The 57,671-nt window shown below is 69.3% G+C and carries 50 protein-coding genes and 1 tRNA gene (1 of these 51 running past the window's edge); 30 read left to right on the forward strand and 21 right to left on the reverse strand.

All coding sequences use genetic code 11. The features are described 5' to 3' along the window. Window positions 1-166 precede the first annotated feature (166 nt). Window positions 167-1,447 (forward strand): glucosaminidase domain-containing protein, encoded by a 1,281-nt coding sequence (locus tag HZF19_RS10435; RefSeq protein ID WP_208028716.1) that lies wholly within the window; start codon window positions 167-169, stop codon window positions 1,445-1,447. An 18-nt stretch (window positions 1,448-1,465) separates the two neighbouring features. Here HZF19_RS10435 and HZF19_RS16365 read toward each other — a convergent pair whose 3' ends face one another. After that, entirely contained in the window at window positions 1,466-3,904 is a 2,439-nt protein-coding gene (locus HZF19_RS16365) for an FtsX-like permease family protein (protein WP_208028717.1), read from the reverse strand. A gap of 15 nt (window positions 3,905-3,919) precedes the next feature. Next, window positions 3,920-4,630 carry an ABC transporter ATP-binding protein gene (locus HZF19_RS10445; protein ID WP_208028718.1) on the reverse strand — a complete coding sequence of 237 codons (711 nt, stop codon included), beginning with the start codon at window positions 4,628-4,630 and terminating at the stop codon, window positions 3,920-3,922. A gap of 152 nt (window positions 4,631-4,782) precedes the next feature. Between HZF19_RS10445 and ppsA the strand changes: the two genes are divergently transcribed. The 4 genes from ppsA to HZF19_RS10465 all read left to right on the forward strand — a co-directional run bounded on the left by ppsA (window position 4,783) and on the right by HZF19_RS10465 (window position 11,599). Next, window positions 4,783-7,134 carry a phosphoenolpyruvate synthase gene (gene ppsA, locus HZF19_RS10450; RefSeq protein ID WP_208028719.1) on the forward strand — a complete coding sequence of 784 codons (2,352 nt, stop codon included), beginning with the start codon at window positions 4,783-4,785 and terminating at the stop codon, window positions 7,132-7,134. Between the two features lie 78 nt (window positions 7,135-7,212). Then, on the forward strand, window positions 7,213-7,563 hold the full coding sequence (locus tag HZF19_RS10455; protein ID WP_208028720.1) for a sll1863 family stress response protein: 351 nt from the start codon (window positions 7,213-7,215) through the stop codon (window positions 7,561-7,563). 60 nt (window positions 7,564-7,623) lie between these two features. Continuing rightward, window positions 7,624-10,782: a beta-phosphoglucomutase family hydrolase gene (locus tag HZF19_RS10460; RefSeq protein ID WP_208028721.1), complete on the forward strand. Its 3,159-nt coding sequence runs from the start codon at window positions 7,624-7,626 to the stop codon at window positions 10,780-10,782. Between the two features lie 85 nt (window positions 10,783-10,867). Then, a complete protein-coding gene (locus HZF19_RS10465) occupies window positions 10,868-11,599 on the forward strand; it encodes an alpha/beta hydrolase (RefSeq protein ID WP_208028722.1) in 732 nt (243 codons plus the stop codon). Here HZF19_RS10465 and HZF19_RS10470 read toward each other — a convergent pair. Then, on the reverse strand, window positions 11,596-12,417 hold the full coding sequence (locus HZF19_RS10470; protein WP_208028723.1) for a DegV family protein: 822 nt from the start codon (window positions 12,415-12,417) through the stop codon (window positions 11,596-11,598). The genes HZF19_RS10465 and HZF19_RS10470 overlap by 4 nt on opposite strands. After that, entirely contained in the window at window positions 12,414-13,046 is a 633-nt protein-coding gene (locus tag HZF19_RS10475) for a glycerol-3-phosphate acyltransferase (protein ID WP_208028724.1), read from the reverse strand. Before HZF19_RS10475 ends, HZF19_RS10470 begins: the two co-directional genes overlap by 4 nt. Window positions 13,047-13,261: 215 nt before the next feature. Here HZF19_RS10475 and HZF19_RS10480 point away from each other — a divergent pair, with 215 nt between their 5' ends. From HZF19_RS10480 to HZF19_RS10505, 6 genes are all read left to right on the forward strand, one after another. Beyond that, complete coding sequence (locus HZF19_RS10480) at window positions 13,262-13,819, forward strand: RNA polymerase sigma factor (protein ID WP_208028725.1); 558 nt, start codon at window positions 13,262-13,264, stop codon at window positions 13,817-13,819. A 13-nt stretch (window positions 13,820-13,832) separates the two neighbouring features. Then, the gene (locus tag HZF19_RS10485) at window positions 13,833-14,849 is read left to right on the forward strand and encodes a hypothetical protein (protein WP_208028726.1); all 1,017 of its coding nucleotides are present in this window, start codon (window positions 13,833-13,835) and stop codon (window positions 14,847-14,849) included. 127 nt (window positions 14,850-14,976) lie between these two features. After that, window positions 14,977-15,465 carry a hypothetical protein gene (locus tag HZF19_RS10490; RefSeq protein WP_208028727.1) on the forward strand — a complete coding sequence of 163 codons (489 nt, stop codon included), beginning with the start codon at window positions 14,977-14,979 and terminating at the stop codon, window positions 15,463-15,465. Beyond that, window positions 15,462-16,313, forward strand: a complete 852-nt coding sequence (locus HZF19_RS10495; RefSeq protein WP_208028728.1) for a GNAT family N-acetyltransferase — start codon at window positions 15,462-15,464, stop codon at window positions 16,311-16,313. The genes HZF19_RS10490 and HZF19_RS10495 overlap by 4 nt, the downstream gene beginning before the upstream one ends. 113 nt (window positions 16,314-16,426) lie before the next feature. Beyond that, window positions 16,427-16,915 carry a hypothetical protein gene (locus HZF19_RS10500; RefSeq protein WP_208028729.1) on the forward strand — a complete coding sequence of 163 codons (489 nt, stop codon included), beginning with the start codon at window positions 16,427-16,429 and terminating at the stop codon, window positions 16,913-16,915. A 141-nt stretch (window positions 16,916-17,056) separates the two neighbouring features. Further along, the gene (locus HZF19_RS10505; protein WP_208028730.1) at window positions 17,057-18,121 is read left to right on the forward strand and encodes a glycosyltransferase family 4 protein; all 1,065 of its coding nucleotides are present in this window, start codon (window positions 17,057-17,059) and stop codon (window positions 18,119-18,121) included. Between the two features lie 41 nt (window positions 18,122-18,162). Here the strand turns inward: HZF19_RS10505 and HZF19_RS10510 are convergent, their stop codons facing one another. From HZF19_RS10510 to HZF19_RS10540, 7 genes are all read right to left on the reverse strand, one after another. Beyond that, window positions 18,163-20,355: a molybdopterin oxidoreductase family protein gene (locus HZF19_RS10510; RefSeq protein WP_208028731.1), complete on the reverse strand. Its 2,193-nt coding sequence runs from the start codon at window positions 20,353-20,355 to the stop codon at window positions 18,163-18,165. A gap of 2 nt (window positions 20,356-20,357) precedes the next feature. Next, complete coding sequence (locus HZF19_RS10515) at window positions 20,358-21,989, reverse strand: DmsC/YnfH family molybdoenzyme membrane anchor subunit (protein ID WP_208028732.1); 1,632 nt, start codon at window positions 21,987-21,989, stop codon at window positions 20,358-20,360. A gap of 5 nt (window positions 21,990-21,994) precedes the next feature. Beyond that, window positions 21,995-22,783: an MFS transporter gene (locus tag HZF19_RS10520; RefSeq protein WP_208028733.1), complete on the reverse strand. Its 789-nt coding sequence runs from the start codon at window positions 22,781-22,783 to the stop codon at window positions 21,995-21,997. Between the two features lie 412 nt (window positions 22,784-23,195). After that, the gene (locus HZF19_RS10525; RefSeq protein ID WP_208028734.1) at window positions 23,196-24,305 is read right to left on the reverse strand and encodes a uroporphyrinogen-III synthase; all 1,110 of its coding nucleotides are present in this window, start codon (window positions 24,303-24,305) and stop codon (window positions 23,196-23,198) included. 180 nt (window positions 24,306-24,485) lie between these two features. Further along, window positions 24,486-24,959, reverse strand: coding sequence for a nitrite reductase small subunit NirD (nirD, locus tag HZF19_RS10530; RefSeq protein WP_208028735.1), 474 nt, complete (start codon window positions 24,957-24,959; stop codon window positions 24,486-24,488). Further along, complete coding sequence (nirB, locus tag HZF19_RS10535; RefSeq protein WP_208028736.1) at window positions 24,956-27,562, reverse strand: nitrite reductase large subunit NirB; 2,607 nt, start codon at window positions 27,560-27,562, stop codon at window positions 24,956-24,958. The genes nirD and nirB overlap by 4 nt, the downstream gene beginning before the upstream one ends. Window positions 27,563-27,788: 226 nt before the next feature. Beyond that, window positions 27,789-27,873: transfer RNA gene (locus tag HZF19_RS10540), tRNA-Leu, on the reverse strand. Window positions 27,874-27,962: 89 nt separating this feature from the next. Here HZF19_RS10540 and HZF19_RS10545 point away from each other — a divergent pair. From HZF19_RS10545 to pknB, 6 genes are read left to right on the forward strand one after another with little or no spacing between them, the layout of a single operon-like run. Beyond that, window positions 27,963-28,622 (forward strand): FHA domain-containing protein, encoded by a 660-nt coding sequence (locus tag HZF19_RS10545; protein WP_208028737.1) that lies wholly within the window; start codon window positions 27,963-27,965, stop codon window positions 28,620-28,622. 54 nt (window positions 28,623-28,676) lie between these two features. Further along, window positions 28,677-29,162, forward strand: a complete 486-nt coding sequence (locus HZF19_RS16895; RefSeq protein ID WP_208028738.1) for an FHA domain-containing protein — start codon at window positions 28,677-28,679, stop codon at window positions 29,160-29,162. Further along, window positions 29,159-30,490: a Stp1/IreP family PP2C-type Ser/Thr phosphatase gene (locus HZF19_RS10555; RefSeq protein WP_208028739.1), complete on the forward strand. Its 1,332-nt coding sequence runs from the start codon at window positions 29,159-29,161 to the stop codon at window positions 30,488-30,490. The genes HZF19_RS16895 and HZF19_RS10555 overlap by 4 nt, the downstream gene beginning before the upstream one ends. A 50-nt stretch (window positions 30,491-30,540) precedes the next feature. Next, window positions 30,541-31,827 carry an FtsW/RodA/SpoVE family cell cycle protein gene (locus HZF19_RS10560; protein ID WP_208028740.1) on the forward strand — a complete coding sequence of 429 codons (1,287 nt, stop codon included), beginning with the start codon at window positions 30,541-30,543 and terminating at the stop codon, window positions 31,825-31,827. Then, window positions 31,824-33,302: a peptidoglycan D,D-transpeptidase FtsI family protein gene (locus tag HZF19_RS10565; protein WP_208028741.1), complete on the forward strand. Its 1,479-nt coding sequence runs from the start codon at window positions 31,824-31,826 to the stop codon at window positions 33,300-33,302. The genes HZF19_RS10560 and HZF19_RS10565 overlap by 4 nt, the downstream gene beginning before the upstream one ends. 40 nt (window positions 33,303-33,342) lie before the next feature. Then, the gene (gene pknB / locus HZF19_RS10570) at window positions 33,343-35,193 is read left to right on the forward strand and encodes a Stk1 family PASTA domain-containing Ser/Thr kinase (protein ID WP_208028742.1); all 1,851 of its coding nucleotides are present in this window, start codon (window positions 33,343-33,345) and stop codon (window positions 35,191-35,193) included. 30 nt (window positions 35,194-35,223) lie between these two features. Here pknB and HZF19_RS10575 read toward each other — a convergent pair whose 3' ends face one another. Further along, window positions 35,224-35,811 carry an anthranilate synthase component II gene (locus HZF19_RS10575; RefSeq protein ID WP_208028743.1) on the reverse strand — a complete coding sequence of 196 codons (588 nt, stop codon included), beginning with the start codon at window positions 35,809-35,811 and terminating at the stop codon, window positions 35,224-35,226. Window positions 35,812-35,951: 140 nt separating this feature from the next. Between HZF19_RS10575 and HZF19_RS10580 the strand changes: the two genes are divergently transcribed. Further along, on the forward strand, window positions 35,952-36,284 hold the full coding sequence (locus HZF19_RS10580; protein WP_208028744.1) for a cell division protein CrgA: 333 nt from the start codon (window positions 35,952-35,954) through the stop codon (window positions 36,282-36,284). Window positions 36,285-36,523: 239 nt separating this feature from the next. On the opposite strand, the gene HZF19_RS10585 is transcribed toward HZF19_RS10580, so the two are convergent. Together HZF19_RS10585 and HZF19_RS10590 are read right to left on the reverse strand one after the other, a co-directional pair. Then, window positions 36,524-36,853 carry a hypothetical protein gene (locus HZF19_RS10585; protein WP_208028745.1) on the reverse strand — a complete coding sequence of 110 codons (330 nt, stop codon included), beginning with the start codon at window positions 36,851-36,853 and terminating at the stop codon, window positions 36,524-36,526. A 126-nt stretch (window positions 36,854-36,979) separates the two neighbouring features. Further along, entirely contained in the window at window positions 36,980-38,173 is a 1,194-nt protein-coding gene (locus HZF19_RS10590) for a thiolase family protein (RefSeq protein ID WP_208028746.1), read from the reverse strand. Between the two features lie 196 nt (window positions 38,174-38,369). On the opposite strand from HZF19_RS10590, the gene HZF19_RS10595 reads away from it, so the two are divergent. The 3 genes from HZF19_RS10595 to HZF19_RS10605 all read left to right on the forward strand — a co-directional run bounded on the left by HZF19_RS10595 (window position 38,370) and on the right by HZF19_RS10605 (window position 41,025). After that, window positions 38,370-40,199: an AMP-dependent synthetase/ligase gene (locus HZF19_RS10595; RefSeq protein WP_208028747.1), complete on the forward strand. Its 1,830-nt coding sequence runs from the start codon at window positions 38,370-38,372 to the stop codon at window positions 40,197-40,199. A 115-nt stretch (window positions 40,200-40,314) separates the two neighbouring features. Beyond that, on the forward strand, window positions 40,315-40,704 hold the full coding sequence (locus HZF19_RS10600; protein WP_208028748.1) for a hypothetical protein: 390 nt from the start codon (window positions 40,315-40,317) through the stop codon (window positions 40,702-40,704). Between the two features lie 54 nt (window positions 40,705-40,758). After that, window positions 40,759-41,025: a hypothetical protein gene (locus HZF19_RS10605; RefSeq protein WP_208028749.1), complete on the forward strand. Its 267-nt coding sequence runs from the start codon at window positions 40,759-40,761 to the stop codon at window positions 41,023-41,025. Window positions 41,026-41,029: 4 nt separating this feature from the next. On the opposite strand, the gene ctaF is transcribed toward HZF19_RS10605, so the two are convergent. Genes ctaF through HZF19_RS10620 form a run of 4 tightly spaced genes read right to left on the reverse strand, consistent with a single transcriptional unit; the run spans window position 41,030 to window position 44,869 of the window. Beyond that, window positions 41,030-41,518, reverse strand: coding sequence for an aa3-type cytochrome oxidase subunit IV (ctaF, locus tag HZF19_RS10610; protein ID WP_208028750.1), 489 nt, complete (start codon window positions 41,516-41,518; stop codon window positions 41,030-41,032). Then, window positions 41,515-43,215 carry a cytochrome c oxidase subunit I gene (gene ctaD / locus HZF19_RS10615; RefSeq protein WP_307781202.1) on the reverse strand — a complete coding sequence of 567 codons (1,701 nt, stop codon included), beginning with the start codon at window positions 43,213-43,215 and terminating at the stop codon, window positions 41,515-41,517. The genes ctaF and ctaD overlap by 4 nt, the downstream gene beginning before the upstream one ends. After that, window positions 43,212-43,976: a cytochrome c oxidase subunit II gene (gene coxB / locus HZF19_RS16375; protein ID WP_235979827.1), complete on the reverse strand. Its 765-nt coding sequence runs from the start codon at window positions 43,974-43,976 to the stop codon at window positions 43,212-43,214. The genes ctaD and coxB overlap by 4 nt, the downstream gene beginning before the upstream one ends. A 23-nt stretch (window positions 43,977-43,999) precedes the next feature. Next, window positions 44,000-44,869 (reverse strand): cytochrome c oxidase assembly protein, encoded by an 870-nt coding sequence (locus HZF19_RS10620; RefSeq protein ID WP_208028752.1) that lies wholly within the window; start codon window positions 44,867-44,869, stop codon window positions 44,000-44,002. Window positions 44,870-44,934: 65 nt separating this feature from the next. On the opposite strand from HZF19_RS10620, the gene HZF19_RS10625 reads away from it, so the two are divergent. The 7 genes from HZF19_RS10625 to HZF19_RS10655 are packed head-to-tail and all read left to right on the forward strand — an operon-like array spanning window position 44,935 to window position 50,545. Beyond that, the gene (locus tag HZF19_RS10625; protein ID WP_208028753.1) at window positions 44,935-45,513 is read left to right on the forward strand and encodes a cytochrome c oxidase subunit 3; all 579 of its coding nucleotides are present in this window, start codon (window positions 44,935-44,937) and stop codon (window positions 45,511-45,513) included. Then, window positions 45,510-46,343 (forward strand): cytochrome bc1 complex diheme cytochrome c subunit, encoded by an 834-nt coding sequence (gene qcrC, locus HZF19_RS10630; RefSeq protein ID WP_208028754.1) that lies wholly within the window; start codon window positions 45,510-45,512, stop codon window positions 46,341-46,343. The genes HZF19_RS10625 and qcrC overlap by 4 nt, the downstream gene beginning before the upstream one ends. Continuing rightward, the gene (locus HZF19_RS10635; RefSeq protein ID WP_208028755.1) at window positions 46,336-47,286 is read left to right on the forward strand and encodes a ubiquinol-cytochrome c reductase iron-sulfur subunit; all 951 of its coding nucleotides are present in this window, start codon (window positions 46,336-46,338) and stop codon (window positions 47,284-47,286) included. Before qcrC ends, HZF19_RS10635 begins: the two co-directional genes overlap by 8 nt. Beyond that, complete coding sequence (gene qcrB / locus HZF19_RS10640; protein ID WP_208028756.1) at window positions 47,283-48,698, forward strand: cytochrome bc1 complex cytochrome b subunit; 1,416 nt, start codon at window positions 47,283-47,285, stop codon at window positions 48,696-48,698. Before HZF19_RS10635 ends, qcrB begins: the two co-directional genes overlap by 4 nt. Window positions 48,699-48,707: 9 nt before the next feature. Beyond that, on the forward strand, window positions 48,708-49,361 hold the full coding sequence (locus tag HZF19_RS17150; RefSeq protein WP_208028757.1) for a PRC-barrel domain-containing protein: 654 nt from the start codon (window positions 48,708-48,710) through the stop codon (window positions 49,359-49,361). Between the two features lie 42 nt (window positions 49,362-49,403). After that, the gene (locus HZF19_RS10650; RefSeq protein WP_208028758.1) at window positions 49,404-49,706 is read left to right on the forward strand and encodes a hypothetical protein; all 303 of its coding nucleotides are present in this window, start codon (window positions 49,404-49,406) and stop codon (window positions 49,704-49,706) included. Further along, complete coding sequence (locus tag HZF19_RS10655; protein WP_208028759.1) at window positions 49,703-50,545, forward strand: PIG-L deacetylase family protein; 843 nt, start codon at window positions 49,703-49,705, stop codon at window positions 50,543-50,545. Before HZF19_RS10650 ends, HZF19_RS10655 begins: the two co-directional genes overlap by 4 nt. A 132-nt stretch (window positions 50,546-50,677) precedes the next feature. Here the strand turns inward: HZF19_RS10655 and HZF19_RS10660 are convergent, their stop codons facing one another. Continuing rightward, entirely contained in the window at window positions 50,678-51,268 is a 591-nt protein-coding gene (locus HZF19_RS10660) for a histidine phosphatase family protein (RefSeq protein WP_208028760.1), read from the reverse strand. Next, window positions 51,268-52,689, reverse strand: a complete 1,422-nt coding sequence (zwf, locus tag HZF19_RS10665; RefSeq protein WP_208028761.1) for a glucose-6-phosphate dehydrogenase — start codon at window positions 52,687-52,689, stop codon at window positions 51,268-51,270. The genes HZF19_RS10660 and zwf overlap by 1 nt, the downstream gene beginning before the upstream one ends. 72 nt (window positions 52,690-52,761) lie before the next feature. On the opposite strand from zwf, the gene HZF19_RS10670 reads away from it, so the two are divergent. Both HZF19_RS10670 and HZF19_RS10675 read left to right on the forward strand, forming a co-directional pair. Continuing rightward, window positions 52,762-54,657 carry a glycoside hydrolase family 15 protein gene (locus tag HZF19_RS10670; RefSeq protein WP_208028762.1) on the forward strand — a complete coding sequence of 632 codons (1,896 nt, stop codon included), beginning with the start codon at window positions 52,762-52,764 and terminating at the stop codon, window positions 54,655-54,657. 106 nt (window positions 54,658-54,763) lie between these two features. Then, window positions 54,764-55,900, forward strand: coding sequence for a ferritin-like domain-containing protein (locus HZF19_RS10675; protein ID WP_208028763.1), 1,137 nt, complete (start codon window positions 54,764-54,766; stop codon window positions 55,898-55,900). 4 nt (window positions 55,901-55,904) lie between these two features. Here HZF19_RS10675 and HZF19_RS10680 read toward each other — a convergent pair whose 3' ends face one another. Further along, window positions 55,905-57,671: the 3' portion of an APC family permease gene (locus tag HZF19_RS10680; protein ID WP_208028764.1), read on the reverse strand. It continues 153 nt past the right edge of the window; the window shows 1,767 of its 1,920 coding nt (coding positions 154-1,920); its start codon lies off the right edge, out of view; the stop codon is at window positions 55,905-55,907.

The following is a 57,671-nucleotide window of genomic DNA, read 5'->3' on the forward strand; positions in this document are numbered from 1 at the left end:
GCCGGAGGTCACGGGTGGCTCGCCTCGGGGGTCCGCCATCCACGGTCGTGAGCGTCGACAGTTCCTCAGGATCGGCGGCCCCGATCCGATAGAACATGGCGTTCGCGCTGTCCACGGCGCCGGTGCCCGGCCGCACGCAGCCGTCCCCGAGAGCTCGCCCATGGCCATGAGATCCCCTCATCATCACGGCCGCCCGTCGCTGCGGCGCTGGGTCGCGACCACGGTGGCCCTCGGCGTCCTCACCGCCCTCACCGGATCGGTGGCCGCCCAGGAGGCTGAACCGCCCACCCAGCCGCCCGGCTCCGATCCTGCCGCCGGGGCCGGTCCCGCTGGCCCGGCCGGCGACGCCCCACCGGCCGAGGCGGAGGCTCCCGCTCCGCCACCGGTGGACCCCTCACCCCAGCTGCGGGTGGTGCTGGCGAAGCTGTCGATCATTCACGCCGAGGACGTGCTGGCGAGCGAAGAGGGCAAGCTCGTCGACGTTCGCGCCGAACTGGAGGCGGCCAACCAGCATCGTGACGCCGCTCGGGCGGTCGTCGCCGACGCGAAGCGCCGTCTCGAGCGGGCACGGCGGCTCCTGGCGGATCTCGCGGTCAGCTCGTTCATGTACGCCAGCGGCGGCACGAGCAGCCCCGCGGCCAAGATCACCGTCTACGAGAAGAAGAAGGAGCGCGAGCTCACCCGGGCGGTGATGGACAACAAGGTGGACGCTGTCCGCCAGCACGAGGAGGCGCTCGACGACGCGCAGCATCTGCTCGACGAGCGGCAGGCCGAGGTCGACGCGCTCGCTGCTCGGGTCGTCGACCAGGAAGCGATGGTGGGGCTCGCCCGGCAGGCGCTCGACGATGCCCGCCGCGAGCTGCGCACCGCGCAGGCCCAGGACGCGCCGGTGCTGTTCGACCCGGCGGACACCGGGCGCTGGCAGCTTCCGATCGCCGGTGAGAGCGTGCTCAGCGCGGAGGAGCTCACCGCGTGGTTCGAGCACGTCGGCGGGCGGAGCATGGCCGGCGCCCCGGTGGCGGACCTCGCTCGCTGGTACATCGAGGAAGGAGCGGCGGAAGGGCTGCGCGGCGACGTGGCCTTCGCCCAAGCGGTGCTCGAGACCGGCGGGTTCACCAACGACGACACCATCCGGTTCAACAACTACGCCGGGATCGGCCACTGCGACTCCTGCCTCACGGGCTGGGCCTTCCCCTCCCCCCAGGAAGGGGTGCGGGCTCAGATCCAGCTGCTCAAGAGCTACGTGTACGACAAGCCCGAGTACCGCTTCGAGCTGGTCGACCGGCGGCTGCGGGGCCCGGCCGGTTGCTGCCAGACGTGGAACCAGCTCACCGGCGTGTGGGCCTCCGCGTCCCACTACGGCCCGGCGATGCTCGGCATCTACCTCAACATGGCCGAGTTCGCCCTCGACCGGCGCACGATGATGCGGGCCATGGGCGCAGGCTGAGCCTCCGGCGATCAGGCGTCACTCCACCACCCGCAACGTGGACGAGATGTCCATGCGCCGGAGTTTGTGGCTCGCGAGCCCGGGCGCGAGCGCCACGACGGCCACGCCCAGCACGACGGCGGTGAGGTAGGTCGTCGGGCTGACGTGACGTGCCACGGCGATGTCGGGCAGCGTCTCGGGCAGCAGGACGCTCGTCATCCACTCCAGCAGCCCGACGCCGACCAGCACCCCCACTACCGTCGCCAGCACGCCGATGACCGCGCTCTCGACCATGGCGACCGCCATCACCGTCCTCGCCGGCAGGCCGAACGCGAACATCGTGGCGTGCTCCCGGGCCCGCTCGTCGAAGCTGATGCTCGTGGAGTTGAACGCGATCATCAGCGCCAGGAGCAGCACCGCCCCCCTGATCACGTTGAGCACGTCGGTGAACTGGCTGATCGTCTCCCGCAGGTTCGCGATCACCCCGGCGACCGGTTCCACCGCGACGACGGCCGGCTTCTCGAACAAGGCCCGCTGCACCGCCTCGGTGCTGGTGCCCTCGGAAGGAAGGACCTGGGCGCCGTTGACGATGCCCTGGAGGTTCATCACCGGGGCCTGCGCGAGATCCAAGAAGGTGAGGAACCGGTAGGGATAGGTGTGGATCGCCATGACCTGGAACGGGCCTTCCTCCCAGCGGTAGCCGAGCCCTTCGCGCACCGGGTAGCGCATCGTGATCTGGTCCCCGACGTCCACGCCCAGATCGGCGGCGGCCTTCTCGGCGATCACCACCCCGCGCTCGATGCTGGGGTCGAGCGAGCCCCGGACCAGCCCGGGTCTCCAGATCGGGCTGTCGAAGGGGACCAGGTCGATCAGCGTGTCGAAGCGGGTGTCCCCCTCGACGAGCTGACCCCCCACCCGCAGGGTCGGCTCCAGCCGTGCGATCCCCGGGGTGTCCGCGAGCTGGCGCAGCTCTGGTGCGTCCTCGAGGGTGAAGCTCTGGAGATCGACGGTCATGCGATCCGGGTTGGTGCGCAGCAGCTCGCGCTCCGCCCGGTCGATCGTGAACATGAACGAGTCGATCATGCCGATCACGCCGATCAACGTGGCGATCGCAGCCGCGATCCCGAGCGCAGTGAGCAGCGTCCGCCGGGGGGCGCGCAGCACGTTGCGCAGCGGCATCTGGGCGATGCTGTCGCCGGGAAGGGGCAGGCCGGTCGCCAACCGGCTCAGACCGCTGGTCGCGGTCACCCTCGGGCCGGTGCGGATGGCCTCCACGGGGGTGACCCGGACCGCCCGCCAGACGGGGTAGATGGTCGCGGCGAAGGTCAGCAGCAGGCCGAGGAGCGCGCCGCGCAGGTAGACGCCGAACTGGAACGGGGTGTCCCACACGGGCAGCGGGAAGAAGCGCTCGATGATCGAGGACATCAACGAGCCCACGATCGTGCCCACCACCATCCCGAACAGCACACCCAGCGCCGAGACCTGGAACGCCACCAGCAGCGGCCGGATCGCGAGCCCACCGGTCGGGACGCCGAGCGACATGCCGACCCCGATCTCCCGCCGCTGGGCCTCGACGATGCGGCTGGTGAGGTTGAACGCGGCGAACGCCGCGCCACCGAGGATCATGAGGGCGAAGATGTTGTAGAGGCGTTGATCGCCGTCGATGTCGTCGTAGAGGATGCGGTACTCGCGCTCCTCGGTCAGGGGGGTCACCACGGTGGCCACGTCGGGGAGCTCGGCGGCCAGCACCGAGCTGATCGCGGCCCGGGCCGACTCGACGTCCACCCCGGCTGCGAGGCGTACCCCGGCCTCGTTCACCTGGCCCGGTCGGCCCGCCAGTTCCTGGGCCACCTCGAGGGGGGCCCAGGCCACCGCGAAGCCGCCGGCGCCGAACAGTGAGCCACCCCGGCCGCTGACCAGGAAGTACTGCGGTGAAAGCCCGGTGCCCACGTACGGCACCACCCGACCGCCGCTGATCGTCAGCTCGCCCGCCGGGGGGAGGTGGTGGTGGTCGGTGAAGTGCCGGTCGATGACCAACGCCGCCTCACCGGGGGCGAACAGCCGCCCCTCCTGCACGGTGAGCCGATCGACGGGTGGCCCTTCGCCGCCGCCGGCGTCGACCCCGACGATCGATCCGGGCACCAGGATGGTCCGCCCGCCGGTGGACGCGTCGACCTGGGTGGGCACGACCAGCCGGGTCGTCACCTGCTCGATCAGCTCGGAGCGACTCGGGTCGAGCGCGGCTCGCAGCCGGGCGTCCTCGACGAAGGTGCCCTCCGCCAGGGTGACGAGCAGGTCGTGTGTCGCAGAGGCTTCGTAGCTGCGGTCGTAGGACACCCGCCGCCACGTCGAGGAGCTCATGAGCCCGACGTAGGTGCCGGAGCCGAGCGCGATGACGAGCGCGATGGCGGCCACCTGCAGCCAGCGTTGGCGCAGGTCCCGCCACGACCAGCGCAGCCAGAGCCCCGGCGAGGTCACCTGCTCACCCCGCCGTCACCAGTGCAGCTCGTCCACCGGCCGCCGGCCGCCCGCGGGTGGGCCGTCGCGCTCGACCCGGCCCGCGCTCAGCTCGACGACCCGATCGGCCATGCGGGAGATCTCCCGGTTGTGGGTCACCACCAGCACCGTGCGACCGGCGCGGGCCTGCTCCTGCAGGAGGGCGAGGATCTGCACCCCGGTCCGGTAGTCGAGCTCCCCCGTCGGCTCGTCCGCCAACAGCACGGGGTTGCGGGTGGCGAGCGCCCGGGCGATGGCCACCCGCTGCTGCTCCCCGCCGGAGAGCTGGGCAGGGAAGTGATGGGCGCGGGCCGAAAGCCCGACCGACTCCAGGACCTCGTGGGCGGTGGACACCCCGTCGGGGACCCCGGCGACGTCCGCGCCGAACCGGACGTTCTCGAAGGCCGTGAGCCCGGGGAACAGGTTGAAGCTCTGGAACACGAAGCTCACCGTCTCCCGCCGGTAGCGGAACAGGTCGCGGGAGCGGGCCCGCCGCAGGTCACGACCGGCGACCCGCACCTCGCCGGCAGTGGCCTGGTCCAGCGCCCCGACCACGTTGAGCAGCGTCGTCTTACCACTGCCCGATGGCCCGAGCACCACCACCAGCTCGCCCTCGTCGACCCGCAGATCCACCTCGTCGAGGGCTTTCACCGTGCCGCCTCCCGTCTCGTAGTGGCGGCTCGCGGCGTCGAGCTCGATCGTGCTCATGGACGAGATCCTCCGGGGTCGGGAGGGTCGGTGGAAGGGCTGGAGGGGACGAACTGGCTCCCCGATTGTCCCCCGCGGCTCAGGACCTTGGACACTGTTGGCACGGTCTCGTTCGCCCGTAGGTTCGTCCAGGGAAGCAGAAAGGGCTCCAGATGCCGTCTCGTCTCATCATGTGGTTCTCCGAGCTGAGCTTGGCCGACGAGCCGATCGTCGGCGGGAAGGCGGCCAACCTGGGGGAGCTCAGCCGAGCGGGCTTCCCGGTCCCTCCCGGCTTCGCCATCCCCGCCACCGTCTACACCGACGCCATGGAGCGCGGTGGGGTACGCCCCGCCATCCGGGAGGTCCTCGGCCGGCTGGAGGTAGATGACCCCGGCGCGTTGGCCGCTGCGTCGAGCGCCCTGCGCAAGCTGGTGCACGAAGCCGGCATGCCCCCCGAGCTGCGTGAGCAGATCGTCGAGGCGTACCGCTCCCTCGGTGAAGACGTCCCGGTGGCGGTGCGCTCGTCGGCTGCCGGTGAGGACAGCGCCGACGCGTCCTTCGCCGGGATGAACGAGACGTTCACCAACGTGTGCGGCGCAGAGGACGTGGTCGATGCCGTGATCCGCTGCTGGGCCTCCGCGTTCGGCGAGCGGGTGATCGCCTACCGCGCTCGGCGAGAGCTGGCATCCGAACCCGCGATCGCGGTGGTGGTGCAACAGATGGTGGCCTCTGACCGTTCGGGGGTCGTGTTCTCGGTGGACCCGGCGACCGGCGACCGGTCGCGGATGATCATCGAGGCCGCCTTCGGGTTGGGGGAGGTGGTGGTGGGCGGGGCCGTAGAGCCCGACACCTACGTCGTGGCCCGCCCGGCGTCGCGGATCCTCGAGGCCCGGGTCGGCCATCAGGCGTTCAAGATCGTGCAGGGTGACGACGGCCGTGACCAGCGGATCGACCTGTCCGAGGCCGAAGGGGCGCGGCGGGTGCTCGCCGACGACGAGGTGCTGGGACTGGCCGAGCTGGCGCTGAAGATCGAAGCGCACTACGGCGTCCCGCAGGACATCGAGTTCGCCGTCGACGCCGACGGAGCGGTGTGGATCGTACAGTCGCGGCCCATCACCACCATCCCGCCGGGCGAAGCGGTGGCACCTCCCGCGGGAGGCACCCCTGCAGGTGCGGTGCTGGTGAAGGGCCTCGGCGCCTCGCCGGGCATCGGTCGGGGGGCCGTGCGGATCCTGCGGTCACCGGAGGAGGGCAAGCGGCTCCAGACCGGTGAGATCCTCGTCGCCCCCATGACCAATCCCGACTGGGTGCCGACCATCCGGCGGGCCTCGGCGATCGTCACCGAGGGCGGCGGCATGACCTGCCACGCGGCGATCGTCAGCCGCGAGCTTGGCATCCCGGCCGTGGTCGGCGCCCGCCAGGCCCTCACCGCCCTACGGGACGGGGAGCTGGTCACCGTCGACGGCTCGTCCGGGGTGGTGTGGGCCGGCGAGGTGGAGCCCGCGGCGGCACCGGCGGCTGCGTCGAGTGTCTCGGTCACTCCCGCCACCACCACCCCGGTGCCGGCAACCGCCGTGGAACCGCTGGGCACGGCCCTTTACGTGAATCTGGCGTTCGCCGATCGGGCCGACGCGGTCGCTGCCCAACCGGGGGTGGACGGGGTGGGCCTGCTGCGGGCGGAGTTCCTGCTCACCGACGCGCTCGGCGGCCGTCATCCCAAGGCGCTGCTCGCCTCCGGCGGCGAAGCCGAGTTCGTGGAGCGGATGACCGAGACGTTGCTGCGGATCACCCAGCCGTTCGCCCCCCGCCCGGTCGTGTACCGCACCACCGATTTCCGCACCAACGAGTTCCGCAAGTTGGAGGGGGGCGAACGCTACGAGTCCCACGAGGAGAACCCGATGATCGGGTACCGGGGCTGCTACCGCTACATCAAGGACCCAGAGGTGTTTGCACTGGAGTTGGAGGTCCTGGCCCGGGTGCGGGAGCAGACCCCGAACCTGCACCTGATGATCCCCTTCGTGCGCACCGCCTGGGAGCTGGAGGCCTGCCTGGAGCTGATCGATCGCAGCCCCCTCGGCCGCCAGCGTGGCCTGCGCACCTGGGTGATGGCCGAGGTGCCTTCGGTCGTGTACCGCATCCCCGAGTACGCGGCGATGGGTATCGACGGGGTGTCCATCGGCTCCAACGACCTCACCCAGCTCATGCTCGGCGTCGATCGTGATTCCGAGACCTGCGCGGAGCTGTTCGACGAGAGCGACGCGGCGGTGCTCGACGCCATCCGCCGCATCATCGAGGCGGCCAGCGAGGCGGGCATCACGTCGTCGTTGTGCGGGCAGGCGCCCTCCAACAACCCGGCCTTCGCCGAGCACCTGGTGCGAGCGGGCATCACCTCGATCTCCGTGAACCCCGACGCGGTCGACGCCGCCCGGGCCGCGATCGGCCGCGCCGAGCGGCGACTGCTGCTCGAGGCGTCCCGGGAGCGCCATCGGGGAGGCGGGGGCCGAGCACGGCGCGGCGTTCGCTGACCGCGCCAACATGGGTACGGTCCGAGGCGACTCGACACCGGTGCAGAGATGGACGGCAGAGCAGAAGGAGAGACGGCGATGACCGAGACCACCGAGACCAAGTCCCTCGAGGATCGAGTCCACCAGCTGGAAGATCAGGTACGGCGCCTCAACGAGGAGCTCCTCCAGGGCCAGCTCGACGACTGGAAGGCTCGCATCGACCAACTCGAGGTGCAGATGCGCCTAGGGACGATGGAAGCCCGCGACGAGGTGCGACCCCTCGTGGAGCAGCTGCGCAACAAGTGGCTCGACGCCAAGGAACAGCTCGACAAGGCGCAGAGCGCGGCCGGCGATGCGTTCGCGACGGTGCGCGAAGGAGTCCAACGCGCGGTCAAGGACCTCGGCGACGCGCTCGACGAAGCCGTCAAGCGTCTCGGCGTCAAGGACTGAGCGGCACCGACCCGGTCCCGGGCACGCCGTGCCGGCTCGTCCCTGCACCACCGAGGTGTCGTGGTCACCCTGAACCCGGCCGACATCGACGCCATCGTCTTCGACATGGACGGCGTCATCACCGACACCGCCCGGGTGCACGAGGCGGCGTGGAAGCGCCTGTTCGACGAATACCTCGCCGGGAAGGCGCCAGCCGGAGCTGACGGCCGGCCCTTCGATGGAGAGGACTACCGGCGGTACGTCGACGGCCGGTTACGGGTCGATGGCGTGGAGTCGTTCCTGGCCAGCCGAGGTATCCGCCTCGAGCGCGGTGAGCCCACCGACCCGGAGACCGCACCGAGCGCGTGGGGGCTGGCCAACCGCAAGAACCGCTACTTCCACGAGGTGCTCGCCACCGAAGGGGTCGAGGCGTTCCCGTCCTCGATAGCGTTGGCCCGCGCCGCCCGGCGCTCGGGGCTGCGCACCGCGGTGGTGACGGCCAGCCGCAACCGGGCGGCCGTGCTCGAGGCAGCCGGGGTGGGTCACCTCTTCGATGCCCATGTCGACGGGATCGACATCGCCCGGCTCGACCTGCCCGGCAAGCCCGACCCGGCGACGTTCCTCGAAGCCCTCCGCCGGCTCGACGTCGAGGTGGGGCGGGCCGTGGTCATCGAGGACGCGGTGGCCGGGGTCGCAGCTGGTCGCGCCGGTGGCTTCGGTCTCGTGATCGGCGTCGACCGCAGCGGACGAGCCGAGCGGGACCTGATCGCGCACGGTGCGGACGTGGTGGTCGCCGACCTGGACCAGGTGTGCATCACTCCCTGGTACGAGGTGCCGGCGAGGGACGATCCCTGGCACCTCGACTTCGAGGGGTTCGACCCCAGGCAGGAAGGCCATCGGGAGGCGTTGTGCACGGTCGGCAACGGCGTGTTCGGCACCCGCGGGGCGGCGCCCGAGCACGACGCGGGCCGAGGCCACTACCCGGGCACCTACGCCGCAGGGTGCTTCAACCGGCTGCTCTCCGAGCTCCACGGCCGGCGCCTCGAGCACGAGAGCATGGTCAACCTGCCGAACTGGTTGCCGCTCACCTTCCGTCCGAGCGGCGGCCGGTGGCTCGATCTGCACGAGATGGCGATCGAGGGCTACCGGCAACGCCTCGATCTGCGTAGCGGGGTGCTCCACCGGGCGGTGCGGGTGACCGACGGTGAGGGTCGGACCACCACCGTCGCGGAGCGTCGCCTGCTCTCGATGGCCGAGCCGAGCATCGGCGCCCTCGAGTGGACGATCACCCCGGAGAACTGGTCGGGGGTGATCGAGATCCGTTCCGGCATCGACGGATCGGTCGAGAACCGCAACGTGGCCGACGAGCGGGATCTCGCCGGTCGACACCTCGAGGTCATCGGCGGCGATGACGAGGGGGAGGTGCTCTGGCTCGAGGCGGCGACCGTGCAGTCCCACGTGCGGGTCGCGGTGGCTGCACGCACGAGGGTGGTGCGCGAGGAGGAAGCCATCGAGGTCGAGCGGCAGATGGTCCGCGGAGCCGGGCGGATCGATCACGAGCTGCGACTGTCGATCACCAACGGCACCGCGGTCACCGTGGAGAAGGTGGTGGGGATCTCGACCTCGTTCGACCACGCCATCTCGGAGCCGGTGAGCGCTGCTCGGACTGCCGTCGGCTGGGCAGGTGGGTTCGACGAGCTGCTCTCGGCCCACGCCATGGCCTGGAGGCACTTGTGGGCCCGCAGCCGGCTCCAGCTCGTGGGCGGTGATGGTGGCGCGGCGAAGGCGCTGAACCTCCACGTGTTCCACGTCCTGCAGACGCTGTCACCGAGGATCGTCGACCGTGACGTCGGGGTCCCCGCCAGGGGGCTACACGGTGAGGCCTACCACGGGCACGTGTTCTGGGACGAGCTGCTGGTGGTCCCGCTGCTCACCATGCGGTTCCCCGCGCTCACCCGGGAGCTGTTGCTGTATCGCTGGCGTCGCCTCGATGCCGCCCGCCGGCTGGCGAGGCAGGAGGGTCGCCGGGGAGCGAGGTATCCGTGGCAGAGCGGCAGCGAGGGTCGGGAGGAGACCCCGACCATGCTGTTCAACCCGCTTTCGCAGCGCTGGATGCCGGACAACTCACGCTTGCAGCGTCACGTCGGCTTGGCCATCGCCTACAACATCTGGGGCTACTTCGAGGTGACCGGCGACAAGGACTTCCTCGCCGGCTACGGCGCCGAGATGCTCATCGAGATCGCCCGCTACTTCTCCGACCTGGCCACCTGCGATGGAGGCGACGGGCGGTTCCACATCCGGGGGGTGATGGGTCCCGACGAGTTCCATGACGGGTACCCCGACCGTCCGGGGTCAGGTATCGACGACAACGCCTACACCAACGTGATGGTGTCGTGGCTCCTGCGCCGAGCGATCGAGGTTCACCAGTTGCTGAGCCGCAACTCCGCGGGTGAGCTGTGGGAACGGCTTGACCTTCGTGACGACGAGCTGACCCACTGGGACCTGGTGAGTCGCCGCTTGCACGTCCCCTTCCTCGACGGGGACATCCCTGCGCAGTTCGAGGGCTATGGCGATCTGGAGGAGCTCGACTGGGACCGCTACCGGGCGCTGTACCGCAACATCGGTCGTCTGGATCTCATCCTCGAAGCGGAGGGCGACTCGCCGAACTGCTACCGGGCATCCAAGCAGGCCGACGTGCTCATGCTGTTCTACCTGTTCTCCGCCGAGCAGCTCGAGGAGCTGTTCCGCCACCTCGGGTACCCCTTCGACCCGCAGGTCATCCCCCGCACGATCGACTACTACCTCGAGCGCACCTCCAACGGGTCGACGCTCAGCCGGGTGGCCCACGCCTGGGTGCTCTCCCGCTCTGATCGGGAGCGATCGTGGGAGGTGTTCCTCGAGGCGCTCGCCAGTGATCTCGACATGCAGGACGGCACCACCCGGGAGGGCATCCACCTCGGGGCGATGGCGGGCACGATCGACCTCGTGCAGCGGTGCTACACGGGTCTCGAGATCCGCGACGGGGTCCTGCGCTTCAACCCCCGGCTCCCTGCCGAGCTGCAGTCGCTCGCGTTCCCGATCCATTTCCGCGGGCACTGGCTCGACGTGCATGTGACCCCGAAGAGCCTGCGGATCGAAGCCCGCCGCTCGACCGCCCCGGCGCTGCGGATCGGGGTGGTGGACCACGAGGCGACCTTGGCCGGGGGCGAGACCCTCACCGTCGATCTTCCTGGCCAGTAGCCCCGTCTCGCCGGCCACCTGCGCCCGTCTGACGAGCAGGCACCGCTCTCCCTACACTGCGCAGCACCCACGGCCAGGAGGAGCAGTGCCGACACCCAGCCTGATCACCGCCGACGGCGTCGCCCTGGCCGCTCGCGGCTGGCTGACCGACACCACCCCCCGAGGCGCGGTGGTCTTGGTCCACGGCTTCAGCGCTCATCGGGACCACCCCGAGGTGGTCGCCACTGCGGAAGCTCTCCACCAGCGGCAGCTCGACGTGGTCACCTACGACGCCCGGGGGCACGGCGGATCAGGCGGACGTTCGACACTCGGCGATCTCGAGGCCCACGACGTGGCCGCGGCGGTGGAGCTGGCGGCATCCCGGGCGGATCGGATCGTGCTGGTCGGGGCGTCGATGGGGGCCATCGCCGCGCTGCGGTATGCGAGCACCGACCCGTCGCTGGCAGGCGTCGTGGCGGTGAGCTGCCCCGCCCGGTGGCGCCTGCCCCGGAGTGCCGCGGGTCTGGCGTCGGCTTTGCTCACCCGCACGATCCCTGGCCGGCTGCTCGCCGATCGCCTGATGCGGGTGCGCATCGCCCCCCGGTGGACCAACCCGCTGCCGCCGGTGGAGCTCGTGTCCCTGCTCGCCTCGCCGCTGGTCGTCGTGCACGGTGCCGCCGACCGCTTCATCAGCTCCACGGATGCCCACGAGTTGTTCGCCGCGGCTCGCCAACCGTGCCGCTTGGAGCTCGTCGCGGGGATGGGCCACGCGTTCGGGGCCCAGGCCACGCCCACCATCGTGGGCGCGGTGGAGTGGATCCTGGGCGATTCCCGCTAGGTGGGTTCCCACCACCAGGCCAGCCCGGCGAGGCCGGGGCCGGTGTGGACCACCATCACCGACCCGAACTCGCTCACGAACGAGGTGGCGGGCTGCAGGTCCCGCACCTGCTCGAGCAGCCGGTGCCCGTCGTCGGGGGCCAGCGCGTGCAACGCCGCCACGTGGAGCCGGTGCCCGGGGCTCGCACCCCGCCGGCACAGGGACACGATCCGGTCGAGCGCGGCCTGCCGGCTCATGGCCGGGCGGAGCCGGTGCACCTCGCCCCGGCGGAACTCGAACAGGGGGTTGATGCCCAGCCGGTCGCCGGCCCACCCGGCGATCCCCGGTACCCGACCACTGCGGGCCAGGTGCTCCAGCGAGGGGATCGTGGCCACCAACCGCACCGCCTCCCGGGCTCGCTCCGCGGCCGCGGCGACCTGGGTGAGGCCGAGACCTCGCTCGGCGGCCTCGGCCGCGGCCAGCACGACGAGCGCCTCCGCGCCGGCGGCGGTGGTGGAGTCCACCACCCGGACCGGCGCGTCGAGGGCGCCCGCGGCGATGACCGCTGCCTGGTGGGTGCTGCTCATGGACGCGGCGATGGTCACCACCAGCACGCCGTCGCGCGACCGCCGCCGCTCGATCGCCTCGATGAACTCGCCCGGTGACGGCCCCGAGGTCGTGACGCCGCTGGCGGCGACCAGCTCCTCCAAGGAGCGCTCGCCTTCGCGCACCCGCTCGCCGCCGACCTGGAGCCACATCGGCACCACCGTGATCCGGTGACGTTCGGCGAGCGCCGGCGGGAGCGCCGTGGCGCTGTCGGTGACGATGGCGACGGTCACCGTGGCCGCCCTGGGCTCCGGTCCCGTGGCGGCGGCTCGTCCCGGTCGAAGACCAGTCGCCGGAGGTAGGTCGTCGCGGTTCGCTCGGCCGGCGGTCGGTTGCCCGCGAGTCGCTTGACGAGCATGGGGATGAGCACCGCGGCCGCCGCGAGCGCCCCGGCCGATCCTCGGCTCGTGGCCGCAAGCGGTACCAGGGCGAGGTAGACGACGAAGCACACCGCGCCGGTCTGGCGAGTCAGGCGGCCGATGGCGAGCCCCGCGAGCAGTAGTACCGCCCCAGGCCAGGCGGTGACGGTGAGCGCCCCGATGGCCGGGGAGATCCCACGGCCGCCTGCGAAGCGCAGGAAGGGGGACCAGTTGTGCCCGGCGACCGCTGCACCACCGGCGAGCGCGGCCAAGGTCGGCGATCGGGACGCGAGCAGTGGTCCGGCTGCGCCCTTGCCCACGTCGAGCACCCCGGCGATGGCCAGTGGCCAGAAGCCGGCGACCTGGTACAGGCTGGTCCCCGACACCGTGCCGCTGCCCACCAGGCGCAGATCGGTCCCCCGGGTGAGGCGTGCCGCGAGTTGGGCGAACGGCACAGCGCCCACCACGTAGGCGACGAGCAGGGCCACACCGGCCTGCGTCATGTCCATGACCCTACGCAAGTCCCGACGGTGCCGCAGGGTCGCAGCACCGGGCATCACCCCCGAGTGGCGGTAGCCCGCCTCTGGGACCCGCAGCCTGCTTCACTTCGAGGCCTCACGCGCCGATGGATGGTGATGCCCGACGCTATGGTCGTCGCCGACAGGAGGAGGCGTTGAGCGACCCGGGCGCGAGCCGAGTCGCCGGAACGGGCTGACGGGTGCGTGGACGCGACGAGCAGGAAGCGGTGTCGCAGCCGCAGGGTCTGGGCTCCTTCGACGAGCTGTATTCCGCCTACTTCCGGTCTCTCTACCGCTACGTGGCCCGTCGCGTCGGTCCGGACCATGCGGAGGAGCTGACCGCGGAGGCCTTTGCTCAGGCTTGGATCCGGCGGGACCGCTTCGACCCGTCGCTGGGGTCGCCTTCGACCTGGCTGTTCGCCATCGCCACGAACCTCGTCCGGCGGCACCGCCGCACCGAGGAGCGCAAGCTGCGAGCGCTGGCTCGCTGGCACCAGCCGGTCTCCGTGCCTAGCGGTGAGCGGGAGGTGCTGGAGGGGGTCGCGGCTCGGGAGGTGTGGCCGCAGGTGGCAGCAGCCCTGCTGGAGGTCGGTCCCACGGATCGTGATTGCATCTACCTGTATGCGGTGGCCGGTCTCAGCTATGCTGAGGTGGCGACAACCTTGTCGCTACCAATCGGTACAGTGAGGTCAAGGATCAATCGAGTTCGGGGGAGGCTGCGGAGGGCGGTCCAGGGCACCCTGGACCTGCAGGGCTGAGCGAGGCACATCGATGGACGAGCTGGACGTGATGGAGTGGTTCGAGGCGCCGGTCGGTACGCCAGACCAAGAAACCGCCGAGCGCGTCCGGGCCCGGGCCCTGGCCCGGATCGCCGAGCTCGATCCGCCGTCGCGACCCATCCGCAGACGCGACCCCACGACGATGTCCCGGTCGCAGCCGCCGGTCATCGACCTCACGCTCGACCGCCCCGAGGACCAGCCCGCAGCGGGTGCCCTGGACTCGCGCCGCCGGTCCCCGCGACCCGTGGTGGCCGTCGCAGGAGCGCTGGCGGTGCTCATGGTCGTCGCGGTGCTGGCGATCGGTCACCGAGAGCGCTCGCAGGACGTGCAGAGCCGCCTTCCCGACCGCTCGACGGCAGACCTCGTGCGCCTCGCCGGCTCGCACCCCGATCGCCCGATCGGCGAGGGCGAGACGCTCTTCCGCCGGATGATCCTCGGGCGCCCGGACTCACCCGGTGAGATCGAGGTCCGTGACGCCTGGATCCTGCCCTGGGGTCAGAGCTTCGACGAGGTCCGGTGGGTCAGCTCCGTCGATGCCGAGCCACCCGTGTCAGCCGAGGTGCCGGGCCAGGCCATGAAGAACGTGGGCCCCTTCGCGGGCTACTCCTACGAACAGGTTCGAGCCATGCCCACCACCGTCGGGGCGCTCGAGGATCATGTGTGGCGAACGCACGCGGATCGCGCGGGCTCGGACGACGCGGCGTTGGCACTCGCCGAGGTCGCCTCGGCGCCGATCACCCCGCCCGCGGTGCGGGCCGCCGCCGTGGAGTCCATCGTGCGGCACGGCCGCCTGGTGGGCGAGTCGACCGACCCGCTGGGGCGGCGGGGCCTGCTGTTCCTGGGCGGGGATCCCGCGTCCCCGGCGGGGCCGAGAGGGTGGGCAGTCCTCATCGATCCGATCTCGGGCCTGCCGCTGACCGTGGCGATCCGGGTCCCGACCCTGCCGGAGTTCTCGTGGGACCAGGTGGGCTGGATGGCCTATGCCCTCCAAGAGGTCCGATCGACCTAGGAACCGGCGGGTTCCCTCCGGGCAATACCTCTGGTGAGGACAACCTCTGACGAGGACGGCACGGGGGGTTCCGATGCGATCGACAACTGGGCTGCCGGCAGCTCTCGCCTTGGTCGGATCAGCAACCGTGGTGCTCGCTGATCAGCCCGCCGGCGTTGCGGAGGGCGTCGCCGGCGAGCGCTACTGCCAGGTCGAGATCCAGGATCGGGCAGACGTCGAGGCCGGCAAGGTGGCGGAGCTCGTGTGCTTCGACTCCTTCGCTGGGTTGCTGTCCTCACTCGGGGTCGCTCCCCGTGCTGCGATGGCGGACAGTCCCGCGACGATGGCCGCCGAATCCTGGCCGAGCAATGCCCTCGCCGCACACTACGACGGCGTCGGCGGTGGTGGCTCGTACGTCGTGGTGGTCGGCAACGACTGCAACGGCGGCGGCCTCAACCTGCCTTCGGACTGGAACGACCGCATCCGCTCCACCCGTCACCTGCGCTGCGGCACGATCAAGCACTGGCGTGACTGGGGCTATCAGGGACCGTCGGAGACGACCGGCGGCAGCTATGGCACGATCCGCAGTCTCACGACGCTCGATCAGCAGGTCACGTCGATCCAGTACTACGCATGAGCGGGGCGACAATCGTGAACCGGGTGGATGCCCCACCAGCACCGACGTTCGCCGAGCTCTGCTCGGTCATCTCGACCGAGCTGTGGGTGGACCTGAGCCACGCGACCGAGGAGTCGCTGCTGGTGGATGACCTGGGCCTGGACTCGCTCGCGCTGGTGGAGCTGGTCGTCGTGGCCGAGCGCTGGAGCACCGAGCCGTGGCCCGAGGATCTCATCGCCAGCCTCCGCACCCTCGGCGATGTGTACCACCAGGTGCGCGCCGGTGCCGGGCTCGGTGTGGTCCCGCCCACCCCGCGCGGCCGCCTCGAGGGGCCCGATGTGCGGCTGCGGCCGGTGATGGTCGAGGACGAGCCCTACCTTGCTGCGCTGCACGTATGGGGCGATGCCCTGGTGCGATTCCGGCTGCGCGGCCGGACCCCGAGCCCGGAGGGGATGCGGCGGCTGCTCTGGGAGGAGGTGCTGGCCCAGTTCGTCGTCACCTGCCGGGACGGGCGTCGCGTGGGAGTGGTCTCCGCGTTCGAGCTCGATGCCCGCAACCGAACGGTCCACCTGGCGGTCATCGAGGATCCTGAGTGGGTGGGGAGCGGGCTCGCGCTCGAAGGGGTGGCGGTGTTCCTGAGTTACCTCTTCGCGCAGTTCGATCTCCGCAAGGTCTATGCCGAGTGCCTCGCTGACAACTACGTCGCCTTCGCCAGTGGTGCTGGGCGGGTGTTCGATGTCGAGGGCCGCCTGCGTGAGCACGAGTACGTCGACGGCCGGTATGAGGACGTCTACCTCCTCGCCGTCGAGCGGTCGAGGTGGGCGGTGCAGCATCGGCGCCTCTTCGGCCACGGCGCTCCCTGGAGCTGATCGCCGGGCAAGAAGTCGGGAACCGAGCGGCCGTTGCGGGCAATACGAGTTTGACGGCGTCGAGCCGCCAGCCCGTGCCGGTGGCAGCGGTGTCATCGCATGGGAGATACGTGATGGATGGGAGGTCCGTGATGCTCGGAGTCCGTACCCGGGTTGAGGTGCGCACGTCGCAGCTGGCCCCTCGCGAGTTGTTCTCGGTGGAGCCGCTGTCGATGCTTGGTTCATTGCGAGAGCTGGGTCGCTGCAGCTTCAGCGACGAGATCGAAGCGGCACCGGCGACGGATGTGGAGACCGCGTTGCTGCTCGTGCAACCGGACGTCGATCGGTGCGACTTCCACCAGGGCCCGTGGGCCGAGGCGATGGACGTTTCGATCGAGCTGTGGGCCGATCTCGACGGCGTCGACTGGACCACCGAGGCGCTCAAGATCGCCATCGCCCGTCGTTGTCCCGACCCGTGGTTGGCGACGTGCGTGGCGTCGTTCATCTGGGAGCCGCTGGTGCGCGATCCCTACGCCGGGAACCCCTTCGACGGGAATCACCGCTACTGCGTGCTGCGTTCCTTGGGGGTGGAGCGGGCGCTCATGTTGTCCGAGCCTTGGTAGTCCTGTTGCTGCTTTGGCGCGGGCACGATGCTCTTGGTAGATGATCGGCAGTGCCGGCTCCGCCGGCTCCGGCTTGCCAGGAAGCGCAGCGAGGAGACCGATCCACAGCGTAGGTGACGTTCCGATCGGGAGGTGATGCTCGTGAGGGTTGCGGTCATCGCTCCACCGTGGTTGGCCGTACCGCCTAGCGGCTACGGGGGTACCGAGCTGGTACTCGACGTGCTCTGTCGAGGTCTCGAGGAACAGGGTCACGAGGTGCTGCTGTGCACGACCGGTGACAGCACCTGCCCGGTGGCGCGGCACTGGGTGTTCGAACGATCGCTCGGCACCACCGCCATCAGCCCCGCAGCGGAGCTGCACCACGTGATCGAGGCCTACGACGCCGCTGCCGCTTGGCGGGCGGACATCGTGCACGACCACACCATCACCGGTCTGGCCTGGGGGGAGGCGTTCCCGACCCTGCCGGTGGTCACCACCAACCACGGTCCGTTCGAGGGCGACCTGGCAGCGGTTCTGCGCCGGGTCGGTCGGCGGGTACCGATCATCGCCATCTCGCACCACCAGGCGTCGACTGCGGGGAGCATCCCGATCGGCGCGGTGATCCATCATGGGATCGACCTCTCGCGCTGCGAGGTGGGCGACGGTGGCGGTGGATATGCGCTCTTCCTCGGTCGGATGAGCCCGGACAAGGGGGTCACCACCGCCATCACGGTTGCCCGCCGGGCGGGTGTACCGCTCAAGATCGCGGCGAAGATGCAGGAGCGGGCCGAGCTCGAGTACTTCGCCGAGCGGGTGCGGCCGATGCTCGGCGGTGACATCGAATACGTGGGTGAGGTGGGCCCGGTGGCGAAGGGCCAGCTCCTCCGAGATGCCCTGTGCCTGCTCAATCCCATCGCCTGGGCGGAGCCGTTCGGAATGGTGATGATCGAGGCGCTGGCTCACGGCACCCCGGTGGTGGCGACCCCGTTCGGCTCCGCCCCGGAGATCGTCGACGATGGGCAGACCGGCTTCCTCCGCAACGACGAGGACTCGTTGCTCCGGGCGCTCGAGCGGGTGCCCGAGTTGGATCGGGCGTCGTGCCGGCAGGTCGCCGAGGAACGGTTCTCCATGGCGCGCATGGCCACCGAGCACGCAGCGTTCTACGCCGCGCAGCTCGAGCGGCACGGCCCTTCGCTCCTCAGCGATCCGGCCACCGCCGACCGCTGACCGATCGGGCCGGGCTCTCTCACCTCATCTCGCCGTGGCGGTCACCTCCGCCGCACGTCAACCGCACAGTGTTTGTAGCCGGGCTGGCGGGAGTGAGGGTCGAAGACGGGGAAGGTCAGCTGGTTGGTCGATGCGGCATGCATTGGGACGAACACCTCTCCCCGGCGCACTGTGGGGGAGACCAGGGCCGTGGCCGCCATCGAGCCACGCGCTGATCGCACCTCCACCGGATCCCCGGTCGCGATGCCACGGACGGCTGCGTCGTCGGGGTGGATCTCCACGACGCCACCTTCCGGTGCCAACAGGCGGAGTGCCGGAGCGCGCGAGGTACGGGTCCCGGTGTGCCATTGCGCAGAGGAGCCGCGTCCCGTGAGCAGCACCAGCGGGTAGGAGGACGAGAGTCGTTCTGGCGGCGGGGTCGGATCGTCGACGACGAAGCGAGCCCGGCCGTCTGGCGTGTGGAAGCGGCCGTCGGAGAACAGGCGCCGCTCGACCTCTCCGGGGCTCGGGCGATCGGCGCCGTCGGGGTAGGGCCACTGAGCCGCACCGGTGTCGATGTGCTCCCAGCCGTCGACGCCGGTGATGTCGCAGGGCATTCCTGCGGTCAGCCGCTGGAGGAGCCGGAACGCTGCCTCGGGCGACTCCCACGGAGCAACGAGGGCGGCGCAGCCAGCAGCGGACGCGATGGCCTTGAAGATCCAGAAATCTGCCAGCGCCTGACCAGGGGGACGCCGCACCGCTTTGATCAGACCCAGCCTGCGCTCGCTGTTGATGAAGGTTCCCTCCTTCTCGCCCCAGCCGGCGGCTGGGAGCAGGAGGTGCGCGAACCGGGCGGTCTCCGTGTCGTGGTAGAGATCCTGGACGGCCAGGAACTCCAGGCGCCCGAGTAGCTCGCGGGCGTCGGACTGGTTGATCCAGGAATGCGCGGTGTTGGTGGCAATGACCCAGAGGCCCCGTATCGCACCGGAGGCGATCCCCTCCATGATGCGGTCATACGACCAGCTCGGTTCCCGGGGCAGCACGGCTTCGTCGATCGAGAGTGCTCCTGCGACCGCGGCCCGGTGCTCCGGATTCTCAAAGTCTCGGCCTCCGAAGAGGCAGGTTGTGTTGGCGAACAGCCGCGAGCCCATCGCATTGCACTGGCCGGTGATCGAGTTCGCCCCGGTACCCGGCTCGCCGATGTTGCCGGTCAGCAGCGCGAGCGCTATGAGCGCCTGTGCGGTACGCACCCCTTGATGGGACTGGTTCACCCCCATCGTCCACCAGATCGACACGGCACGTCCGGTACCGATCACATGGGCCAGAGCCTCGATCTCGCTCTCGGCGAGATCGCAGTCTGCGGCCACGACCGAGGGTGGGAACCGCTTGACGTGCGCGGCGTAGCTCTCGAAACCGGAAGTGTGCGCTTCCACGAAACGCCGGTCCACCAGCCGGTCGCGGATCAGGACGTGCCCGACTGCGTAGGCCAGGGCCAGGTCGGTCTTCGGCCGGAGCTGGAGGTGATGGGTCGCGACCATCGCGGTCTCGGTGCGCCGCGGATCGACCACCACGATCTCCGGGTGGTTCGGGTTTCGCAGCGCTCGCTCCCACAGGATCGGGTGCGCGATGGCCGGGTTGGCACCCCAGAACACGATCACGTCGCCCAGCTCGAGATCGGCGTAGGTGTAGGGGGGTGCATCAAAGCCGAAGCACTCCTTGTACGCCACGACCGTCGACGCCATGCACTGTCGGGTGTTGCCGTCGCCGTGGCGGATGCCGAGTCCGCTGCGAGCCAGCAGACCCAGCAGGGCGATCTCTTCACTGGGGATCTGGCCCGTCGACAGGAAGGCGACACTGTCCGGCCCGTAGGCAGCTTGCACCTCGCGCACTCCGGACACGAAGGCCCGGAGAGCCTCTGGCCAGCTCACCGGCTCGAGCCGTCCAGCGGGGCTGCGGCGCATCGGGGTACCGGCTCTGTCGTGGGCTTCCATCGGAGCGAGGAGCTCCCAGCCCTTCGGGCACGCCGAACCCTGGTTCACGGGATGGGTCGGCGATGGTGTGATCCCGATTGCTCGACCGCCTTGCAGATGGACATCGAGGCCGCAGCCGACAGAGCAATACCCGCACACGCTGCGGGTGATCATGTCGGGCACCCGGTCAGCTGGCACCTGACCGAGGTGGAACCCTCCGGCTCGGCGGCCGAGCCGGGACGAGAGCTGGCCCTCGGTCCGCACGGGCACGAGCCGCTCGAACATCTTCATGCTCCTCCAGTGGGCAGCCGGGGCCCGCCACTGGTGCGAAAGAACAAGTGCCGTTCGAGTAGCTCGGTGCAGATGGCCGTCGCCGCCGACACGGTGCCCAAGGTGGCCGCGCCCGGCGAAGCCCCCGGTGATGACGACGCGACGGCCAGGATGGCGGGAACCAGGAGCAGCACCCCCAGCGCGAGGAGTAACCGCGCCGTGGACGGCACGTCGAGCGGACCTCGCAACAGCGAGCCGCGAAGGACCAGCGGATCGTCCCGGTCGCCACGTCGTCGCCGCGCCTGCCAGTGGGTGAGTGCTGCCGCTGCGGCCGCCGCCATGCCCAGGGCGCCAGCTCCGGTGATCAGCCGAGGGTCACCTCCACCCGCCGAGAGCACCGTGAGCACCGACAGCGAGCCACCCAGCAGGCACGTGAGCGCGAACCGAGCCGTGGTGCGGACCACCGACCACGATCGCCGGCCGGTCACGGCGTACACCATCACCGAGGCGGCAACCCCGGCCACCCCCGCAGTGGTCGCCCCGCCGCCGAGAGCGACCGACAGCTCTCGCGGAGCACCGGTGAAGACTGCCATCGCGTACAGGGCCGAGAACAGCGCGAAGAGCCCGAACGCCACGATCTCCCTGCTCAGCCACGAGTGCGAGACCCCTCGGACCGCCCGCCACGCGTACCGGGGGCGACCGAGGTGGGTGAGAGACGCGGTGAGGGCCACGACAGCGGTGCCCAGTGCCAGGATCGCCAGCGGGCCGGTGCTGCTGACGGCTGAGGGTGCGACCAGCTCGATCAGCCAGCCGAGGGTGGCGGAGCCTACGGCGATCTGGGTCAGCACGAGCATCACGACCAGCGGGGTGTGGCCGTGGGCGGGTCGAAGGGCGCCGTTGTCGACTGGCCGGGCGCCACGGGGGAGCGTGCGCTCGGACCGGTAGGTCGTGGTGGGCAGCGTGAGCGACGACGGTGGCGCTCCCGGTAGCAGCCGGGCCCTGGCGTCAGCGGCGAGGGTCGCCACCACGTCGGCGACACGCACGACGGTGACCGCGATGGCGTCGTTGGGGCAACCCTGGACGCATGCGGGGGCCTCGCCTTCGGCGAGGCGGCCGGCGCAGAGGTCGCACTTGCGCACGATCCCCAGCCCGCGGTGTGGCGCGGGCACCTCGTATGGACAGGTCATGGTGCAGTACAGGCATCCGATGCACTGGTCATCGAGGTGGGCGACGATGCCCGTGTCCGGATCCTTGCGGTAGGCGTCGACCGGGCATCCCGAGAGGCACGCCGGATCGATGCAGTGATGGCAGGCGTGGGTGACGGTCTGGATGATGCCGGATCCGGTCGCGGGATCGATCCCCCGTAGGGTGCCCACTCGCCTCCACGACTCGTCGCCGTCAAGGCCGTTGAGGGTGTGACACGCCGTCACGCAAGCCTTGCATCCTGTGCAGCGGTCGAGATCGATCTCGAACGCGTACTGCTCCCCGGGTCCGGGAGGCGATACCGGTACGAGATCCCGCCAGCGCCGGGAAGCCGTCGTGCGCTCGTGGCCATCGATGTGCGCGGCGAAGCGCTCGACCGGGGTCAAGACGCGTTGGCGGATGAGGTACTCGTCGATCGGCGTGGTGGTTCCGGTCACGTCGGTCATGGCGTTCAGGCGGGTAAACGGGGGGGGATGACCTGTGGCTGGAGCAGCGCGGGTTCGCTCGCTGTCGTCGTGTCGTTCTCGACGAGTCCCGGGCTGAAGGAGTCGACCGGCTCGACGAGCCAGCGGGTCGCGATGAGTCCGGCGATCGATGCAGCGGCGATGATCAGGAAGAACGCTGTCGATCCGACGAAGAGCAGAGCCGTGAGGAACACGACCGCCCCCAGGTTCCCGTAGGCCCCGACGATGCCCGAGATCTGACCACTCACCCGCTTCTTCACCATGGGCACGATGGCGAAGACCGCACCCTCGCCCGACTGGACGAAGAACGAGGAGACCATGCACGTAGCGATGGCAACCGGGAGCGGCCAGCCGTTGTCGATGGTGGCCATGAGGCCGTGGCCGCCAGCGAGGCCGACCAGCAGGATCGACAAGGTCCGCTTGCGGCTACCCAGCAGGTCTGAGAGCAACCCACCCGTCGGGCGTGCGATGAGGTTCATGAACGCGAAGCCCGAGGCGACCATTCCGGCGGCGGTCGTGCCGATCCCGAAGGTGTCGGTGAAGAACGCGGGCAGCATCGTCACCACTGCGAGCTCCGAGCCGAAGGTGCAGAAGTAGGCGGCCGAGAAGACACGGCCTGAGGGGGTGTCGGTGACCGTTCGCCGGTAATGCAGCCGGTAGGCGGCCGAGATGACACCTGTCGGCGCGATGGCCCACCGCCAGCCGGCGGGACCCCCGACGACACCGGCGACGTGGGGGAGGGTGACCGCCCCCGCGGCAGAACCGAAGTTATGCACCGCCCGCCGTAGATGCCCTCAGCCGTCCCGAGTTCGTTCGGAGGGAACCACTCCGAGACCATGTGCATCCCGACCACGAACCCCGCGCCGACGCTCAGTACCACACGACTGAAGACCAACATGCCGCAGCTGTCGCTGGTCGCGAAGGCAAGGCAGGGGAGAAACGCATAGATGAGGCGAAGCGCCAGATGGGTCGAACGCGCAGCACGGCATCGCGCAGGCGAGGCTCCGGCTGGGGAAGGGAACGGTTTGGCGTGGCGTCGATGGTCATGCGGGCAGTGTGTGGCCGCCAGGTTTCGTCTTCATATGGCGCCGATTACGGGTGGTGCACGGCATGCGCACGACGTGACTTGCGCGATGTGAGGGGTGACGACATGGCGATCCGGGGTGGCACCAGTGGGGACCCACCGGGTCAGATGACGGCGAGGCGGTACCCACGTCGCATCACCGTCTCGACCCCGATACCAGCCTCACCGAGCCGGCGTCGCAGTCGACCGACGGTCACTTCCACCACGTGGGGATCGGTGTCGTGGCTCCAGACCTGCCCGAGGAGTTCCCGCTTGGACACCACGGCCCCGGGCCGCCGAACGAGCACCGCGAACACCTTCCGCTCCCGATCGGTCAGCAAGACGGACCGAGTCGGACTCACGTAGACCAGGCGTCCCTGGATCATCACCTCGTGGTTCCCGACTCGTAGCAAGGTTCGGCGAGTGGAGAGCGCACGGGTCAATGCCTGCACCATCGAGCCGAGACGAGGTCGCACCGGCTCGATCGGCTCGGTCGCGACCGCGCTGGCACGCAACCGGGCTGCGGTGACCGGCCCGACCGCGCAGGCCAGCACACCTCGGGAGAAACCGGTCCGCACCTGGTCGAGCAACCCGGCCCTGGTGGCCAGCTCGACGAAGTTCGTCACGGCATGAGCACAGGTGAAGGTGACGGCGTCCACGGCGTGCTCAGCCACGGCCGTGATCACGCGCTCGGCTGGTGTGAGGTCGTCAGGCAGCACCCAGCGGTACACGGGAAGGGCCACCACGTCTACACCGAGGGCTCGGAGCTGCTCAGTGGCGGGTTGACCAGCCCCATCCAGCTGCACGGCGACCCTCAGACGGCGGTCACTGGGGTGGCTCGCGATGAGCTTCGCGACCCGGTCCAGGAGCTCCTCGTGAGTGGCCTGGGTGGTGACCTCGTGCACCTCCACGCCCAGACCTGCTGCTGCGCCAGCGGTTTTCGGCCCGCGGGCGAGTACGAGGGCTTGGTCGAGCGCCTGATAGAGGGCGTCTCCGAGCCCCAGGCTCTCTGCCGCGCCGAGCCAGCTACGCACACCGATCGCGGTGGTGAGTGCCACGACATCGGGAGGATGAGCGATGACCTGAGTGGTGGCATGGCGCATCCTGGATGTCTCATCGAGAGGCAAGGTCTTGATGGTGGGACCGTGCAGAACAGCGGCACCTCGCCGCCTCAGGAGCTCTGCCTGCTCATCGGAGCGGCGATCAGCCGTGATGGCGACGGTGTAGCCAGCCATCGGCTGATCCGGTCCGAGGATCTGGTCGTGGCGTTCGGAGCTCTGATGCGGCTCGTGACCCAGGGGTTTCATCTTGACTGCTGGAGCCACTGCGGCCATGGCGAGCGATGGTGCCCTGGCGGTGTTTCCTGGCGGTTTCGCAGGTGTTGCTCATTCATGAGCAGCGACCTGCTCGGAGGTTCAGCCGTGACGAGTGTGCGAGCGGGCCCACCAACTCGGTACGACCACTGGCTCGGTGCGTACCCAGATGCGTCCGTTCTTCACCCGCACCGCCCAAGCACCGGCTCCCGAGGACGGGTCGTCGAGACACACACCGTCTGCCAGTGCGAAGCGATGTTTGCGTAGTGGTGACGCGACATAGAGCTGGCTCTCCCCGTTCGACGAGCGCGATCCGATCAAGCCTCGGGAGAGCACGCTCGCGCCTGTGCAAGGGTCGAAATCGCCGATCGCCCACACCTTCTCTGCGGTCGCCTCTGGAGCGCCACCCACCCGGAACAGCGCTACGGCATGACCGGCCACGAGGGCGCGCACGCCGCGGCCGATTTCCACCGTATCGATGTCACACACGTCGACCCAACGATGGGCGACGTGCTGTTTGGGAGCATCCGAGAGGCCGCGATCCTCTGGGTCGACCGGCGGGGCCGACAGGCTCATCGCAGCACCACCGGTGACTCGTGGCCGGACTGGGCGGAGTTCGGATGGCGTTCACCGGGCAAGAGCGGCCGAGGCTGGCCTCGCTCGAGGACGTGCGTGATGGTGGGGTCGGGCGTGTTTGGCGCGTTGACGTAGGAGATGAACCGTGCCCGGCGCTCCGGGTCGGCGAGTGTGGCGGCCCATTCGTCTTCATAGTTGGCGATGTGGGCTGCCATCGCCGCTTCGAGCTCTGCCGCCAGCCCGAGTGAGTCAGCGAGCACCACGTCGCGGACGTGGTCGACACCACCATCCAGGCGTTCGATCCAGGTCGCGGTGCGCTCCAGCCGATCCCCGGTGCGTACGTAGTACATGAGGAACCGGTCGATGGTTCGCACCAGCTCGGCGTCGGAGAGTCCCTCTGCGAGAAGATCCGCGTGACGGGGCCGCATCCCACCGTTCCCACCCACGTAGAGGTTCCATCCCGCGTCCGTGGCGATCACCCCGACGTCTTTGGATTGTGCCTCCGCGCACTCACGGGCGCAGCCCGAGACCGCCATCTTGATCTTGTGGGGCGCACGGAGGCCCCGGTAGCGCAGCTCGAGTGCGATCGCCATGGCGGTCGAGTCCTGTACTCCGTAGCGACACCAGGTGCGCCCCACGCAGGACTTCACGGTCCGGACCGCCTTGCCGTAGGCGTGGCCGGACTCGAACCCTGCAGCGACGAGGCGCTCCCAGATGGGTGGGAGCTGCTCGAGTCGCGCCCCGAAGAGATCGATGCGCTGGCCTCCGGTGATCTTCGTGTAAAGGCCGAAGTCCCGTGCCACCTCGCCGATCGCGATGAGACCCGCCGGGGTGATCTCCCCTCCGGGGATGCGTGGAACGACCGAATAGGTACCGTCGCGCTGCAGGTTGGCAAGGGCGTGGTCGTTGGTGTCTTGGAGCGCGGCTTGTTCGCCGTCGAGGATGTAGCCGTTGCTGAGCGAGGCGAGCACCGAGGCGAGGGCAGGTCGGCAGACCTCGCAGCCGATGACGCTCGTGCCGCCGGTCGCGCGGACCACGTCTGCCAGGGATGTCAATCCTCGGATGCGCACCAGGTCGAAGAGCTCTTGGCGGGTGACGGGAAGGTGCTCGCACATGCCCTGGCGGCTCTCGATCCCCTCCCGGGTGAGTTCCTCTGCCAGGACCTCTTCGACGACGGGTAGGCAGCCACCACATCCGGTGCCGGCTCGGGCGTGACGTTTGAGGTCGCTGACGGTGTGACAGCCGCCGGAGATCGCCCGGATCAGTTCGGGCCGGGTGACACGATTGCAGGAGCACACCAGGTCGCTCGCCGGTGCGCCGTTCGAGGAGACGGGCACCGCCGCTACTCTGCCGGGGAGCACCAGGACGCCAGGGTCGACGAGACCCGTCGGGGCGTGAAGCTCGCCCTGGACCGTACCCCACCCACTGATGTCGCCGACGAGGATCGCACCGATGATCCGGCGGTCACCGTCGAGCACGATCTTGCGGTAGATGTCGGAGCTCTGGTCATCCCACACGACCGACCGGCAGCCGGGGGTCGACCCGTGCGCATCGCCGCCACTGGCGACGTCGACCCCTACCAGCTTCAGCTTGGTGGTGGGTTCGGGAGCCGAGAACGTCAGGCTCGTGTCGGGCTGCTCAGCGGTGACGAGTGCGGCAAGCCGGCCGGCGGCGATGCGGGCCATGGTGTAGCCGGGAGCGACGAGCCCATAGGTGCGGCCTTCAACCGCCGCACACTCCCCGATTGCCCACACTCGGGGATCGGGGGTGCGCAACTCGGCATCGACGAGCACCCCGCCTCGCTCGCCGAGTGGGAGGCCGGCTTCCTCGGCAATCCCGTCCTCGGGTCGGATACCGGCGGCGACCACGACGAGATCGACAGCCAGATCGACCGGGTCTCCGTCCGCCGCCATCAGCTCGATGGCCGCCAGGTGCCCGGTGCTGGCGTCGCCGTGGATGACGGTACAAGCGGCGCCCGTGTACACCACGAGACCGAGGGCTTCGATGCGGCGTCGCAGCGCCGCCGCTGCAAGGGAGTCGAGCTGCATCGGCATCAGGCGGTCGGCCAGCTCGATCACGTGGGTTTCCAGGCCGAGGCTCCGGAGTGCGTTGGCGGCTTCGAGCCCGAGGAGCCCGCCGCCGAGCACTGCCCCGCGCCGCACTCCGGGCTCTGCCGCCAGGCGGGCGATCGCTTTCAGGTCGTCGATGGTGCGGTACACGTGCACGCCCGGTGAGTCGATGCCCGGGATCGGTGGCACGAACGGTCTAGACCCCGTCGCGAGGACGAGGGTGTCGTAGCCGAAGGCACATCCGCCAGCGGTCAGGACGGTCCGGGCCCGGCGGTCGATCCGCACGGCGGGGTCGCCGAGGTGCTCGGTGATGCCGTGCATGTCGGCGAAGCCGTCCTCGACGAGGCACAGCGCATCGGCTGAACGGTGATCCACCCACGACGAAAGCTGCACCCGGTCGTAGGCGCGGTGGCGTTCGGCGCCCACGACCGTCACGTCGAGCAGGGGCATCGCGCCGGACCACACCAGTTCCTCCAGGAAGCGGTGTCCGACCATGCCGTTGCCCACGACGACCACGCGGTGCGGTTGCTGCATGCGACGAGTCCTTCCGATCAGAGGGTGACTCGTCGCCACTCAACTCGAACTCCGTTGCACGCCCGTATCCCGACCGTGAACGCTCGCCGACACGGGACGATCACGCGGATCGTGGGTCGTGCGGGACCGCACACGGGCGCTCGCCGGCTGTGAACCTGGCTCGGGCGCCCACTTGGTCGGGGGGTCTTGGTCCTCCGCTCACGATGCGGGGTCGCCATCGTCGTCGTGCGCGAGGGGGGACTTGAACCCCCACGTCCTTGCGGACACAGGAACCTGAATCCTGCGCGTCTACCAAATTCCGCCACTCGCGCGAGTGAACGGTCTGTGAGGGTAGCCGACCCACCGGCGGCTCACGAACGCTGGACCCGTCATCGCCCGGGTCCCCGGGTATCGTTCCGGCGTGGGTCTGAAGGGGTTCGAGCGCAAGCTGGAGAACCTGGTGGAGGGGGCCTTCGCCCGCATGTTCCGCAGCGGCCTGCGGCCCATCGAGCTGGGTCGCCGGCTCGCCCGCGAGCTGGATGACAACCGCTCGGTCGACGTCCGGGGGCGCACCGTCGTGCCCAACGACTTCACGATCGCCCTGAGCCCCGAGGACCACGAGCGCTTCGCTGACATCGAGGACACGCTCTGCCGGGAGCTGTGCGACGCGGCGCGCGAGCACGCTCGCGACGAGTCCTACTCGTTCCTCGGTCCGGTGGCGGTGGAACTGACGGTCGATCCGGCGTTGCGCACCGGCACCTTCACGATCGTCTCTCGGATGAAGGAAGGCCCGAGCGGTGTCGGCGCCGGCTCGTTGCTGCTCCCGAACGGGGAGCGCTTCGTGCTCGACGAGCACCCCGTGCTCATCGGCCGGCTCGACGAGTGCGACATCACCATCCTCGACGCCAACGTGAGCCGGCGCCACGCGGAGATCCGCCCCCGCGGCGACGGCTTCGTGGTCGTCGACCTCGGCTCCACGAACGGAACCCGGGTCAACGGAGTCCCGGTGAGCGAACGGGAGCTGCGTGACGGCGACGAGCTGACGATCGGCAACACCCGCATCGGTTTCCAGGCCTCCTGACCGGAACCACCCTGTCATGAGGTCGGAGGGAGTCGCCGGTAATCTCGTGCTCCAGTGTCCGAGCAGCTGCTCTTCATCCTGAAGCTCTGCCTCCTCGCCCTGCTGTATCTCTTCTTCTTCCGGGTGCTGCGGGCGGTCTGGGCGGAAGTCCGGGCCCCGTCACCGGCGGGTGCACCCGCTCGCGCCGTCGCTGCGGTCCCAGGTCCGGTCGCGCCAGCCTCCGGGCAGGAGGTCAGGCGTGGTCGCAGGTACCGCCCACCGGAGCTCACGGTGCTCGAGCCCGAAGCCCAAAGAGGGGCGACCTTCCCGTTGGGCGACGAGGCGACCATCGGGCGGGCCGCAGGCTGCCAGGTCACGCTCGACGACACCTACGTGTCCCAGCTCCACGCCCGGGTGTTCACGAGGGATGGCAGCTACCTGATCGAGGACCTCGGCTCGACCAACGGTACCTATCTCAACCGTCAGAAGGTCTCCGGACCGATGGTGGTGCAGAAGGGCGACCGGATCCAGGTCGGCAACACCGTGCTGGAGCTCCGGTGACCGCCTTCGCCTGGGGTGCGGCCACCGACACCGGGCGGGTCCGGCCGGCGAACGAGGACTTCCTGCTCGCCGCGGACGGGCTGTTCGTCGTCGCCGACGGGATGGGTGGTCACAAGGCCGGCGAGGTCGCCGCTCACCTGGCGGTCGAGGAGCTCCGGGCACGGATCTTGGATCGCGGTGGTCCGCACACCACCGATGATCTCGTCGAGGCGGTCCAGGAGGCGAACGCCATGCTCGTGTCGAAGGCCGGTGAAGACCCGGACCTGCGCGGCATGGGTACCACGTTGTGCGCCATGGCCCTGGTTCGCGACGGAGACCGGGACCTGCTCGGGGTGGTCAACGTCGGCGACTCGCGCCTGTACCTGCTCACCAGCGGCGAGCTCGAGCAGATCACCGACGACCACAGCTTGGTCGCGACCCTCGAGCGGCAGGGACGCCTGACCCAGGCCGAGGCTGCCGTCCACCCCCAGCGCAACATCCTCACCCGGGCGCTCGGGATCGACGAGCGGGTCATGGTGGACTCGTGGGAGATCGTGCCGTTCGTCGGTGATCGGTACCTGCTCTGCAGCGACGGCCTGTTCAACGAGGTCGACGACAACCGCATCGCGTCGACGTTGCGCCGGCTCGCGGATCCCACCGACGCGGCTCATGAGCTGGTGCGCCTGGCGAACGAGGGTGGTGGGCGGGACAACATCACCTGCATCGTCGTGGACGTGATCGATGACCAGGGCCGTGATCCCGCCGCGTCCCCCACGGACGGGCGTGTGGCCGCTCGGGTCGACGGGCGTGGCCGGGTGCTCGCGGCGGCGGTCGGCGAACCGGCGACGGCCAGCTCCGATCCCGGCGGCACAGATGTGGGCGGGCCGGCTGAGGAGCCCGGTGCGGGAGGCGCAGCCCCCTCGCCCCGAGCACGGTGGGTCACCTGGCGGGTGGCGGTGTTCCTGGTCGTGCTCCTGGCGATCATCGGCGCAGCGGTGGGGAGCATCATCTATGCGGGCACCAGCACGTACTACGTCGGGTTCCAGGGAGACCAGGTCGCGATCTTCCGGGGCAAGCCCGGTGGTGTGCTCTGGTTGCAGCCCGAGCTCCAGGGAGAACCGACCGACCTGACCCGGGAACAGCTCGACGTGGCGCTGCAGGCGGAGCTCGATAAGGGCAAGGAGCAGGGCTCGCTGCTCGAAGCCGAGCAGTACGTCGAGCGCATCCGCGCCCAGGCCCGGCCCGCAGCATCGGGTGGCCCGCCCGCCTCGGGCACGTCGGGCACTGCCACGACCGGGACCACCACCGGGCTCGCACCGACATCCACGGTCGAGCCGCCGCCGCAGTGAGCGTGCCAGCCGGGGCCGTCCCCCGTCGGCGGAGTACGGAGCTCGGTCTCGTGCTGCTGGCTGTCGTGGCCACCGCGGGCGCCTACGTGCTGGCCAGCCTCGGCACCACCGCGGAGATCCCGGTGAACCTGGGCCCGTTCCTCGTGTTCGTGCTGGGACTGTTCCTCGTGGCTCACATCGCCGTACGGCGTTACGCCCCCGAAGCCGACCCCGTCCTGCTGCCGATCGCGGCCCTGCTCAACGGCATCGGCTATGTGGTGATCGCCGGGCTCGATGCCGGGGGGAAGGAGAGCTTCGCCGCCGCGCAGGCGACGTGGACCGCGATCGGCGTGGTCGCGTTCTGCACCGCCCTGCTGGTCGTCCCCCGGATACGTGACCTCCAGCGCTACCGTTACACCTTCTTGCTCACCGGTCTGGTGTTGCTGATCCTGCCCTTCGTGCCCGGTCTCGGCAGCGAGCGCTTCGGGGCCCGAATCTGGGTGAGTCTGGGGCCGATCAACTTCCAGCCGGGTGAGGTGACCAAGTTGGTCCTCGCACTGTTCTTCGCCGGCTACCTGGTCGACAAGCGGGAGCTGCTCCGCTCGAGCCCCCGGCGGCTGGGTCCCGTGCGGGTCCCCGAGCCGAAGTACCTGGGCCCGGTGCTGCTCGCCTGGGGCGTGTCGCTCATGGTGATGATCAGCCAGAAGGACCTCGGCACCTCGCTGCTGTTCTTCGCCCTCTTCATCGTGATGCTGTGGGTCGCCACCGAACGTCCGTCGTGGCTGATCATCGGGGCGCTGCTGTTCCTCGCGGGAGCGTGGTTCTCCTTCACCCGCTTCGGGCACGTCCAGGATCGGATCGACATCTGGCTCGATCCCTGGCAGGACCCGGACGGCACCGGTTACCAGATCATCCAGGCCGCCTTCGCCATGGCCGCCGGCGGGCTGGCAGGCACCGGGCTAGGTCTGGGCGGCGCGGTGCGCATCCCGTTGGCCGAGAGCGACTTCATCTTCGCCTCCATCGGTGAGCAGCTCGGCCTCTTCGGGGGGACGCTGGTGCTGGTCGCGTTCCTGATGGTCATCGGCTCGGGCCTGCGCATCGCGGTTCGCACGGACCAGCCGTTCGAGAAGCTGCTGGCCGTCGGCCTGACCACGCTCATCGGGGTGCAGGCGTTCATCATCATCGGCGGGGTCACCCGCCTCCTGCCGTTGACCGGTATCACCCTGCCCTTCGTGTCCTACGGCGGATCGTCGCTGGTGGCGAACTACATGCTGATCGCGCTGCTGCTGCGCATCTCCGACGAGAGCAACCGCCGGCCCCGCAAGCCCGAGGTCGTGGCGTCGGCAGGTGCGCTGTGAACCGCCAGATCGCCCGCCTAGGTATCGGGTTGCTGGCCTGCTACGTCGCGCTGTTCGCCATGCTCAACTGGGTGCAGGTCCTCCAAGCCGACGAGTACGCGGAGCACCCGCTCAACACGGCCCGGATCCGCAAGGAGTTCAACCGGCCCCGGGGATCGATCCTCTCCGCCGACGGCGCCGTGTTGGCCACGTCCACCGACAACCCGGACCCGAACTCGGAGTTCGAACGGATCCGCATCTACCCCGAGGGGGAGCTCTTCGGTCAGGTCACCGGCTACTTCTCCTTCTGGTACGGCGCGTCCGGGGTCGAGCAGGCGTACGCCGCGCAGCTCTCGGGTCAGACAGTCGAGCAGCAGTTGCGGGGCCTCGGCGACCTGTTCGTCCAGCGGGAGAACGTCGGCAACGTTGTGGTCTCGGTCCGCAAGGACCTCCAGCAGACCGCCCGCGACGCTCTCGGTGAGCGTGAGGGGTCGGTGGTCGCCATCGACGTCAAGACGGGTGAGCTGCTCGCGTTCTGGAGCTACCCGTCGTTCGATCCCAGCTCACTCGCCGGCCTCGACCACGGCAACGTGGAGCAGGCGTGGAAGCTGCTCAACGCCGCCCCGGGGCAGCCGCTGCGTGCCCACCAGTACCAGGACCGCTACTTCCCCGGCTCCACGTTCAAGGTGGTGACCGCTGGGGTGGGCGTGCAGAGCGGCACGGTCACCCCTGAGGAGCCCGTCTACCCGGTGGAGCGGAGCTGGACGCCACCGCAGACCCAGGTGCCGATCTTCAACTTCGGTGGCTCCGCTTGCGGGGGATCGTTGTTCCAGGTGATGGAGATCTCCTGCAACACCGCGTTCGCCCGGATGGGCACTGAGACGATCGGGCCCGACGAGATGGTCCGGGGCACCGCGACGTGGGGGTTCAACGATGCGCCCCCCATCGATCTGCCCGGTCCGGCCCGCTCGGTGTTCCCCACGAACTTCACCCGTGACCTTCCCAAGCTCGCGCAGTCTTCGATCGGTCAGAACGACGTGCAGGCCACGCCCCTACAGATGGCGTTGGTGGCCGCGGCGGTGGCGAACGGTGGCCGGATGATGCGCCCCCACGTCATGACCGAGGTCCGCGATGCAGACCAGCAGGTCGTGAGCCGGTTCACGCCGAGCACCTGGAAGCAGCCGTTGACGCCGGAACATGCGGCCATCATCCGTGACGCGATGATCGGCGTGGTGCGCAGCGGCACCGCGAGCGCCCTGGCCATCCCGGGTTACGAGGTGGGCGGCAAGACCGGCACCGCGCAGCTGGGCACGGAGCCGCCCCGCTCGCACACCTGGATCATCGGCTTCGGCGGCCCGCCCGGTGACCCGCAGGTCGCGGTGGCCGTGGTGGTGCTCAACCAGCCCGGTGCGAGCGAGTTCACCGGGGGTCGGGTGGCCGCTCCGATCGCGCGAGCCGTGCTCCAGCAGGCTCTCGCGCTCAAGGCCGGCGGTTGACGCTCGGCACCGGCGCGGCCTCACGTAGGCTGGGCCGGTCATGCCTGACGAACCCCGAGCTCCCACCGTCTTCAACGAACGCTACGAGCTGCATCGGAAGGTGGCCCGCGGCGGGATGTCCGACGTGTACCTCGCCCGGGACCTGCTTCTCGATCGGCCGGTGGCCGTGAAGGTGTTGTTCCCCGAGTACGCCAAGGACGAGACCTTCGTGGAGCGGTTCCGCCGGGAGGCCCGGGCGGCCGCGAACCTCAACCACCCGAACGTGGTGGCGGTCTACGACTGGGGACAGCAGTACGGCACGTACTTCATCGTGATGGAGTACGTGGAGGGTCGCAGCCTGTCGGAGATCATCCGCACGGAGGGCCCCCTGCACCCCACTCGGGCGGCGGAGATCGCGGCCGACGTGGCGGCCGCGCTGGCGTTCGCCCACCGCAACGGGGTGATCCATCGGGACATCAAGCCCGGCAACATCCTGTTGACCTCTACGGGTCAGGTGAAGGTGGCTGACTTCGGTATCGCCCAGGCGGCGTCCTCGGAGGCCACCCAGGCCAACCTGACCCAGGTGGGGGCGGTGATGGGTACGGCCACGTACTTCTCGCCCGAGCAGGCGCAAGGCAAGCCCATCGATCCCCGCTCGGACCTCTACTCCCTCGGGTGCGTGCTCTACGAGATGCTCACCACCCGGCCACCCTTCTCGGGCGAGACCCCGGTGGCGATCGCCTACCGGCACGTGCAGGATTCGCCCGAGCCGCCCTCGGCGATCAACAGGGGGGTGCCGGCCGCGCTCGAGGCGATCGACCTGAAGCTGCTGGCCAAGGACCCTGCCGAGCGGTATCCCTCGGCCGAGGACCTGCGCACCGACCTGCGGCGGTTCCTCGATGGGAAGCCGGTCGCCGCCTCCGGCGGTGCGAGCAGCGCTGCTGCCGGGGCCGCACTGGGTGCCGGCGCGGCGGGGGCTGCGGCCGGCGCCATGACGGGTGATCCCACCGTGGCGGTGCCGGCCACCCAGGTCGGTGCGGGTGTCGGCGGGCCGGGCAGGCCGACCGGCCCTGTCACCGGCATGCAGCCCGAGTATGCCGGCCCGGGCGAGCCGCCACGCAAGCGCACCAGTGCCTTCCTGGCAGGGATGATCATCCTGTTGCTGGTGCTCGCCGGCGTGCTGGTGGTGCTCGGTCTCCGGCTCAGCCGCAGCAGCGAGGAGATCACCGTCCCGGACGTGCGAGGCCTCACCGTGCAGGAGGCGCAGGCTCGTCTGAGCGGCGCAGGGCTGAAGTCCGAGATCCGAGAGGAGCCCAACGCCGATGTGCCCGCCGGCCAGGTCTTCGAGCAGACCCCGGCACCCGGCGCGAAGGCGGCGCGTGACTCGGTCGTCACGCTGCGGGTCAGCGCGGGTCTGGGCAAGGCCGAAGTCCCGGACGTCGTCGGTCGTACGGAAGCTGCGGCCCGGTCGCTCATCGAGCGCGCCGGGTTCGTGCCCGACGTCCGCCAGCGCGAGGACGACACGGTGCCCGCCGGGCAGGTGATCTCCCAGGACCCGCCTGGTCGGACCCAAGCCGAGCGAGGCTCGGCGGTGACGATCGTCGTGTCCGCTGGTCCGGCCCCGGTCACGGTACCGGACCTGGCCGGCTTGACCGTAGCCGAGGCGTCCAACGCGCTCGGCCAGCGCGGCTTCCGGGTCACGCAGAGTCAGCAGGCGTCGACCTCCGTGCCGGCGGGGACGGTGATCGCCACCGATCCTCCGGCGAACACCGAGCTCCCGAAGGGCAGCACGGTCCGGCTGATCGTGTCGTCAGGGCCTCCCGAGACCACCACGACGACCACGACCTCGACCACCAGCACCAGCTCCACCACGACGACCACCGTCTCGGGCGGGGGCGGAGGCGGTGGCTGAGCTGCCCGGGTTGCCGGCCCGCTCCGGGGATCAGGCCGGCGCGCTCGCCCGGGCGAGGAAGTTGCCCATGAGTGCGTGACCGCCCACGGTCAGGATGGACTCCGGGTGGAACTGCACGCCCTCCACGTCGAGTTCCCGGTGACGCAGCCCCATCACCAACCCGTCGTCGGTCTCGGCGGTGATCTCCAGCGCGTCGGGCACCGAGGACCGGTCGACGACGAGCGAGTGGTATCGGGTGGCCTCCAAGGGATTCGGGAGACCTTCGAAGACCCCAGTGCCGTGGTGGTGGATCAGGGATGTCTTCCCGTGCATCACCTCGGGTGCTCGCACGACCCGGCCTCCGAACACCTCGCCGATGCACTGGTGGCCGAGGCACACCCCGAAGACCGGGCGCCGGCCGGCGAAGTGTCGGATGACGTCGTTCGAGAGGCCGGCGTCACTCGGCCGGCCCGGGCCGGGTGAGATCAGCACAGCGTCGGGGTCGAGGCCGATGATCTCGTCGAGGGTGAGGGCGTCGCTGCGGTGCACCAAGGGGTCCGCTCCCAGCTCACCCAGGTACTGGACGAGGTTGTAGACGAAGCTGTCGTAGTTGTCGAGGACCAGCACCCGGACACCCATCGTGCTGGGAGGGTACCGCGGCTCCCGGGTCGAGCCGTCACGGCGTGCTCTTCAGCGTAGACGCTCGCCCGTGTCGACGTCGGGGTGATCGGCGCTGGCGGCGCCTGCCACCATGTGTCCGCGGGGTAGGCTGGCCGACCGTGGCCAACCCGAAGCGTCCCACGAAGCGCAAGGTCGAAGGCACCGGTCGGGTCACTCCGAAAGGCGCTTCCATCCCCCGCAAGCGGGCCGAGCAGGCCGCCGCCCATGCGCCGGAGGCCTCGAGTCGCTACACGCCGCCGGTTCCGAGCGCGTACTACGAGAGCCCGCGCTGGGTGCCGGTGCTCATGTTCACCCTGTTCGGCCTGGGCATGGTGATCATCTTCCTGCACTACGTCGACGTCCTGCTCCCCGGTGCCCGCAGCAACTGGTGGTTGCTGGCGGGACTGGGCTCGATCCTCGGGGGGATCATCACGGCGACCCAGTACCGCTGAACGGGTCCTCCGATCCCTCGCCCGCTGCCGTCCACCCTGCGGTTGTCCACAGGACGTCGACAATGGCGGGACGCTCCGTGACCCTGCCTTGACGGGGTGGTGGCGATCCTTGCGCTCCGGTCACACGGAGGCGTCGAACAAGTTACGGGAGTGTGATCCTCCCCAACTCGGTCCACACGCTGTGGAAAATGTTGGCCGTGTGGAAGATGTGAAGGTCGCAAGGGCTGGAGTCCGCCGCGTCAGTCGATGGGCGCCACCAGCTCCATGTCCTCCTGGCAGTGCCGCGGTGGCTCGGGGTCCTCGGCCGGCGCGATCGTCATGCGAGCCTCGGCACCGCAGATCGAGCACCGGTAGATGATCTTCACCTTCCGCAGCTCCCCGGGTGGTGGAGGCTTGGGCAGCGGGCGGGCCAGCCCGCCGAGGATGGCCACGCCCACGCGCAGCACCAGGTACGCGATGGCCGCGGCGACCGCCACGTCGAAGATCGGGAAGCCTGCGACGAGGGCGGCCGCCGAGCCGAGCACGACGACGCCGACGATCACCGGGTGGTTGAGGCTCGGGCGTTGCATCGGCAGAACACGCTGGTGGGGTGCCCGCGTGGGCACCCCATCAGCCTACGAGCCTGGCGCAGCGCAGCCGCGGTGCTCGCTGGCGCTGCTGGACCACTGGCGCGGCGGACGCCGGGATCAGCCCGATCAGCCCAGCCGCTCGATGATGGTGGCGTTCGCCATACCGCCACCCTCACACATGGTCTGCAGCCCGTAACGGCCGCCGGTGCGTTCGAGCTCGTTGAGCAACGTGGCGAGCAGCTTCGTGCCCGAGCACCCGAGCGGATGGCCGAGGGCGATCGCTCCGCCATTCACGTTGATCCGATCCATGTCCGGATGCAGCTCCTTCTCCCACGCGAGCACGACGGATGCGAAGGCCTCGTTGATCTCGACCAGATCGATGTCGTCCATCGACAGCCCTGACTTCTCGAGCGCCTTCTGGGTGGCGGGGATGGGGCCGGTCAGCATGGTGATCGGGTCGACGCCCGCCAGGGCGAACGTGTGGAAGCGCGCTCGCGGGGTGAGGCCGAGCTGGTTGGCCTTCTCCTCGCTCATGATCAGCGCCGCCGAGGCACCGTCGGTGATCTGGGAGGAGTTCCCGGCCGTGACCTTCCCGTCCTCCTTGAAGGCCGGCTTGAGCTGGGCGAGCTTCTCCATCGAGGTCTCCCGGATCCCCTCGTCGGCGGTGACCATCTCGTCGCTGGCGATGAGCTCACCAGTCTCCTTGTCTCGGGGCTTGGCCCGGACCGGGATGATCTCGTTGTCGAAGCGGCCCTCGTCCCGCGCTCGGGCCGCGAACTGCTGGCTGCGTAGCCCGTAGGCGTCGAGGTCCTCGCGGGTGAGGCCCCACTTGTCAGCGATGAGCTCGGCGGAGATGCCCTGTGGGACGAGGCCCCCCCGGTCCGCGTAGCGGAGGCCCATGGCGTCACCGAAGGGGAAGCCCACGTTCTGCACCATGGCGGAGGCGCCCATCGGCACCAGACTCATGACCTCCACCCCGGCCGCCACCACCACGTCGTACGCGCCGGCGATGACTCCTTGGGCGGCGAAGTGCGCCGACTGCTGGGACGAGCCGCACTGGCGGTCGATGGTCGTGGCGGGCACCTCCTCTGGCCAGCCCGCGGCCAGCACCGCATTCCGACCGACGTTGAGCGCCTGCGCGCCCACCTGCATGACGCAGCCCATGATCACGTCGTCGACCAGGGCCGGGTCGAGATCGTTGCGCTCCACCAGCGCCTTCAAGCATTCGGCGGCGAGGTCGGCCGGGTGCCAGCCGGATAGCTTGCCGTTGCGCTTGCCGCCCGCGGTGCGGACGGCGTCGACGATGACTGCGGTGGCCATGGTTCGGATCCTCTCTTCGGTCGTCAGCCGACGAAACTAGACCGGTCGGTCAAGTCTGCCGGCTCGGTGTCCCCCGGCGCAACCCTGCGGCCCGCTGCCGCGAGGGGGAACCCGGCCCGATCGGTGGCCCGCGCGAGCACACCCGGCACTCGAGCGACAGACTGGTTGTGGCCAGACGAGAGCGAGGGGGATTCCGATGACCGATGCCAGCGACCGGATCTCGGGCGAGCAGATCATGCGGGCCGTCGAGGGTTGGACGGTGCCGAGTCGTTTCCTGGAAACCGTCCGCCAGCATCCGGACCAGGTCGCGCTGCGGTGGCGGAAGGCTGACGAGAGCTGGGGAGAGCTCACCTACGGGGACTACGCCGACCGGGTCGCTCGGGCGGTCACCGGTTACCGGCAGCTGGGCCTCGAACCCGGTATGCGGATCGTCCTGATGATGCGCAACATCCCCGAGTTCCACATCCTCGACATGGCGGCGTATTTCTGCGGGGCGACACCGGTATCGATCTACAACTCGTCTTCGCCGGAGCAGGTGCAGTACCTGGCGAGCCATGCCGAGGCCCTGTTCGGCATCGTGGAGGACATCGGCTTCCTGGAGCGGTTCCTCAAGGTCCGCGCCGAGCTGCCCGATCTCGCGCATCTCGGCATCATCAGTGATCCCCAGGGTCTGGCGCCTTCCGACGTGTTCACCTACGACGGGTTGATGGCGCACGAGCCCACCGACCTCGAGGTGGCGGCGGGGCACTGCGAGCCGGACCAGGTCGCCACGATGATCTACACCTCGGGAACGACCGGTCCCCCCAAGGGGGTGATGCTCACCCACCGGAACATCTGCTGGACCGCCGAGAGCCTGCGCATCGCGATGGACTGGTCGTACGACGAGTTGGTCGGCAAGCGGATCGTCTCGTACCTGCCGATGGCACACATCGCCGAGCGGATGAGCTCCCACTACATGGGCGTGCTCGGCGGGTACGAGGTCACGACGTGTCCCGAGCCGACCCAGATCGCGGACTACGCCCGGTTGGTCTCCCCGAACGTCATCTTCGGTGTGCCCCGGGTGTGGGAGAAGATCCACGCTGCGGTACAGGCGGCGCTCGCCGCCGATCCCGACAAAGAGCGCCAGTTCGCCGAGGCGATCGCCACGGCCGAGCCCATCGCCGAGAAGATGGCTTGGGGTGCCGAGACCGACGAGGAGCGGGCGACCTACGAGTTCCTCGACGAGGTGGCCTTCAGAGGGGTTCGCCAGCTCATCGGCCTCGACCAGTGTGAGCTGGCCATCACCGGTGCCGCGCCCATCCCGGCCGATGTCCTGCGCTGGTTCCGGGCGATCGGAGTACCGCTCACCGAGATCTACGGCATGTCGGAGTCGAGCGGGCCGATGACCTGGGCGGCGAAGCGGATCAAGCCGGGAACGGTCGGGCCCGCCATCCCGGGGTGCGAGGTCAAGCTGGCGGACGACGGAGAGATCATCTGCCGGGGCGGCAACGTCTTCGTCGGCTACTTCAAGGAACCGGAGAAGACCGCGGAGGCCCTCGACGAGGAGGGGTGGCTGCACTCCGGCGACATCGGCGAAGTCGACGAGGACGGCTACTTCCGGGTGGTGGACCGCAAGAAGGAGCTCATCATCACCGCCGGAGGCAAGAACATCAGCCCGGCGAACCTCGAGGCCGCCCTCAAGACCATCCCGCTCGTCGGCCAAGCGGCAGCGGTGGGGGACAACCGGCCGTTCGTCGCTGCCCTGGTCACGCTCGATCCGGACGTCGCGCCGGCGTGGGCCAAGCAGCACGGCATCGAGTTCGAGACCCTGCACGATCTGGCCCGCAACCCTGCGGTCATCGAGGAGATCAATCGTGGGGTGCAGGAGTGCATGGCCTCCTTCAGCAACGCGGAGCGGGTCAAGAAGGTCCAGATCCTGGGGGAGGAATGGCTGCCCGACAGCGACGTGCTGACCCCCACGTCGAAGCTGAAGCGGCGGGGCATCCTGGCTCGCTACAACGACATCATCGAAGAGCTCTACGCCTGAGCTGCACTCCCCACCGACCGGGCTCTGGCTGCACCGGTGGTACGGGCGCTCGATCCTGGGCGCTGTCGCTGCTGGCGGCTCGGCCCTCGCGCTGGCCGTCGGCTACCCGCTGAGGGTGCTCGCCGGCTCGGCCTTCGCACCGCCCGCGCTGGCATTCTCCACGGAGCTGTTCCCGACGTCCGTGCGCGCGGCCATCGGCGGATGGTTGGTGTGCGCAGGAGTCGTCGGTTCGACCGTGGGGCTGGTCGCGGTCGGCACGGTGGCCGTGACAGCCGGGTTCGTCACCGCGATCAGCGTGTTCGCGGTGCCCGCTGGGGCAGCGGGAGCGGTGCTGATCGCGCTGCCTGAGACCCGGATCCAGGAGCCCGAGGAGTCGGCCCGGAGCCAGGTGCGGCTGGACCGCCCGTCGAGCCGGATGGGAATGGGTCGTCCGACTCAGCTCGGTGCCCGGAAAAATGAGTCTCGCGGCCGATTCATCAATTTGATGAATCGTGATCCTCTATAAGCGCAGCGGATCCCGGACGGCTCGAAGCGACAGGGGAGTGGGGAGGCCGACGAGATGCCAGAGGTCCTGATGGACACGACGACCCGCAGCGGTGTGGTGATCGCTCTCGATGACGAGGTGGCGACCATCGTGATCACTGAGCCCGAAGAGGAGTGGTACTTCCCGGCCGCGCTGGTGCCGGAGGGTGTCGGGGTCGATGACGTGGTCCTCATCGAAGGATCCGGCCGCAACCTGCGCATCCTCGCCAAGGACCCGCTGGCCCCGAGCATCAACGCCCGCCTGGATCGCTCGCTCAACCGCCGGCGTCTGGACCTGCGCTGAGCCCTCAGGCTCGGTCCCGGCTCTGCCGGGCCGCGCCGACCAGCGAGAGACCGAGCACCGCCACGCCGGGTACCCAGACGAACCAGCCGAACGGGATCCCGGCGAGCATCAGTGCAGCGCCGGCGCCGGCCCCCAGCGGCCACACGCTGCTGTGGGGGAGGTAGAGCCCCTCGTGCACCGGGGGGCCCGCCAGGTCAGGGTATTCGGTGGCCTCTGCTTCGGGTTGCACGTCCCGGACCCGCCAGGCGAGATAACCGGCGACGATGAACGCGAACACGCTGGCCAGTCCCAGCAGCGCCACTCCGGCCCATTCGTAGGCCGTCGCCGCGTAGATGACGGCGATGAGCAGGTAGAAGCCACCGATGGCGAGGAACACCTTCGATTCGGTCGGGAGACCCCGGGGAGGCTCGACCGCGCTGATCCCCGTAGCCACGTGGGTGCCCCCCTCGTCCTCGATGGCCGGCACCGGGAACTCCTCCTGTCCGCCGCTCATCCCACCCATCCCCTCGGTTGTCCGGTGGGTCGACCGTGCTCTCGTGGTGAACGATGCTGGGGATGGTTGTGGTCCCACAGCGGCCGTTCGCTGCGGATCGGTGGGAGGGCGTCGACGAAGTTACCGGGTGGTGGCGGTGAGGGTGTGCACCACTCCAGCGTGTGGCCTCCCCACGGGTCGGACCCCGCGGGCTTTCCGTTGCGAGTGGTCGTCCAGACGTTCCAGAGGAACACGAGCGTCGACGCCCCGAGGATGCCGGAACCGATGGACGAGATCAGGTTCAGGGTGGTGAACCCGTCGCTCTCGAGGTAGGACCACACGCGCCGGGGCATCCCTTCGAGGCCCAGGATGTGCTGCACGAAGAAGGTGAGCTGGAATCCGACGAACATCATCCAGAAGTGCACATGTCCCCAGCCCTCGTGGAGCATCCGGCCGGTGAACTTCGGGAACCAGTAGTAGACGCCGGCGAACAGCGCGAAGACCGAACCACCGAAGAGCACGTAGTGGAAGTGGGCGACCACGAAGTACGAGTCGTGCAGGTGGAAGTCGAGCGAGGGAGAGGAGAGCATCACCCCGGTCACCCCTCCCATCACGAACGTGACCAGGAAGCCGATCGCGAAGAGCAGCGGGGTGGCGAACACGAGCTGGCCGCCCCACATCGTGCCGATCCAGTTGAAGAACTTCACGCCCGTCGGCACCGCGATGAGCATGGTGAGTGCGGCGAAGAAGGGGAGCAGCACCGCGCCGGTGGCGTACATGTGATGCGCCCAGACACCGATCGAGAGCGCCCCGATGGCCATCGTGGCGAAGACCAGCCCCCGGTAGCCGAAGACGGGTCGCCGGGCGAAGACGGGGAAGATCTCGGTCACCACACCGAAGAACGGCAGGACCAGGATGTAGACCTCGGGGTGGCCGAAGAACCAGAACAGGTGCTGCCACAGCAGTGGCATGCCGCCGTTCGCCGCGTCGAACACGTGCCCGCCGAAGTACCGGTCAGCGAAGAGCATGACCGCTGCCGCGGTGAGCACCGGGAAGGCGATCAGCACGAGGATGCTGGTCACGATCATGTTCCAGGTGAAGATCGGCAAGCGGAACATGGTCATGCCGGGCGCGCGCATGGTGGCCACGGTCGTGAGGATGTTCACCGCGGTGAGGATCCCCGACAGGCCCGTGAGGGCGACGCCGGCGATCCAGAGGTCACCCCCCACCCCGGGCGAGCGCACGCCATCGGAGAGTGGCGTGTAGGCGAACCAGCCGAAGCTGGGGGGGCCGTTCGATGTGAGGAAGCTGGACAGCATGGTGAGGCCGCCTGCCAGGTAGACCCAGTACGAGAACAGGTTGAGGCGGGGCAGCGCCATGTCTCGGGCTCCCGCCTGCAGCGGCACGAGGTAGTTCGCCAACCCGAACGCGAAGGGGCCGGCGAACAGGAACAGCATGATGCTGCCGTGCATGGTGAAGAACTGGTTGTAGGTGTCGGTGCCGAGGATGTGTTGCTCGGGTTGGGCGAGCTGCGCCCGGATCGCGAGTGCGAGCACCCCGCCGATGAGGAAGAACGCGAACGCGGTCACCATGTAGGCGAGTCCGATGTCCTTGTGGTCGGTGCTGGTGAACCAACGGAGCAATCCGGTGGGACGCCCGTGGGCTTCGGGGCGTGCAGGCTCGGGAGTCGCAGCCGGCCGGTCGTCGAGCACGGTCACGATGAGGCCTCCGTTCCCGATGGTGGCAGCTCGAGTGGTGCCAGGACGGGTTGCGGCAGCGACCGGGTCTGTGCGATCCAGGCGTCGTACTCCGCCGCGGGAACGGCATAGACGTCGAAGGTCATCTTCCAGTGGTCCAGCCCGCAGTACTCCGCGCACCGCCCCCGCCATTTGCCCGGCTTGGTGATCTTGACGTCGATCGCGTTGTCGACGCCCGGGATGAGGTCGCGCTTCTCGAGGAACTCGGGCACCCAGAACGAGTGGATCACGTCATGGGCCCGGAGCTCGATGCGCACCGTGCGCCCGATCGGCAGCACGAGCGGGGGCATCGCCGCATCGGTGCCGTTGACCGTGACTCCCTGGTCGACGTAGTCGAACCGCCACTGCCACTGGAAGCCGGTGACCTCCACGGTGAGGTCCGGGTCGTCGTCGAGGTCCGTGAAGCCCCGCTGGGTCACGACCGTGAGGGTGAAGAGGGTGGCGACGATGATCACCGGCACGACCGTGTAGAGGACCTCGATCGGGATGTTGTACTGCCGCTGGTCCGGCATCCCGTCGCCTCGGCGCCGGAAGCGGATCGCGGCCACGAGCACCAGGAGCCAGATCAGGGCCGTGACCGCGACCGCGCCGGACAAGAACACCCGCCAGGTCTGCGTGAAGTTCCTTCCTTGCTCGGTGACCTGGTCCGGTGCCCCGCCCGTGGAAGAGCAGGACACGAGCAGCCACGCCGCCGACGAGACGAGTGCGACGACCCGCGCCATCGGGCGGCGTCCGATCGAGCCGCTCATCCGACCGCGCCGAGCATGTGGTCCTCACGGGCGTCGGCTCGGCGGCTGATCCGGCTCTCGTGTGCCATCCACTGAACGAGGACCACCGCCCCCGCCACGAGCCCGGTGAGATCACCCACCGCCCACATCAGCCCGGCCCCGAGGTGTTGATCGGCGAGGAGCGGTGCACCGTCGGGTCGTGGCGTGTGCTCGTAGTAGCTGCGCGCCAGAGGTTCGTCACCGACCATGAGCGCCAGTCCCAGGAATGCGTGGAACGGCACGGTCAGCATGACGAGGAGGAGGCGGAATCCGTAGTGGATCCGATGACTCACCGGGTCCAGGCCGATGACCGCCCAGAAGAACACGCAGCCCGTGAGCAGGAAGTGCGCGTGCACCAGATGGTGTACCACGTGGTTCTCTAGCGAGAGCTGGTAGAGCGGGGTGAAGTACAGCCCGAAGAGCGTCACGCCGAACAGCAGCCATGCCACGACGGGATGGGTGACCAGAGACACCGGGCGGCTGTGCAGCACCCGCAGGAACCGCACCTGGACGGGACGGCTCGAGGCTTGCAGGGCGAGCGTCGCGGGCGCACCCAGTGCCAGCAGGAACGGGGCGACCATGCCGATCGACACGTGCTCGGCCACGTGAGCGCTGAACAGCACGTGACCGTAGGCGGCGAGACCGGACTGGGTCGCGATCACGAGCACCACGAGGCCCGATCCGAACGCGGCCGAGCGAGCGATGGACCACTGCCGTCCTCGTGCGCGCAGCCGTCGGACACCGAGGAGGTAGAGCACGCCGCAGGTGATGATGAGTAGCGCGCTGGGTGCTGCGAGCGCCGATTCGGACACGAGGCTCTCGATCGAAGCCGGTGGCAGCGCCTCCATCGCGATCCGACGGTACTCCTGTGCCGAGCAGCACGTGAGGTGCAGCGTTCTGCAAACATGGGCACGTGACCGGGCTGGCCACCGTGGACCGACCGGACGACGTGCCGTCGCCCCTCGGCGTCGGCGTCGTCATCTGGCTGGCCTCGGAGGTGATGTTCTTCGCCGGCCTCTTCGGCGCCTACTTCGCGCTGTTGGCTCACAACGCACCGAATTGGCCGCCCGCGGACGTCCATCTGGACCTCCTCCGAGCGGCGGTGTTCACCTCGGTGCTGGTGGCGTCCAGCTTCACCGTCCACGCGTCGGTCGTCGCCTCCGAGCGCGGCCGGCGGCGGGCGGCCTCGTGGTACCTGATCGCCACGATCGTGCTCGGCGCGCTGTTCCTGACCAACCAGGTGCTCGAGTACTCGGTCCTCGGGTTCGGCATCGACAGCCACGCCTACGGGACGATCTTCTACCTGCTCACCGGGTTCCACGGCCTGCACGTGTTCGGTGGGCTGGTCGCGCTGGCGCTGGTGGGCTGGGTGGTCTTCAGCCGCTACAGCCGTGTCCCCTCGACGCAGACCCTGCGGGTCGTCAGCTACTACTGGCACTTCGTGGATGTCGTCTGGGTCGTGCTGTTCGTCGTCGTGTTCGTGATCCGATGAAGGTCCGCGCCACGCTGGCGGCGACGCTGCTCGTCCTCGGTGGCACGCTGGCGCTGGCGGTCACGGCCGGGCGGGCGGGAGCTGACGAGTCACAGGAACCCGATACCGCCGTGGCGCCGCAGCCGGGGAGCCCCGCGGCCGTCCAGCTCGAGGCCAACCGCGACCCGGAGATGGTGGCCGCCGGGGAGCGGCTCTACCTCACCGGCTGCGTGAGTTGCCACGGGGTGGGGGGGCAGGGCACCGCCGACTACCCGACCCTCATCGGCGTGGGCGCCGCCTCTGCCGACTTCTTCCTCCGCACGGGCCGGATGCCCCTGGCGGCCCCCGCCCCGCAGTCCCCGGCCAAGCCTCCCGCCTACACCGACGAGCAGATCATCCAGCTCGTCGCCTACGTGGCTTCCCTCGGTGATGGGCCGCCCGTGCCCGACATCCGGCCCGAGCGGGGGGACCTCGCCGAGGGTGGCCAGCTCTACCTGGCGAACTGCGCGGCCTGCCACAACTCGACCGGGATCGGTGGCGCGCTCAGCCACGGGAACCAGGCACCGCCGCTCCTCAGCGTGGCGCCGACCCAGATCGGCGAGGCGCCTCGGATCGGTCCCGGTCAGATGCCAGTGTTCGGACCGGACACGCTCTCGGACGAGCAGCTCGACTCGATCGTGCGGTACGTCCTCTACCTCCAGGATCCCGAACACCCGGGTGGCCTGCGGATCGGGTCCGCCGGCCCGGTTCCCGAGGGGCTCGTGGCCTGGCTGGTCGGGCTCGGTGGCCTGGTGCTGATCGCGCGGTGGATCACGAAGGAGCGGCGTGAGCACAGGAGGGCCCATGGCTGAGGCACACGACGCGGGCGGTGCCCCGAGGCCTGAACCCGGGACCGACGACCTTGCGCCGGCCGGGGCGTCGATGGCGGGTGGCCCCCGCCGCCACGGTGAGCGGCTGCCCGCCGCGTTCTTCGTGCTCAGCATCGTCGGCGGCCTCGCGCTCGCCGTCGTGTACTGGGAGGGTGGGCAGGCACAGCTCGAAGGGGTGTTCCTGGCCCTGGCGCTCGGCGGGTTCGGGGTGGCGATGGTGTTGTGGGCCAAGCGCTTCATGCCCGAGGGCCCCGACGTCGAGCCTCGGGGCCGCATGGGGTCGACCCCGGAGGAGATCGAGGCCTTCACGGCCGATTTCGAATCGGGCGAGTACGAGCTCGAGCGCCGCAGCCTGCTCACCAAGCTCATGCTCGGTGCCGGCGCGGCGCTCGGTCTCGCAGTGCTGTTCCCCATCCGCTCGCTGGGGCCGAGACCAGGGGAGTGGATGGTGCGCTCGCCGTTCCGTCGCGGGATGCGCCTGGTCGACGAGACCGGCAACCCGGTGCGTCCGGAGGACCTCCGCGTCGACGGCGTGCTGACCGTGTTCCCCGAGGGTGATCTCGCTGACGAGTATGCGCAGACCATGCTCATCAAGCTGGACCCAGGCCGGACCTTCACCCCGAGACCTGGCCGGGAGAGCTGGACGGTCGACGGCCTGGTGGCGTACTCGAAGGTGTGCACCCATGTCGGCTGCCCGGTCGGTCTCTACGAGGCGCGGTTCGGGCAGTTGCTCTGTCCCTGCCACCAGTCGACCTTCGACGTGTACCAGGGAGCGAAGCCGGTGTTCGGACCGGCGACCACATCGCTGCCGCAGCTTCCCCTCGGTGTCGACGACGAGGGGTACCTGATCGCCGAGGGCGGGTTCTCCGATCCGATCGGGCCGGGGTTCTGGAACCAGGACCGCCAGTGGGAGCGCGGCTCGTGAACGAGGGTGGGCTCCCATCGGCGCGAACCCGTGCCGGGCGCCTGGCGCGGTGGGTCGACGACCGGGTGGGGGTGGCGCGCGCCGGGCGGAGCACGCTGCAGAAGGTGTTCCCCAACCACTGGTCGTTCCTGCTCGGCGAGATCGCCCTCTACTCGTTCGTCGTGCTCGTCATCACCGGCGTCTTCCTCACGTTCTTCTTCAAGGCAAGCACCGAACCGGTGACCTACGACGGCAGCTACGAGCCGCTCCAGGGGGTCGAGGTGTCGCAGGCCTACAAATCGACCCTCGATCTCAGCTTCGACGTCCGTGCCGGGCTGGTGATGCGTCAGATGCACCACTGGGCGGCCCTGGTGTTCGTCGCCGCGATCGTCGTGCACCTGGCCCGGGTGTTCTTCACCGGAGCGTTCCGCCGCCCTCGGGAGCTGAACTGGGTGATCGGGATCACCCTGCTGCTGCTCGGCATCGTCAACGGCTTCGCTGGCTACTCCCTCCCCGACGACCAGCTCTCCGGCACGGGTGTCCGCATAGCGTACTCGGTGCTGCTCTCCGTACCCTTCATCGGTCCGTGGGCTGCGTCGCTGCTGTTCGGAGGGGGGTTCCCCGGCGAGGACATCATCCCGAGGCTGTTCGCCATCCACATCCTCATCGTCCCGGTGATCATCACCGGGCTACTCGTGCTCCACCTCGGTCTGCTCGTCCGGCACAAGCACACGCACTTCCCGGGCAAGGGTGCGCGGGACGACAACGTCGTGGGCGAACGACTCTGGCCCACCTATGTCTTCAAAGCGGGTGGGCTGTTCTTCCTGGTGGGCGCCGTGCTCGCCGCACTGGGTGGCCTGGCGCAGATCAACCCCGTGTGGATGTGGGGCCCCTACCAGACCCAGAACGTCAGCTCTGCCTCCCAGCCGGACTGGTACATGGGCTGGCTCGAAGGCGCTTTGCGCCTCATGCCCAACTGGGAGTGGCGGGGCTGGGGCTACCAGATCCCGAACCCGTTCTGGGCGGCGGTGTTGCTACCCGGGGTCACCTTCACCCTGCTCTACCTCTGGCCCTGGATCGAAGCCCGGGTCACCGAGGACCGTCGGGCGCACCACGTGCTCGATCGGCCGCGTGACCGACCGGTGCGCACCGCCCTCGGCGCGGCCACGCTGTCCTTCTACACCGTCCTGGGTTTCGCCGGTTCGAACGACGTCCTCGCGATCGCGTTCGATCTGTCACTCAACGCCGTCCTGGTGGCGTTCCGGGTCCTACTGTTCACGGTGCCTCCGGTCGTGGGGGTGGCCACCTACCGGGTCTGCAAGGAGCTACAGCGGCGGGACGGTCCCGCTGCCGGCGAGTCGCCCGGTGACCGGGTGGCAGGTCCCGGACAGCTCGGGCCGGGAGACCAGGCCGCCGCGGAACCGGTGCCGTAGCATCGGGTCGTGAGCCAGTTCCGCGTCGGTGCGGTGGTGCGAGGCCCCCAGGGTGAGCTGGGCAAGGTCGACGCCCTGATCGTCGATCCGACCAGCCGCCGGGTCACGCACCTCGTGGTGCTGCGCCACCGCCTCGGTCCGCGGGTGCTGGTGCCCGAGCGCGCGGTCCTCGACGCGACGCCTGAGGTCGTGTCGGTCAGCCTGGACGACGCCGGGGTCGAGCAGTGCGACCAGTTCGACGAGCCCAGCTACGACCGGCCCGATCCGGCGGTCACGTACGACGAGCTGGCGCTGGATCCTGGCTCCTACTTCCTCGAGCCGTACGTGTCCCCCATCGAGGGTTGGGCCCTCGCCGAGCACGAGCGCATCCCGAAGGGTGAGGTGTCGATCAGGCGCGGCGACGACGTCGTCGCGTCCGACGGGTCGAGGCTCGGGCAGGTCGACGAGTTCCTCGTGGATCCGGCCGACGGGCACATCACGCACATCGTCCTGCGCCAGGGTCACGTCTTCCGCCACGACGACGACGTGCTGATCCCCGTGGGCTCGGCCCGTTTCGACGAGGGTCAAGTGGTGCTGGACCTGGACGCGGCCGCGGTGGACGCTCTCCCGAAGATCCCCGTCCAGCGGCATCGCCACGTGGAGACAGATCGAGCACGAGAGTGAGACCGCTCCGGCCACCCGGCCGGGAGCGAGACAGGAGGCCCGATGGCAGAGACACCGGACATCAGCAAACTGCAGGACCAGGTCTTCGAGTTGGTGCGCCGCAGCCAGGAGGCCATCCTCGACGCCGGCCGCTCCTTCGCGGACAACCTGGCATCGGTCGCACCGGGTGACCGTGAGGCGATCGACAAGTTGCTCGATGACGCCTTCGAGTTCACCGAGCGGGTGCTCAAAACCCAGCGAGAGCTCGCGAAGTCCGTGGTGCAGGCGGTCACCGGTCCGCTCACCGGGGGGGCGAGCGGAGCTGAAGGGGAGTCCGGCGACTCCGGCGACGACGGCGGCGAGTGAGGCCCGCCGACCTCCACGTCCCCGACGGCTCCGGCGCGTCCGAGGCGCTCGCTCGCACGACCGACCTCGGTGTCGTCGCCCATCCGGACGATCTCGAGCTACTGGCCATGGCGGCCATCGGCCAGTGCGCGGCGGACGAGCACCGGTGGTTCACGGGCATCGTGTGCACCGACGGCGCTGGCTCGACGCGATCGGGCCAGGCGGCGGGGTTGACCGACCGCGAGCTCATCGCGGCGCGGCGCGAGGAGCAGATCCGCGCCGCCGACCTCGGCGGCTACTCCGCCGTCGCCCTCCTCGGCCGTCCGAGCGGTCACGTGCGCTCACCGGACGGGTTCGAGTCGCTGGTCGGCGAGCTGGCGGCGCTGCTGGAGCAGACCCGCCCGGTCAACGTGTACACGCACAACCTCGCCGACAAGCACCCCACCCACGTGGCGGTCGGGTGTGCCGTGGTGCGCGCCATTCGCTCACTGGCACCGCAGCAGCGGCCGGCGCGCCTGGTGGGCTGCGAGGGATGGCGTGATCTCGACTGGCTCGACGACCACGAGAAGGTCCGGCTCGATGTCACCCCGTTCGCGGAGCTCGCCGAGGGTCTGGTGGCCGTGTTCCGCACCCAGATCGAGGGTGGGAAGCGCTTCGATCTGGCCGCGGCGGGTCGGAGGCGGGCAAATGCGGTGTTCGACGATCCCCGGGAGCCCGATGCCTGCGACGAGGTGACTGTGGCGATGGACCTCGCGCCGCTGATCGTGAACGACGATCTCGACCCAGTCGCCTACGTCACCAGCGCGATCGACCGGTTCCGTGCCGACGTCGATCGCAGACTTCGGCAGTACTTCGCCTGACCTGCGCTACGCCCCCGAACTGTTCATGGATCCGCGGCTCATCAGCGCGCGTCGGTGAACAGAATGGGAAGCGTGGTGCCTCGACGGTTCGTGCCTCGACGTGTCCTGGCGGTGCTGGCGCGGCCAACGATCTCAGGTCTTTCGGGACGAGGGACGGTTCCAGAGTCGCACCCCCCGATGCTCGTGCTCCCAACCGAGGACCGACAACGTCGCGGTCTCGAGTGGGAAGCGTCGCCCCTCCCGCGGCGGGAGCTCGCACCAGCAGGCGGCGAGCACCCGCAAGATGTGACCGTGGGCGAAGAGCGCCACGTCTCCGCCGGCGCCGAGCGCGCGGTCGATCACCCGTCGGGCCCGCTCGGCGACGTCCTCGAGGCGTTCACCACCGGGGATGGGCCCGGTCCAGACGGTCCAGCCGGGTACGCGCTGGCGGATCTCGGCCGTGGTCAGGCCCTCGTAGTCTCCGTAGTCCCATTCGCGAAGGTCCGTCGTGGTGACCGCTCGGTCCAGGTAGCCCGCCGCGGCGCAGGTCTCCTGCGCCCGGCGGAGCGGGCTCACGAGTACCAGGGCGAACGGTCGCCCGGCGAGCAGATGGGCGACGCCGTCGGCTTGGCCGCGCCCGGTGTCGTTGAGTGGGAGGTCGGTGCGGCCGGTGTGGCGGCCACTCACGCTCCAGTCGGTCGCGCCGTGCCGGACCAGGTACACCTCGGGGCGGCCGTCTTCCATCAGCGCGACGCCGCCGGCGGCTCCCCCGGCCAGCGGCCGTACCCGTGTACCAGCGCCTCGGCTGCCGGCGGTCCCCACGACCCCCGCGGGTACACCGCGGTCGGTGGGCGGTGGGTCAGGATCGGCTCCACGATCCGCCAGGACTCCTCGATGGAGTCCTCCCGGGCGAACAGCGTCGGGTCTCCCGCCATCGCCTCCTCGATGAGCAACTCGTACGGCTCGGGGCCGACGTCGGTCCACAGCTGCTCGGGCGGCGCGATGGTGATCGGTCGGGGGGTCATCTGCTCGCCGGGCACCTTCTGGAGCATCGTGACCGCGGTGAAGCTGTTGGGCTTCACCTCGATGCGGATGGTGTTCGGCGGCAGCTCGTCTTTGTGGCGCGGCATCCACAAGGGCACCGGGGGCGAGTGCAGCTCCACGGTCATCTCGGTGACGGTCTCGGCCAACGCCTTCCCGGCGCGCAGGAAGAACGGCACCCCGTGCCAGCGGGGCGAGTCGATGTCGAGCCGGAACGCACCGAAGGTCTCGGTGTCGGATCCCGGTCGAACGCCATCCACCTCGAGATAGCCCTCGTACTGGCCGCGGACGTAGTGGCCGGGATCCACGGGGCGAGCCGCGGCGAGGGCCTTGGCCTTCTCGTCGCGCAACGCGCGGCTGCTCTCGTTCACGGGCTGTTCCATGGCCACCAGCGCGACCATCTGCAGCAGGTGGTTCTGCATCACGTCGCGTAGTGCGCCCACGCCGTCGTAGAACCCACCCCGGTCCTCCACCCCGAACGCCTCGGCCATGGTGATCTTCACCGACCGGACGTACGACCGGTTCCACAGCGGTTCGAGGATGGTGTTGGTGAAGCGAGTTATGAGCAGGTTGCGCATCGACTCCTTGCCGATGAAGTGGTCGATCCGGAAGATCGCGCTCTCCGGGAAATGCTCGTGCAGGATGTCGTTGAGCTCGATGGCGCTGGCGAGGTCGCGCCCGAAGGGCTTCTCGACGATGAGCCGCGCCCCCTCGGCGAGCCCCGCAGCAGCGAGGCTGCTGGCCACGGTGGCGAACATCGAAGGAGGGATCGCGAGGTGGAAGATGGGGTGGCGGGCACCGCCGACGGCCGCGCGGAGCCGGGCGAACGTGTCGGGATCCTGGTAGTCGCCGGACACGTATCGCATGAAGGAGGCAAGGCGGTCGAACACGGCCTGGTTCCAGTGCCCACCCTGCTCACGCACGGCCTGCTCGGCGCGTGCCCGCAGGTCGTCGTCGGTCCAGCGGTCGAGGGCGACCCCGATGACCGGGACGTCGAGCAGGCCCCGGGCAGCCAGGCGGTAGATGGCCGGGAAGAGCTTCTTGTGGGCGAGATCACCGCTGGCGCCGAACATCACCAGTGCGTCCGAGCGTGGTCGGTTCGCGTCGGGTTCCCCACGAGGCATGCGGGAAACGTAGCGGTGGTCCCTGGTTCCGTGTCGGCCGGGACGATCGGTGAGGTGGCAAGCTGACCGGGCATGCCGTCGCTGATCGAGGACTACGCCATCATCGGTGACACCGAGACGGTCGCCCTGGTCGGTCGTGACGGGTCCATCGACTGGTTCTGCGCGCCTCGCTTCGACAGCGCTGCCTGCTTCGCGGCCCTGCTCGGTGATCGCCACCACGGTCGCTGGCTCCTCGCGCCGCATGACCGGCCGTCGAGGGTCGATCGCCGGTACCGGGGCGACACGCTGGTGCTCGAGACGGTGTTCACCACGCCCACCGGGCAGGTGGCAGTCATCGATTTCATGCCCGTCCGGCGTCGCGGCGTCGAGTTGGTGCGGATCGTCGAAGGCCGCTCGGGGACGGTCAGGATCGACCTGGAGCTCATCGTTCGCTTCGACTACGGCGCCATCGTCCCGTGGGTGCGAGCCATCGAGGGGGGTAGGGTCGCGATCGGCGGTGCCGACGGGCTGGTGCTGCGCACGCCGGTGGAACTCGAAGGTCGGGACCTCGACACGGTCGCCTCTTTCGACGTGAGCAGCGGTGACCGGGTGCCGTTCGTGATGCAGTGGTTCCCGTCGCACGAGGCGGTTCCCGAACCGATCGACGCCCTGGTAGTCCTCGAGGACACCGAACGCTGGTGGCAGGTCTGGTCCGCTCGCTGCGCCTACGAGGGTGACTACGCGGATGCGGTGATGCGTTCACTCATCACGCTCAAGGCCCTCACACACGCCCCGACCGGCGGGGTGGTCGCGGCGGCGACGACGTCGCTTCCTGAGTACCTGGGTGGGGTGCGCAACTGGGACTACCGCTACTGCTGGCTGCGCGATGCGACGTTCACGCTCTCGGCGCTGAGTGAGGCGGGATACGCGAGCGAAGCGGTGGCGTGGAGCGAATGGCTGCGCCGGGTCATCGCCGGTAGCCCCGACAAGATGCAGATCATGTACGGGATCGGTGGGGAACGCCGCCTGGTCGAGACGGTCATCGACTGGTTGCCCGGCTACGAAGGCTCCGCCCCGGTTCGGATCGGGAATGCGGCCAGCGGGCAGTTCCAGCTCGACGTCTACGGCGAGGTCATGGACATGTTCCTGCACTCGCACGCCTGCCTCGGCAACGAGCTGCCGCCGGACGCCTGGGATCTGGCCCGCATGCTGGTGGAACACGTGCGCGAGGTCTGGACGGAACCAGACGACGGGATCTGGGAGGTGCGAGGGCCGCGCCGGCACTTCGTGCACTCGAAGGTCATGGCCTGGGTGGCCATCGATCGGTGGATCCATCTGTGCGAGCTGAGCGCACGAGCAGGGAGCCGGCCGCACCTGCCGGACCTGTCGCGTTGGATGCAGTTGCGGGACGACATGCACCGTGAGATCTGCGAGAAGGGATACGACCCCGCGGTGGGGGCGTTCACCCAGTACTACGGCTCGAGCGAGCTGGATGCGAGCTGCCTCATGCTGGCGCTGGTGGGTTTCCTGCCCGCGACCGATCCGCGCATCGTGGGCACGGTGGAGGCGATCCAGCGTGAGCTGCTCGTCGACGGCTTCGTGCGCCGTTATCGCACCGAGGCGATCCACGACGCCGGCGACACCGGCGGGTCCGGTAAGGCCGATGCATCGACGACGACGGTCGACGGGCTCCCACCGGGCGAAGGCGCCTTCCTCCTCACCACCTTCTGGTTGCTCGACAACCTGGTGCTCCTCGGCCGCGTGGCGGAGGCCCGGACGGGCTTCGAGCGGTTGCTGGCTCTTCGCAACGACGTGGGCCTGCTGTCCGAGGAGTACGACGTCGAGGACAGCCGCCAGTTGGGCAACTTCCCCCAGGCCTTCTCGCACGTGGGACTCATCCTCACGGCTCACAACCTCACCGGTCAGGGCACCGGTCCGGCTCACCATCGTGCGCTGCGGCATCCTCACTGCGCTTCGGTAGCGCGCTGAGAGCCTCCCGCCGGGGTCGTGGCTGCCGGTGGGCGCTTGGTGACGGTGCCGTTATCATGAGGCCACGCCGGCGCTGCGGCGCCGTCCGGGTCCAAGGGGGAGGCAGATGTCGGATCGGGAACTCATCGGGCGTGACGAAGCCAACGATGTGGACGCCATCGTCACCGCTGCGCTCCAGCACCCCTACGTCGGTTCGGTGCACGTGGTGCGCGACAACGCGGATGCCATCTTCACCTGGGACTACGAGAAGGGCGCCCGGCCCGGCCTCCACAAGCTCTACGAGAAGGCCAAGAACGCCCAGTGGAACGGGGAGACGGATCTCCCCTGGGACACCGACGTCGACCAGGAGGCCCTGACGGTCCAGGTCGCGGGCGCCGAGCCGAACTGGGAGTTCGCCGGCCTCGACGTCACCGGCACCCCGCTGGAGAAGTGGACCAGCAAGGAGTGGATCCGCTGGAACATCGAGCAGCAGAACTGGACGCTGAGCCAGTTCATGCACGGTGAGCAAGGGGCCCTGCTCTGCACGGCCAAGATCGTCGAGACGGTGCCGTGGATCGATGCGAAGTACTACGCGGCCACGCAGGTGATGGACGAGGCTCGCCACGTCGAGGTCTTCGCCAAGTACCTGGACACGAAGCTCTCGGGCCATTACCCCCTGAACGCCCATCTCGGGATGCTGCTCGACGACATCCTCGAGGACAGCCGCTGGGACATGACCTACCTGGGCATGCAGATCATGGTCGAAGGCCTGGCGCTGGCCGCGTTCGGCTTCATGCACGCCCTCACCCCCGAACCGCTGCTCAAGCAACTCCTCCGCTACGTGATGAGCGACGAAGCCCGCCACGTGGCCTTCGGGGTGCTGTCGCTCAAGGAGTACTACGCGGAGCTCTCCGATGCCGAGCTGCGGGAGCGACAGGAGTTCGCGTTCGAGGCTGCGCTGCGGATGCGGGATCGGCTGCTCGCGGTCGAGGTGTGGGACCGCATGGGCATCGACCCTCGGTTGGCGATCGGTCGCTTCAAGGGTGATCGGCTGGAAGACCCCTTCCAGCTCATGCTCTTCTCGAAGATCGTGCCCAACTGCAAGAAGCTCGGGCTGCTCGATGCTGGTGGCGGTTGGCTGCGGGACCGCTTCACCGAGATCGGCGTCATCCAGTTCGAGGACTGGGTCGACACCACCAACGAGTACGAGTCGCTCGACGAGCTCGCCAAGGATCGCGCCGCAGCCGCCTCGCGGCCGGCCTGAGCGTTCAGTACCGTTCCTCCGCACGCTCGTAGAGGTGGATCGGCACCGCAGTCACAACGGTGTTCGGCCGCATGCGCAACCTGGTGCGCAACACGAGCGCGCTCTGGTTGTGGAGAAGCTGCTCCCACCAGTGGCTCAGGACGAACTCGGGCACCACGACCGTGATGATGTCGTCGGGCCACTCCCGATCGAGCTCGTCGATGAACGCCATCACCGGCCCCGCCAGTTCCCGGTAGGGGGAGTAGATGGTGCGTAGCTCAACCGGGATGTCGTATTCCTCCCACTGTTTCTGGAGGCGCTGTTGCTGCTCCTCGTCGTGGACGACGGTGACCGCCATCAGCCGGTCGGGCGCGAGGGATCGCGCATAGGTGATGGCATCGAGCACCCCGCGATGCACCTGGCCGACCAGGACGATGACGGTGTGGCGGTGGCGCTTCGAGCGGTAGCCCTCGGGGACCGAGATGGCGGTGGCGACCCGCACGTAGTGGCGGTGGATGGCCCTGAACATCGTGACGATGATCGGGATCAGCAGCACCGGGATCCAGGCGCCGATCGCGAACTTCGACACCACCACGACCAGGAGCACCACGAACGTCGCCAGGGCGCCGACCGCATTGATCACCTGGTTCCGTCGCCATCCCTTTTCGCGCACCCGCCGGTGGTGGAGCACCATGCCCGCTTGCGAGAGTGTGAAGCCCGTGAAGACCCCGACGGCATAGAGGGGGATCAGGGCGCTGGTGACGCCACCGAAGGCCACGATCAGGATGCCCGCCACCAGGGCGAGCAGGATGATGCCGTTCGAGAAGACCAGCCGGTCCCCGCGGTTGGTGAGCTGCCGGGGGAGGTAGCCGTCACCCGCGATGATCGACGACACCCGCGGGAAGTCCGCGAAGGCGGTGTTGGCCGCGAGGATCAGGATGGCGAAGGTCGAGAACTGGAGCACGTAGTACAAGACGTTGCCCAGGTCCCCGATGCTGCTCGGCCCGTCGAGGTAGAGGTAGCGGCCCATGATCGACAGGAGGGTCTCCTCCTCGCTCACCGTGGGCTTGAGGTTGTGAGCCACTACGGACAATCCCATGAATGCCGTACCGAGGATGAGCCCCATCGCGATCAGGGTCGTCGCAGCGTTGTGCGACTCGGGCTTCTTGAAGGCGGGGACACCGTTGGAGATGGCCTCGATACCGGTCAGGGCCACCGCACCCGAGGAGAAGGCGCGCAACAGCAGGAGCATGCCAAGGCTGCTGAACATCGGGAGGCCATCGGAGCCGATGGCGGTCCCGTGCTGTCGAGCCAGCTCGACCAGCGAGGAGACGTTCTCCTCCATGGGTGGCAGGTCCCGCAGGAAGATCTCGTAGAGCCCGTAGCCGATCAGCAGGGCGAGGCTGACGATGTAGGTGTAGACGGGCGGCGCGAAGAGCTTGCCGGACTCCTTCGCGCCACGGAGGTTCGCCAGCGTCATCACCGCGATGGCGATGAGGCAGAGCGTGACCCGGTACGGGAGCAGCTCGGAGAACGCGGAGGTGATGGCGGCGATCCCCGCCGACACCGAGACCGCGACCGTCAGGATGTAGTCGACGAGCAGCGACGCGCCGGCGACGAGCGAGGGGAGCACACCGAGGTTCTCCCGGCTGACGACGTACGAGCCGCCTCCACTCGGGTAGGCGTAGATCGTCTGCCGGTAGCTGGTGATCACGATCGTCAGCAGGAGGGCGACGACGAGGGAGATCGGCACCAGGCTGTTCAGGGCGACCATGCCGACCACGGGAACCAG

The sequence above is a fragment of the Rhabdothermincola sediminis genome (assembly GCF_014805525.1).
Taxonomy (GTDB): Bacteria; Actinomycetota; Acidimicrobiia; order Acidimicrobiales; family Acidimicrobilacustridaceae; genus Rhabdothermincola; species Rhabdothermincola sediminis.

Coding starts and splice junctions, on each gene's coding strand:
- HZF19_RS10515 (WP_208028732.1), bottom strand. CDS start 21,989: ATGACCGACGTGACCGGAACCACCACGCCGATCGACGAGTACCTCATC.
- HZF19_RS10525 (WP_208028734.1), bottom strand. CDS start 24,305: ATGGCTGGCTACACCGTCGCCATCACGGCTGATCGCCGCTCCGATGAG.
- HZF19_RS10445 (WP_208028718.1), bottom strand. CDS start 4,630: ATGAGCACGATCGAGCTCGACGCCGCGAGCCGCCACTACGAGACGGGA.
- HZF19_RS10675 (WP_208028763.1), top strand. CDS start 54,764: ATGTCGGATCGGGAACTCATCGGGCGTGACGAAGCCAACGATGTGGAC.
- HZF19_RS10495 (WP_208028728.1), top strand. CDS start 15,462: ATGAGCGGGGCGACAATCGTGAACCGGGTGGATGCCCCACCAGCACCG.
- HZF19_RS10575 (WP_208028743.1), bottom strand. CDS start 35,811: ATGGGTGTCCGGGTGCTGGTCCTCGACAACTACGACAGCTTCGTCTAC.
- HZF19_RS10585 (WP_208028745.1), bottom strand. CDS start 36,853: ATGCAACGCCCGAGCCTCAACCACCCGGTGATCGTCGGCGTCGTCGTG.
- HZF19_RS10595 (WP_208028747.1), top strand. CDS start 38,370: ATGACCGATGCCAGCGACCGGATCTCGGGCGAGCAGATCATGCGGGCC.
- HZF19_RS10475 (WP_208028724.1), bottom strand. CDS start 13,046: ATGACGCAGGCCGGTGTGGCCCTGCTCGTCGCCTACGTGGTGGGCGCT.
- HZF19_RS10670 (WP_208028762.1), top strand. CDS start 52,762: ATGCCGTCGCTGATCGAGGACTACGCCATCATCGGTGACACCGAGACG.
- coxB (WP_235979827.1), bottom strand. CDS start 43,976: ATGGCGCGGGTCGTCGCACTCGTCTCGTCGGCGGCGTGGCTGCTCGTG.
- HZF19_RS10455 (WP_208028720.1), top strand. CDS start 7,213: ATGACCGAGACCACCGAGACCAAGTCCCTCGAGGATCGAGTCCACCAG.
- HZF19_RS10435 (WP_208028716.1), top strand. CDS start 167: ATGAGATCCCCTCATCATCACGGCCGCCCGTCGCTGCGGCGCTGGGTC.
- qcrC (WP_208028754.1), top strand. CDS start 45,510: ATGAAGGTCCGCGCCACGCTGGCGGCGACGCTGCTCGTCCTCGGTGGC.
- HZF19_RS10620 (WP_208028752.1), bottom strand. CDS start 44,869: ATGGAGGCGCTGCCACCGGCTTCGATCGAGAGCCTCGTGTCCGAATCG.
- nirB (WP_208028736.1), bottom strand. CDS start 27,562: ATGCAGCAACCGCACCGCGTGGTCGTCGTGGGCAACGGCATGGTCGGA.
- zwf (WP_208028761.1), bottom strand. CDS start 52,689: ATGCCTCGTGGGGAACCCGACGCGAACCGACCACGCTCGGACGCACTG.
- HZF19_RS10660 (WP_208028760.1), bottom strand. CDS start 51,268: ATGGAAGACGGCCGCCCCGAGGTGTACCTGGTCCGGCACGGCGCGACC.
- ctaF (WP_208028750.1), bottom strand. CDS start 41,518: ATGAGCGGCGGACAGGAGGAGTTCCCGGTGCCGGCCATCGAGGACGAG.
- nirD (WP_208028735.1), bottom strand. CDS start 24,959: ATGAGCCTGTCGGCCCCGCCGGTCGACCCAGAGGATCGCGGCCTCTCG.
- HZF19_RS10485 (WP_208028726.1), top strand. CDS start 13,833: ATGGACGAGCTGGACGTGATGGAGTGGTTCGAGGCGCCGGTCGGTACG.
- HZF19_RS10650 (WP_208028758.1), top strand. CDS start 49,404: ATGGCAGAGACACCGGACATCAGCAAACTGCAGGACCAGGTCTTCGAG.
- ppsA (WP_208028719.1), top strand. CDS start 4,783: ATGCCGTCTCGTCTCATCATGTGGTTCTCCGAGCTGAGCTTGGCCGAC.
- HZF19_RS10605 (WP_208028749.1), top strand. CDS start 40,759: ATGCCAGAGGTCCTGATGGACACGACGACCCGCAGCGGTGTGGTGATC.
- HZF19_RS10510 (WP_208028731.1), bottom strand. CDS start 20,355: ATGTTCGAGCGGCTCGTGCCCGTGCGGACCGAGGGCCAGCTCTCGTCC.
- HZF19_RS10500 (WP_208028729.1), top strand. CDS start 16,427: ATGGATGGGAGGTCCGTGATGCTCGGAGTCCGTACCCGGGTTGAGGTG.
- HZF19_RS10590 (WP_208028746.1), bottom strand. CDS start 38,173: ATGGCCACCGCAGTCATCGTCGACGCCGTCCGCACCGCGGGCGGCAAG.
- pknB (WP_208028742.1), top strand. CDS start 33,343: ATGCCTGACGAACCCCGAGCTCCCACCGTCTTCAACGAACGCTACGAG.
- HZF19_RS10635 (WP_208028755.1), top strand. CDS start 46,336: ATGGCTGAGGCACACGACGCGGGCGGTGCCCCGAGGCCTGAACCCGGG.